Source organism: Campylobacter concisus (genome assembly GCF_003048405.1).
Lineage (GTDB): Bacteria > Campylobacterota > Campylobacteria > Campylobacterales > Campylobacteraceae > Campylobacter_A > Campylobacter_A concisus_Q.
The window spans coordinates 1-57,671 of record NZ_PIQS01000005.1 but is presented as its reverse complement, the minus strand read 5'-3'; the positions used below and the strand labels follow the sequence as shown (position 1 = coordinate 57,671).

51 protein-coding genes and 1 pseudogene (1 of these 52 running past the window's edge) are annotated in these 57,671 nt (G+C 38.0%); 30 read left to right on the top strand and 22 right to left on the bottom strand.

What is annotated here, in order from left to right; translation table 11 throughout:
* Nucleotides 1-252: the final stretch of a DUF6882 domain-containing protein gene (locus CVT18_RS08850; RefSeq protein ID WP_107824460.1), read on the top strand. The gene continues 423 nt to the left of window position 1, outside the view; only the last 252 of its 675 coding nucleotides appear in the window; its start codon lies beyond the left edge, outside the window; it ends in the stop codon at nucleotides 250-252.
* Here the strand turns inward: CVT18_RS08850 and CVT18_RS08845 are convergent.
* The 3 genes from CVT18_RS08845 to CVT18_RS08835 are packed head-to-tail and all read right to left on the bottom strand — an operon-like array spanning nucleotide 249 to nucleotide 2,730.
* On the bottom strand, nucleotides 249-911 hold the full coding sequence (locus CVT18_RS08845; RefSeq protein WP_103629461.1) for a cysteine hydrolase family protein: 663 nt from the start codon (nucleotides 909-911) through the stop codon (nucleotides 249-251). The genes CVT18_RS08850 and CVT18_RS08845 overlap by 4 nt on opposite strands.
* On the bottom strand, nucleotides 908-1,897 hold the full coding sequence (locus tag CVT18_RS08840) for a sensor histidine kinase (RefSeq protein WP_107824459.1): 990 nt from the start codon (nucleotides 1,895-1,897) through the stop codon (nucleotides 908-910). The genes CVT18_RS08845 and CVT18_RS08840 overlap by 4 nt, the downstream gene beginning before the upstream one ends.
* A complete protein-coding gene (locus CVT18_RS08835; protein ID WP_107824458.1) occupies nucleotides 1,894-2,730 on the bottom strand; it encodes a DUF234 domain-containing protein in 837 nt (278 codons plus the stop codon). The genes CVT18_RS08840 and CVT18_RS08835 overlap by 4 nt, the downstream gene beginning before the upstream one ends.
* Before the next feature lie 110 nt (nucleotides 2,731-2,840).
* Between CVT18_RS08835 and CVT18_RS08830 the strand changes: the two genes are divergently transcribed.
* From CVT18_RS08830 to CVT18_RS08815, 4 genes are all read left to right on the top strand, one after another.
* Nucleotides 2,841-4,172, top strand: coding sequence for an aminotransferase class V-fold PLP-dependent enzyme (locus CVT18_RS08830; RefSeq protein WP_103629464.1), 1,332 nt, complete (start codon nucleotides 2,841-2,843; stop codon nucleotides 4,170-4,172).
* Nucleotides 4,169-4,915, top strand: coding sequence for a hydroxymethylpyrimidine/phosphomethylpyrimidine kinase (locus CVT18_RS08825; protein ID WP_103629465.1), 747 nt, complete (start codon nucleotides 4,169-4,171; stop codon nucleotides 4,913-4,915). The genes CVT18_RS08830 and CVT18_RS08825 overlap by 4 nt, the downstream gene beginning before the upstream one ends.
* Nucleotides 4,908-5,513: a thiamine phosphate synthase gene (gene thiE / locus CVT18_RS08820; RefSeq protein WP_103629466.1), complete on the top strand. Its 606-nt coding sequence runs from the start codon at nucleotides 4,908-4,910 to the stop codon at nucleotides 5,511-5,513. Before CVT18_RS08825 ends, thiE begins: the two co-directional genes overlap by 8 nt.
* Before the next feature lie 69 nt (nucleotides 5,514-5,582).
* Nucleotides 5,583-6,860, top strand: a complete 1,278-nt coding sequence (locus CVT18_RS08815) for an aminotransferase class V-fold PLP-dependent enzyme (protein WP_103629496.1) — start codon at nucleotides 5,583-5,585, stop codon at nucleotides 6,858-6,860.
* 38 nt (nucleotides 6,861-6,898) lie between these two features.
* Here CVT18_RS08815 and CVT18_RS08810 read toward each other — a convergent pair whose 3' ends face one another.
* Nucleotides 6,899-8,005, bottom strand: a complete 1,107-nt coding sequence (locus CVT18_RS08810) for an FtsW/RodA/SpoVE family cell cycle protein (RefSeq protein WP_107824457.1) — start codon at nucleotides 8,003-8,005, stop codon at nucleotides 6,899-6,901.
* A gap of 52 nt (nucleotides 8,006-8,057) precedes the next feature.
* On the opposite strand from CVT18_RS08810, the gene CVT18_RS08805 reads away from it, so the two are divergent.
* The 14 genes from CVT18_RS08805 to mnmC all read left to right on the top strand — a co-directional run bounded on the left by CVT18_RS08805 (nucleotide 8,058) and on the right by mnmC (nucleotide 22,841).
* Nucleotides 8,058-9,029 (top strand): RluA family pseudouridine synthase, encoded by a 972-nt coding sequence (locus CVT18_RS08805; RefSeq protein ID WP_103629468.1) that lies wholly within the window; start codon nucleotides 8,058-8,060, stop codon nucleotides 9,027-9,029.
* Nucleotides 8,962-9,636 carry a fibronectin type III domain-containing protein gene (locus tag CVT18_RS08800; protein WP_178140330.1) on the top strand — a complete coding sequence of 225 codons (675 nt, stop codon included), beginning with the start codon at nucleotides 8,962-8,964 and terminating at the stop codon, nucleotides 9,634-9,636. Before CVT18_RS08805 ends, CVT18_RS08800 begins: the two co-directional genes overlap by 68 nt.
* Complete coding sequence (locus CVT18_RS08795; RefSeq protein ID WP_234410322.1) at nucleotides 9,611-10,168, top strand: fibronectin type III domain-containing protein; 558 nt, start codon at nucleotides 9,611-9,613, stop codon at nucleotides 10,166-10,168. The genes CVT18_RS08800 and CVT18_RS08795 overlap by 26 nt, the downstream gene beginning before the upstream one ends.
* A complete protein-coding gene (trmB, locus tag CVT18_RS08790; RefSeq protein ID WP_103629469.1) occupies nucleotides 10,168-11,355 on the top strand; it encodes a tRNA (guanosine(46)-N7)-methyltransferase TrmB in 1,188 nt (395 codons plus the stop codon). Before CVT18_RS08795 ends, trmB begins: the two co-directional genes overlap by 1 nt.
* Nucleotides 11,339-12,010, top strand: coding sequence for a cell division ATP-binding protein FtsE (locus CVT18_RS08785; protein ID WP_021091805.1), 672 nt, complete (start codon nucleotides 11,339-11,341; stop codon nucleotides 12,008-12,010). Before trmB ends, CVT18_RS08785 begins: the two co-directional genes overlap by 17 nt.
* Nucleotides 11,997-12,812 (top strand): FtsX-like permease family protein, encoded by an 816-nt coding sequence (locus CVT18_RS08780; RefSeq protein ID WP_103629470.1) that lies wholly within the window; start codon nucleotides 11,997-11,999, stop codon nucleotides 12,810-12,812. The genes CVT18_RS08785 and CVT18_RS08780 overlap by 14 nt, the downstream gene beginning before the upstream one ends.
* Nucleotides 12,809-14,029: a murein hydrolase activator EnvC family protein gene (locus tag CVT18_RS08775; protein ID WP_103629471.1), complete on the top strand. Its 1,221-nt coding sequence runs from the start codon at nucleotides 12,809-12,811 to the stop codon at nucleotides 14,027-14,029. Before CVT18_RS08780 ends, CVT18_RS08775 begins: the two co-directional genes overlap by 4 nt.
* A gap of 73 nt (nucleotides 14,030-14,102) precedes the next feature.
* Nucleotides 14,103-14,819, top strand: coding sequence for a UMP kinase (gene pyrH / locus CVT18_RS08770; RefSeq protein WP_054196984.1), 717 nt, complete (start codon nucleotides 14,103-14,105; stop codon nucleotides 14,817-14,819).
* An 18-nt stretch (nucleotides 14,820-14,837) separates the two neighbouring features.
* Nucleotides 14,838-15,053, top strand: coding sequence for a DNA-directed RNA polymerase subunit omega (locus tag CVT18_RS08765; protein ID WP_021091717.1), 216 nt, complete (start codon nucleotides 14,838-14,840; stop codon nucleotides 15,051-15,053).
* Nucleotides 15,040-17,229: a RelA/SpoT family protein gene (locus CVT18_RS08760; protein WP_084041542.1), complete on the top strand. Its 2,190-nt coding sequence runs from the start codon at nucleotides 15,040-15,042 to the stop codon at nucleotides 17,227-17,229. Before CVT18_RS08765 ends, CVT18_RS08760 begins: the two co-directional genes overlap by 14 nt.
* A 10-nt stretch (nucleotides 17,230-17,239) precedes the next feature.
* Nucleotides 17,240-18,445 carry a tyrosine--tRNA ligase gene (gene tyrS, locus CVT18_RS08755; RefSeq protein WP_103629472.1) on the top strand — a complete coding sequence of 402 codons (1,206 nt, stop codon included), beginning with the start codon at nucleotides 17,240-17,242 and terminating at the stop codon, nucleotides 18,443-18,445.
* Nucleotides 18,446-19,537, top strand: coding sequence for a nitronate monooxygenase (locus CVT18_RS08750; RefSeq protein WP_103629473.1), 1,092 nt, complete (start codon nucleotides 18,446-18,448; stop codon nucleotides 19,535-19,537).
* Complete coding sequence (locus tag CVT18_RS08745; RefSeq protein WP_107824456.1) at nucleotides 19,534-20,976, top strand: N-acetylmuramoyl-L-alanine amidase family protein; 1,443 nt, start codon at nucleotides 19,534-19,536, stop codon at nucleotides 20,974-20,976. Before CVT18_RS08750 ends, CVT18_RS08745 begins: the two co-directional genes overlap by 4 nt.
* Nucleotides 20,973-22,841: a bifunctional tRNA (5-methylaminomethyl-2-thiouridine)(34)-methyltransferase MnmD/FAD-dependent 5-carboxymethylaminomethyl-2-thiouridine(34) oxidoreductase MnmC gene (mnmC, locus tag CVT18_RS08740; protein WP_107824455.1), complete on the top strand. Its 1,869-nt coding sequence runs from the start codon at nucleotides 20,973-20,975 to the stop codon at nucleotides 22,839-22,841. The genes CVT18_RS08745 and mnmC overlap by 4 nt, the downstream gene beginning before the upstream one ends.
* A 58-nt stretch (nucleotides 22,842-22,899) precedes the next feature.
* On the opposite strand, the gene putP is transcribed toward mnmC, so the two are convergent.
* Nucleotides 22,900-24,387, bottom strand: a complete 1,488-nt coding sequence (putP, locus tag CVT18_RS08735; RefSeq protein ID WP_107824454.1) for a sodium/proline symporter PutP — start codon at nucleotides 24,385-24,387, stop codon at nucleotides 22,900-22,902.
* A 150-nt stretch (nucleotides 24,388-24,537) separates the two neighbouring features.
* Here putP and CVT18_RS08730 point away from each other — a divergent pair, with 150 nt between their 5' ends.
* From CVT18_RS08730 to CVT18_RS08700, 6 genes are all read left to right on the top strand, one after another.
* Nucleotides 24,538-25,248 (top strand): amino acid ABC transporter permease, encoded by a 711-nt coding sequence (locus CVT18_RS08730; RefSeq protein ID WP_180999696.1) that lies wholly within the window; start codon nucleotides 24,538-24,540, stop codon nucleotides 25,246-25,248.
* Nucleotides 25,241-25,969, top strand: a complete 729-nt coding sequence (locus CVT18_RS08725; protein WP_107824453.1) for an amino acid ABC transporter ATP-binding protein — start codon at nucleotides 25,241-25,243, stop codon at nucleotides 25,967-25,969. The genes CVT18_RS08730 and CVT18_RS08725 overlap by 8 nt, the downstream gene beginning before the upstream one ends.
* A gap of 11 nt (nucleotides 25,970-25,980) precedes the next feature.
* Entirely contained in the window at nucleotides 25,981-26,754 is a 774-nt protein-coding gene (locus CVT18_RS08720) for a basic amino acid ABC transporter substrate-binding protein (protein WP_087583956.1), read from the top strand.
* Nucleotides 26,755-27,134: 380 nt separating this feature from the next.
* On the top strand, nucleotides 27,135-29,087 hold the full coding sequence (locus CVT18_RS08710; protein WP_107824452.1) for a methyl-accepting chemotaxis protein: 1,953 nt from the start codon (nucleotides 27,135-27,137) through the stop codon (nucleotides 29,085-29,087).
* A 195-nt stretch (nucleotides 29,088-29,282) separates the two neighbouring features.
* Nucleotides 29,283-29,999 carry a transporter substrate-binding domain-containing protein gene (locus tag CVT18_RS08705; RefSeq protein WP_087579056.1) on the top strand — a complete coding sequence of 239 codons (717 nt, stop codon included), beginning with the start codon at nucleotides 29,283-29,285 and terminating at the stop codon, nucleotides 29,997-29,999.
* A gap of 73 nt (nucleotides 30,000-30,072) precedes the next feature.
* Entirely contained in the window at nucleotides 30,073-32,811 is a 2,739-nt protein-coding gene (locus tag CVT18_RS08700; RefSeq protein WP_103629479.1) for a M16 family metallopeptidase, read from the top strand.
* 160 nt (nucleotides 32,812-32,971) lie between these two features.
* On the opposite strand, the gene CVT18_RS08695 is transcribed toward CVT18_RS08700, so the two are convergent.
* Genes CVT18_RS08695 through CVT18_RS08685 form a run of 3 tightly spaced genes read right to left on the bottom strand, consistent with a single transcriptional unit; the run spans nucleotide 32,972 to nucleotide 34,459 of the window.
* Nucleotides 32,972-33,859 carry a hypothetical protein gene (locus CVT18_RS08695; RefSeq protein WP_103629480.1) on the bottom strand — a complete coding sequence of 296 codons (888 nt, stop codon included), beginning with the start codon at nucleotides 33,857-33,859 and terminating at the stop codon, nucleotides 32,972-32,974.
* 51 nt (nucleotides 33,860-33,910) lie between these two features.
* Complete coding sequence (locus CVT18_RS08690) at nucleotides 33,911-34,132, bottom strand: nicotinate phosphoribosyltransferase (RefSeq protein ID WP_103629481.1); 222 nt, start codon at nucleotides 34,130-34,132, stop codon at nucleotides 33,911-33,913.
* A gap of 33 nt (nucleotides 34,133-34,165) precedes the next feature.
* Nucleotides 34,166-34,459, bottom strand: a complete 294-nt coding sequence (locus tag CVT18_RS08685) for a putative quinol monooxygenase (RefSeq protein WP_103629482.1) — start codon at nucleotides 34,457-34,459, stop codon at nucleotides 34,166-34,168.
* A 161-nt stretch (nucleotides 34,460-34,620) separates the two neighbouring features.
* Between CVT18_RS08685 and CVT18_RS10740 the strand changes: the two are divergent.
* Nucleotides 34,621-37,076: pseudogene (locus tag CVT18_RS10740) on the top strand (molybdopterin-dependent oxidoreductase).
* Nucleotides 37,077-37,125: 49 nt separating this feature from the next.
* On the opposite strand, the gene CVT18_RS08675 reads toward CVT18_RS10740, so the two are convergent.
* The 14 genes from CVT18_RS08675 to CVT18_RS08610 all read right to left on the bottom strand — a co-directional run bounded on the left by CVT18_RS08675 (nucleotide 37,126) and on the right by CVT18_RS08610 (nucleotide 53,016).
* A complete protein-coding gene (locus tag CVT18_RS08675; RefSeq protein ID WP_107824451.1) occupies nucleotides 37,126-38,958 on the bottom strand; it encodes a dynamin family protein in 1,833 nt (610 codons plus the stop codon).
* A complete protein-coding gene (locus CVT18_RS08670; RefSeq protein ID WP_107824450.1) occupies nucleotides 38,951-41,038 on the bottom strand; it encodes a dynamin family protein in 2,088 nt (695 codons plus the stop codon). The genes CVT18_RS08675 and CVT18_RS08670 overlap by 8 nt, the downstream gene beginning before the upstream one ends.
* 96 nt (nucleotides 41,039-41,134) lie before the next feature.
* Entirely contained in the window at nucleotides 41,135-42,142 is a 1,008-nt protein-coding gene (tsaD, locus tag CVT18_RS08665) for a tRNA (adenosine(37)-N6)-threonylcarbamoyltransferase complex transferase subunit TsaD (RefSeq protein ID WP_103629485.1), read from the bottom strand.
* Nucleotides 42,139-43,431, bottom strand: coding sequence for a M99 family carboxypeptidase catalytic domain-containing protein (locus CVT18_RS08660; protein WP_103629486.1), 1,293 nt, complete (start codon nucleotides 43,429-43,431; stop codon nucleotides 42,139-42,141). Before CVT18_RS08660 ends, tsaD begins: the two co-directional genes overlap by 4 nt.
* The gene (locus tag CVT18_RS08655) at nucleotides 43,431-44,666 is read right to left on the bottom strand and encodes a uracil-xanthine permease family protein (RefSeq protein WP_103629487.1); all 1,236 of its coding nucleotides are present in this window, start codon (nucleotides 44,664-44,666) and stop codon (nucleotides 43,431-43,433) included. The genes CVT18_RS08660 and CVT18_RS08655 overlap by 1 nt, the downstream gene beginning before the upstream one ends.
* Nucleotides 44,653-45,762: a 1-deoxy-D-xylulose-5-phosphate reductoisomerase gene (gene dxr, locus CVT18_RS08650; RefSeq protein ID WP_103629488.1), complete on the bottom strand. Its 1,110-nt coding sequence runs from the start codon at nucleotides 45,760-45,762 to the stop codon at nucleotides 44,653-44,655. The genes CVT18_RS08655 and dxr overlap by 14 nt, the downstream gene beginning before the upstream one ends.
* The gene (locus CVT18_RS08645) at nucleotides 45,744-46,475 is read right to left on the bottom strand and encodes a phosphatidate cytidylyltransferase (RefSeq protein WP_084041191.1); all 732 of its coding nucleotides are present in this window, start codon (nucleotides 46,473-46,475) and stop codon (nucleotides 45,744-45,746) included. Before CVT18_RS08645 ends, dxr begins: the two co-directional genes overlap by 19 nt.
* 232 nt (nucleotides 46,476-46,707) lie before the next feature.
* Nucleotides 46,708-47,094, bottom strand: a complete 387-nt coding sequence (locus CVT18_RS10335; protein WP_234410321.1) for a restriction endonuclease — start codon at nucleotides 47,092-47,094, stop codon at nucleotides 46,708-46,710.
* A 224-nt stretch (nucleotides 47,095-47,318) separates the two neighbouring features.
* Nucleotides 47,319-47,594: a winged helix-turn-helix domain-containing protein gene (locus CVT18_RS10330; RefSeq protein ID WP_180999697.1), complete on the bottom strand. Its 276-nt coding sequence runs from the start codon at nucleotides 47,592-47,594 to the stop codon at nucleotides 47,319-47,321.
* Between the two features lie 361 nt (nucleotides 47,595-47,955).
* Nucleotides 47,956-48,675, bottom strand: a complete 720-nt coding sequence (locus tag CVT18_RS08630; protein WP_103604881.1) for a fumarate reductase iron-sulfur subunit — start codon at nucleotides 48,673-48,675, stop codon at nucleotides 47,956-47,958.
* Nucleotides 48,668-50,686 carry a fumarate reductase flavoprotein subunit gene (locus CVT18_RS08625; RefSeq protein WP_072595155.1) on the bottom strand — a complete coding sequence of 673 codons (2,019 nt, stop codon included), beginning with the start codon at nucleotides 50,684-50,686 and terminating at the stop codon, nucleotides 48,668-48,670. The genes CVT18_RS08630 and CVT18_RS08625 overlap by 8 nt, the downstream gene beginning before the upstream one ends.
* Nucleotides 50,687-50,700: 14 nt before the next feature.
* Nucleotides 50,701-51,399: a fumarate reductase cytochrome b subunit gene (locus CVT18_RS08620; protein WP_021091688.1), complete on the bottom strand. Its 699-nt coding sequence runs from the start codon at nucleotides 51,397-51,399 to the stop codon at nucleotides 50,701-50,703.
* Between the two features lie 119 nt (nucleotides 51,400-51,518).
* Nucleotides 51,519-52,334 (bottom strand): prolipoprotein diacylglyceryl transferase, encoded by an 816-nt coding sequence (lgt, locus tag CVT18_RS08615; RefSeq protein WP_107824449.1) that lies wholly within the window; start codon nucleotides 52,332-52,334, stop codon nucleotides 51,519-51,521.
* A gap of 40 nt (nucleotides 52,335-52,374) precedes the next feature.
* The gene (locus CVT18_RS08610) at nucleotides 52,375-53,016 is read right to left on the bottom strand and encodes an IMPACT family protein (RefSeq protein ID WP_103629491.1); all 642 of its coding nucleotides are present in this window, start codon (nucleotides 53,014-53,016) and stop codon (nucleotides 52,375-52,377) included.
* 125 nt (nucleotides 53,017-53,141) lie between these two features.
* On the opposite strand from CVT18_RS08610, the gene galU reads away from it, so the two are divergent.
* Genes galU through abc-f form a run of 4 tightly spaced genes read left to right on the top strand, consistent with a single transcriptional unit; the run spans nucleotide 53,142 to nucleotide 57,379 of the window.
* Nucleotides 53,142-53,963 (top strand): UTP--glucose-1-phosphate uridylyltransferase GalU, encoded by an 822-nt coding sequence (galU, locus tag CVT18_RS08605; protein ID WP_103629492.1) that lies wholly within the window; start codon nucleotides 53,142-53,144, stop codon nucleotides 53,961-53,963.
* The gene (locus tag CVT18_RS08600) at nucleotides 53,960-55,180 is read left to right on the top strand and encodes a glucose-6-phosphate isomerase (protein ID WP_103629493.1); all 1,221 of its coding nucleotides are present in this window, start codon (nucleotides 53,960-53,962) and stop codon (nucleotides 55,178-55,180) included. Before galU ends, CVT18_RS08600 begins: the two co-directional genes overlap by 4 nt.
* 3 nt (nucleotides 55,181-55,183) lie before the next feature.
* The gene (locus tag CVT18_RS08595; RefSeq protein ID WP_103629494.1) at nucleotides 55,184-55,729 is read left to right on the top strand and encodes a DUF1287 domain-containing protein; all 546 of its coding nucleotides are present in this window, start codon (nucleotides 55,184-55,186) and stop codon (nucleotides 55,727-55,729) included.
* Between the two features lie 60 nt (nucleotides 55,730-55,789).
* On the top strand, nucleotides 55,790-57,379 hold the full coding sequence (gene abc-f, locus CVT18_RS08590) for a ribosomal protection-like ABC-F family protein (protein ID WP_103629495.1): 1,590 nt from the start codon (nucleotides 55,790-55,792) through the stop codon (nucleotides 57,377-57,379).
* Nucleotides 57,380-57,671 lie beyond the last annotated feature (292 nt).

Sequence of the window (57,671 nt, the reverse complement as noted above, 5' to 3'; positions counted from 1 at the left end):
GGAGCGGCGTATGTAGCATTTAGAGCGGATATGGTCTTTGAAGAGCCAGTGCTAGCAAATGAGCTTTTGAGCGTAGTAAATGAGTGTTTAAGCACTTACGAGCTAGATCACAAAATCCTTGTCAAAGGACTTTTGCTAAGCTGTGATATGAAATTTAGCGAAAGTCCTAATGAGATCTTAGCGAATAAAAACGAGCTTAGCTTTAAATTTGACGAGCTAAATAGGCTCGTAAATATTTCAAGTACGCTTTAAAATTTAATACTCTTTACCACATCAGCACCAAGTGCTAGCTTCATATGAAGAGAAAACATCTCGTGGTAAAAGTCACCATTGTGTCCTGGTATATCGTACGTTTGCGTAAGATCAAACGGCACGATAACTCTTGATTTTTTATTGTATTCATTGGCTCGTAGCTTAAGATAACTAACGCACTGATAAACACACATGTCAGTGCAATCTCCAGTAACAATAAAAGTGTCAATTTGTGGGTTTTGCTCTAAAAATTTCTCAAATTCTTTATTAAACGCAATGCTTAAAGAGTTTTTATAAAATGTCTTGAACTCTTTAAAAAAGCTTAGATCCTCTATCTCTTTTACAGTTTTTATCTCATTTGTATTGAGCATAGCGTGAGGTAAAAAGGTCTCAAATTCTTTTGAATCACTGGTGTGCCTATCTTCTATAAGGATAAAATTTCTAAAACCAAAATCTTTCCACGCTCTATCAAAAAGTGTCGCGATCCCTTTTGATAAGGCGGCCACTCTTTGACTAGCGAGCGCACCACTTCCAGCAAATGCTTCTATCATATCGATACAGATAAATGCAACGTTTTTTGCTCCATCGTTTGAAATTTCTCTTAAATCAAGCGTTTGAAGAGATTTTTTAAAAGCCTCAAGTTCGTTTTGTATGTTCATTCTTTCTCCTTTATTGGTAAATTTATGCAAAATGTTTTTGGATTTAGTGTGATCTCGATACTGCCTTTGTGAGCCTGCACTATCTGTAAGCAAAGGTGCAGCCCAAGGCCGTTTCCTTTTAGCTTGCTACTTTTAAATGGCTCAAAAACTATGGCTTTGTCTTTGATAGGCTCGCCACTATCGTAAACGATAAATTTATGCTCACTCGGTGTTTTTTCATAGCTTAAAATGATCTCTCCTTCATCATCATCGCTCTCTTCGATGGCATCAATAGCGTTAAATAAAATATTTTGAAAGACAATGGCTAGTAGATTAAGATCGCCCGTATATTTGCCATCTGGAAATTCTAGGCTAAATTTAATATCCTTTGAATAGTCGTAAAAATTTATAGCCTCTTCGCACTCTTTTTTAAGCTGCGAAAAGTCAAAAATTTGTGCATTTATGTTAAGGCCTTTTGTAAAAAGTAGAGTGGCTTTGATTATGCGTTCGACTCGCCATGTAGCTTTTTGTATTTGATTTACGATAGGCTTTGTGCGTTCATCAGCTCTTTTAAGTAGAGTTGAAGCTAAAAGCGAGATGGAGCCTACTGGATTTCTGATCTCGTGGGCTAGGTGAGCTGCTACTTGGCCCATAGAGGCAAGGCGCTCGGTGCGTTTTTCTACTGTTATGTTTGTTGCAGAGATTATTAGTTTATTGTCTTTAGAGCTTGTTTTAAAAAGATAAATTTGCCCATCTACATTTATCTCGCCCTCTTTTTTTGGTATCTCTTTAAAAATTTTACCAAGTCTTACTGCTTCTGAGTTTTGTAAAAAAATCTCATCATTTTCATCTAACACCCAGATAGCATTTGGCAGAATTTCTACAATATCTTTAATGAAATTTTGCAAGTTTGCGTAAGATGATGTTAAATTTTTATATTCGTTTTCTATCAGATAAGTCTGCTCTATCAGGCTTTTTAAGCCAGCTTGGATATCGTGTTCATTCATTTTAAAAGTTCCTCAAAATCGCTAATTTCATAAAGCCTTAGCCTTTCATCTTTTAAATTTCTTAGCTCACTACTAAATCCACTCTTTGAAAAAAGAGCAATAATATCTGGCTTGATATTTAGTTTTTCGCATTTTTTTAATAGTAAATTTAGCACGTTTTTACAAACCTTTCTCTCTTTGTATTTTGCCTCGCCGACTATGATCTTGCCGCCTATATTTAATAGCATATCAAGCTCTATATTCCTGCTCCAAAAGCTACTTAAAAATATGCCATTAATCAGAAATTTTTTTGCCATGAGTTCACCGCATAAAATTTCAAATCCAAGGCTTGCATATTCGTCAAATTCCTTTTTTATAATGGCTAAAATTTCATCATTTTTACCAGCTTTTAGCAAGCTTAAATTTGGCTCTATAAATCTAAACCAAAACCTTGAAAAATGGCTATTAAAATGTATTTTATCCTCAACTTTATAGCCCCTTTCTTCTTTTTTTAGCATTTGGTTTTTTGATCTTTTTGGCAGTACTTCTCTACTTTTTTCTAGCAGTAAAAAATTCTTTTCAAAAAGCTTTGCGTAGACTTTGCTAGCTAGGCTTTGAGGTAAAATTTTATTTACGCTAAATTTTTTTCTATCGCTTCGTGCGAGTTTTATGAGGGCAGATTTTATAGCATCGTTTGTATCGGATTCGAAGTAAAATTTTGGCATCAAGGCTAAGAAATTGTTTAAAATTTCAGCCTCGATCGCTTCAAAAACATCATAATATGAGTGCTTTAAATCAAACTCATCAAAGACGAGATGAAATTTAATAAGTTCATTTATATCAAGGTGTTTCATTCGCTCAAATGTTGATTTTAAAGCTTTTATATCGGCTCCTTTATTTGGGCATTGTAGTATATTTTAGCTAAAGTAATCTATAATGCTACGCAAAAAACAAGGGTTGTGATTTGGTAAATTTAGAGCATATTAGAGAAAATATAATTTTAAAAAATGGCATTTATTATTTTGATTTTACAGCTTCAGGGCTAGCTTATAAACCTATCGAAGATGAGATAGCAAAAATACTTCAAACATACGCAAATACACACTCTATCAGCTCATCAAATGCCTATAAAACCGCTCAAATTTATGAAGATTCAAGACGTGAGTTAAAAAGCTTACTAGGACTTGATGAGAGCTTTTATCTTTTTACTTGTGGCAATGGAGCTACCGGTGCGATAAAGAAATTTCAAGAAATTTTAGGAATTTATGCACCGCCAGCGTTAAAAAAAAGATATTCATTAAAAGCAGATGAAAATTCTCCGCTTGTGGTGCTTGGACCTTATGAACATCATTCAAATGAGATAAGCTTTAGGCAAGCACTTTGTGAGGTTGAGCGTATAAGGCTTGATAAAAACGGAGGGATCGACTTTAATCATTTGGAGCAAATTTTAAGGATAAATGTTGGTCGTGAGATCATCGCAACTTTTAGTGTGGCTTCAAATGTGACTGGGGTTTTGAGCGATTATAGAAAAATTTATACTCTTATAAAATCTTATGGCGGCATTGTGGCATTTGATGCTGCAAGTTTTAGTGCTTATGGAAATATTGATTGTGACTATTTTGATGCTCTTTTTTTATCGCCACATAAACTGCTTGGCGGAGTAGGAAGTTGTGGGCTTCTTGCTATAAAAAAGATACTCGCAAACTCAGATGAACCGACATTTGCTGGTGGTGGAACGGTAAGTTATGTTAGCAAAAACTATGCTATATTTGTAAAAGATAGTGAACAGCTAGAAGAGGCCGGCACTCCGCCTATTTTAGGACTCATAAGAGCAAATTTGGCTTATAGACTCAGAAATGAGATAGGATTTGAGGCAATATATGAAAACGAGAGCGAGCTTGGAGAGTATTTAGAGAAAAGACTAGCAGAAATTCCTGAGCTTACTTGCTATCATCCAAATAACATAAAGCGTTTGCCGATATTTTCTTTTAATGTGACTGGTGTTTCGCCTTATGAACTAGCTAAAGTTTTAAGCAAAGAATATGGCATTCAAACGCGTGCAGGATGTTCTTGTGCTGGGCCATATGGACATGATTTGCTTCATTTAAAGGAAGACGCACTCTTTACTCACAAGCCAGGCTGGGTCAGAGTCGGACTCCACTATACGCATACGCTAGAAGATGTGAATTATCTAGTGGACGCATTAAAAAATAGCATTAAAAAGTATTCAAGTAGTTGGAAGGTCGATGATCCTTTTAGTGTTAATGAAATTTCAGGTTGTATGGGAGATAGATGAAAAATATATTAATCATTGCAGGAAGTGACAGCGTTGGCGGTGCTGGTGTGCAGGCTGATATTAAGACATGCGATGCGTTTTCTTGCTACGCAGCGACGGCTATCACGGCTCTTACAGCACAAAATACAAATGGCGTTAGCAATATCTTTGCTACAAATGTTACAAATCTAAATGAACAAATCAAAATGGTAGATGAGGAGCTAAATATAGACGCTATCAAGGTTGGTATGCTTTTTAATAAAGAGCTTATATCTTGCGTTGGTTCTTGGCTTGAAAAATTTTATAAGCAAGGCATCAAAATAGTAATAGACCCAGTTTGCGTAGCAAAATCAGGCTCAAAACTTCTCGAAGATGACGCGATAGCAAGCTTAAAAGAACTTTTTAAATTTGCAGACATTATTACGCCAAATATCGATGAAGCCAAAGTTTTGGAGCTTGATATTAAAAATTTGCCTTGCGATATGATCTTAAAGCGAAGCATGGTTGCAGAAATTTGCGAAGATACTCTTTTTAAAAAGAATGGTGACGTGCTTAAATTTAAAGAGCCACTAATAAAACCAGAGATCGTGCATGGGGCTGGATGTAGCTTTGCGAGTGCACTGGCTTGCTTGCTAGCAAATGGATACACCAAAGAAGAGACCATAAAGCTAGCCAAAAAATACATTTTAAATGCTATTAAAAATGCAATTACGACAAAATTTGGCAAACGTCTACTAAATCATAAAGTTGGCATAAGTGATTGAAATTTACGCGATTAGCGACGATGTGTTGATGCCTGAAAATTTAGCCTTGCAATACACTAAAGAAATTTTAGAGTGTGGGGTGAAATTTTTTCAATTTCGCTCTAAAAAAATACCCAAAGATGAGAGGCTAGCTAGTGAAATTTTCAACCTATGCGAAAAATTTGGAGCCAGATTTATCGTAAATGATGATATTTTATTTGCTGCTCATATAGGGGCAAGGTCTGTGCATTTGGGAAAAGATGATGTGAGCATAAAAGAAGCATTTGAAATTTTAGGGGATGATGCTTACGTAGGAGTTAGCTGCTATGATAGCTTGGAGCTTGCCATTAGGGCAAAACAAAATGGTGCTAGCTACGTGGCTTTTGGAGCGATGTTTAAAAGCCCAACAAAACCAAATGCACCGCTTTGCAAGGCTCAAACTATATCGCAGGCAAAAGAAATGGGAATGAATGTGTGTGTCATAGGAGGCATAAACTCTAGCAACATTGCAAGTGTTGCTAAGGCAAAGCCAGACATGATCGCCTTAATATCCGCTATCTATAAAGATGGCACGATAAAGAAAAATATAGAAAATTTACAAAGAAAATTATTGCTTTAAAAGGCACTCGTTTTGCAAGCTTTTTATGAAAATTTAATTATAATCCCTGCTTTAAATAAAGGGAAAACATTGCTAAATATCGATGAAGTAAGAAAAAATATCATTTTAAAAGAGGGTCTTTACTATTTTGACTACACGGCTTCAGGTCTTGCTTATAAGCCCATTGAAGATGAAATTTTAAAATTTTTAAAAACCTACGCAAACACTCACTCAGATAGTAGTTCAAGCGCGGTATTAACGCAAAAATGCTATGAAAATGCAAGAGCTGAGCTAAAAAGCTTATTAGGCCTTGATGATAGTTTTTATCTTATTGCGACTGGTCAAGGAGCAACGGCTGCGATAAAGAAATTTCAGGAGATAATGGGAATTTATATCTCACCAGCTACAAGAGCTTTGATCGGCGAAGCAAATTTAAGAAAATTAAACTTGCCACTAGCGATCATTGGCCCTTATGAGCATCACTCTGTTGAAGTTAGCTTAAGAGAAGGGCTTTGTGATATAAAACGCATAGAGCTTGATGAAAATAATGAGATAGATTATGTGATGCTTGAGAATACATTAAAACAAAATGCAAAAAGAAAGATAATAGCTAGTTTTAGTGCTGCTTCAAACGTCACTGGCGTTAAAACCGATTATAAAAAAATTTATTCACTAATCAAAAAATACAATGGCATTTTAGCACTTGATGTGGCCACTCTTAGTGCTTATGAAAATGTTGATTGCAGATATTTTGACGCACTGTTTCTCTCGCCTCACAAACTACTTGGAGGAGTTGGGAGTTGTGGGCTTTTGGCTATCAAAAAAGAGCTTTGTAAAAATTTGCCTACATTTGCAGCTGGAGGCACAGTCAAGTACGTAAGCAGGACATCACATATTTTTACTAGTGAAGTTGAAAATTTAGAAGAGGGTGGCACGCCGCCGATAATGCAACTAATGCGTGCAAATTTAGCCTACAAACTAAGAAACGAAATCGGACTTAATAATATAAAAGTAGCTGAATGTGAGCTAGGTGAGATGTTTTGTAAAGAGCTAGAAAATATAGATGAGGTGATAAATTATTGCCCTGAAAATTTAGATAGATTGCCTATTTTTGCATTTAATGTAAAAGGTATTTCACCTTATGATTTTGCTGCTAGTTTAAGTAGCGAATTTGGCATCCAAACACGCGCAGGCTGTGATTGTGCTGGGCCGTATGGACATGATTTGCTTAATTTAAAAGATAATACCATTTTTGAAGCAAAACCTGGCTGGGTACGCGTTAGCATTCACTATACGCATACAAAAGAGGATATAAAATATCTTATAAATGCTATAAAGTCTTGCATCAAAAAACACAAAAAAAGATAGAGTAAAAACTGTATGTTTAATACTTGTGTAGAAAATTTTTAGAAGCGAATTTTTATAAAACTATAAGTTCTATCAAATCTAAAAGTTAGCAAATTTTGCAAAATTCCAAAAAGCACCATAAATGTAACAAAGCTACTTCCGCCGTAACTAAAAAATGGTAGCGGCACACCTACAACTGGTGCAAAACCTATCGTCATCGAGACATTTACACCCACATAAATGAAGATTAGTGCAGCAATCCCCGTGGTGGTAACTTGCGTAAAATAGTCATTTTTTAGGCCGTAATTTAAACTTAAAAGATGTGTTATAAGCGCTCCATAAAGTCCAAGCAAAAATAATCCACCATAAAAGCCAAAACGCTCGATATTGTAGGCAAAGATGAAGTCACTAGTGGCGATTGGCAAAAATTTAAAGTGTGTCTGCGTCGCTTCGTCCTTTGGCTTGCCCTTTAATCCGCCGCTACCTATGGCGATGATGCTTTGTTTGACGTGATAGCTTGGCTCTTCAGCGATAAAATCGTGAATCCTCTTTTTTTGATAGTCATGTAAATTTTCATACAAAACCGGCGCCAAAAAGCCTATCGCAAGGATGATAGTGATCCAAATTTTCTTATTTACGCCGATTACAAAAAGGATTGTGTAGCCAACTATCAAAAGTATGAGTGCAGTGCCAAGATCAGGCTCTTTCATGATGAGCACAAATGGCAAAAGTATATAAAAACTAAGTCTTAAAAAATCTTTTACTCCGTATCCATTAGCCTCTGGAGGACGCTGTTTAATGAGATAAGCTAACATCAGCAAAAAGGCTGGCTTCATCAGTTCTGATGGCTGAAGTGTGAAGTGAACGAAGGGAATTTCTAGCCAGCGCCTAGCTCCTAGTTTGCTAACGCCAAAGAGATCAACGCTTAAAAGTAGCACGATGCAGACCCAGTAAAACATCGGAATGATCCAGTCGATACGCCTAATGGGCAGTAAAAATGCTACACAAAATGATGCAAAACCTATGCCAAAATATATAAGTTGTTTGTTTGCTAAAATGTCGTTTGCCTCGGAAACCAGGATATATGAAATTATGATGATTGGGATTATTAAAAACGGCTGAATAAAATCAAAATGTGTTAAAATACGCCGATCTAGTTTTATCAAGAAGCAAACCTTAATTTTTGGGCTAGATTATATCACAAACAAGGCTTTGATTTTGGTTAAATTTAATGTTTTAAACAGCTCAAGACTCGATGTAGCAGTAGCGCAGGAGCTTCAAATTTCACGCAATCAAGCTTTAAATTTGATAAAAGATTCTCTCGTAAGCGTAAATTTAAAACCAGTCTCAAAACCAAGCTTTTTGTTAAGTGAAAACGATGAAATTTGCGTAAATTTTGCCCCAAAAAAAGAGATACAAAACGAGTATGAAGTAAATTTTGATATCCCTATTATCTACGAAGATGACGATCTCATAGTGCTTAATAAACCGCCTCAAATCGTTGTTCATCAAGCTCCAAGTGTAAAAGAGGCGACACTTGTTGAATGGCTAAATAAAAAGGGCTTTATGCTCTCAAATTTAAACGGCGACGTAAGAGCTGGCATCGTCCACCGCTTAGATAAGGGCACGAGTGGTGCTATCGTCGTTGCTAAAAACAACTTTGCCCACGCAAAACTTAGCGAGCAACTAAGCGATAAAAGCATGGGGCGAATTTATCTAGCGCTCACCGATCTGCCGCTAAAAGAGGATGTCATCATCGATAAGCCAATTGGCAGAAATCCAAACAATCGCCTAAAAAAAGCAATTGTCGCGGACGCTAAATTTGCAAAAAGTGCCTTTGTAAATTTACTAAGCGAAAATGGCATAAATTTAATAGCAGCAAAACTTTTTACAGGTAGGACTCATCAGATAAGAGTGCACCTATCTAGCATAAACCGCCATATTTTAGGCGATGATTTATACGGATTTAAGAGCCAAGGCGATAAAATAAGCAGGGTTATGCTTCACGCTTATATGCTTTATTTTATCCATCCAAGAACTGGCAAAAGGGTAGAATTTACCGCAAAAACGTATGATGACTTTAACCAGATAATTTACAAAAAAATTCCCAAGGAGATTTTTGATGAAAAAATTTGCCCTACGCATATTGACACCATTTTTAGCAGCTTTCTTAGCGGGATGCGGCTCTAGCGTACCGACTCAGCAAAGTATGTCACTACCTACGATTACAAGTTTAAAAACTATTTCAGACATGACTGAAGTTGGTTTTGAATGGAATCCAGTAACCGATGAAAGTGTTGTTGGATACTATCTCTACCGCTCAAATCCAAATGATGCAAACTCAAAAATGCAGCTAGTTGCAGACATCAAAGACCGCTTTGCAACGCACTACGTAGACCGCAACCTAGCACCTGAGACAACTTACTCATACCAAATGAGAACCTACTCAAGTAACGCCATCTCTCAACCGGGCACGATCGCAACAGCAACTACAAAGCCACTGCTTGACTCAGTACCATTTTCGCAAGCTATTACAGGGCTTCCAGGACGTGTGAAAGTAATCTGGAGACCGCATCCTGATAGCACCGTGGCAAGCTACATCATCCAAAGAAGTGATGCAGGAGCTAATAAATTTAGTCAGATCGCAGAGGTAAATGGCAGGCTAAATGCAGAGTATATCGATACTGACGTAAAAGCCGGAAGTTCTTATGAGTATAGAATTTTAGTAAAAACATCTTCAGGCGTTGTCTCAAAACCAAGCCAAAACATAAGTGCAACGACAAAGGAGTTACCCTAAATCAGTAACAAACCTTCAGGCAACAAAAAATGCACCAAAAAAGATAATTTTAACTTGGGATTATGCACCAGCTGAGGATTTTGCTTATTTTAAGGTTTATAGAACAGTGAGTAAAATTTTGCCTTACACATATCTGGCAAAAACGACTAGCAACACCTATGAGGATCTCATAAACACAAATGCGGCAACAAGGTATTACAGGGTCACAGCAGTCGATAAAGACGGCCTTGAGAGCTTAAAACAAGAAGAGCCGATTGTGGGCATAACGCTTGGTGCACCAAAGACTCCAAATATTAGCGCTAGCTACGATGGTAGCGGCGTAAATGTAAACTGGAGTGCAGTTGATAGAGCTAGTTCGTACACTGTTTATAGAAGTGGCGCAAGTGAGAAAATTTTTAGTGGCATAGATGGTACTGGACTTAGAGATGATAGCGTGCAAAAAGGAGCTAGCTATTCTTACAGCGTCGTAGCTATCGATGAGTACGGTATCGCCTCTGATAAGTCATCAAAAGCAGAAGTTAGCATAAAATAATGCCAAATTTCATCGCTTCGTCTTTAAAAGAGCTCTCGTTTCCATTTGGTAATGACAAAGTCAAATTTCTTTGGCAGGCAAATGGGCGAAACGAGAGGCTCATCTACACAAAAAATGAAGAAGAGAGCTTTTTTCTAGTCGTAAAACCCGGTAAAAGCGGCATCGTCGTAAAAGGTGAAAAGCTTACAAAGCCAGCCAAAGTTGGCCTTTTACAAGAGGCACTGGAGCTTTTTAAAGAGCAAAATTGCAATGATGTAATCAGTCAAGCATTTGCTGTAAAAAAGACAAATTTGACTAAAAAAGTGAGTGAAATTTTAAGCCTTGAAGAGTTTGTGCCAGCGTTTTGCGAGCTAAAAGATAAATTTAAAGAGATTTTCATCGAGATTGGCTTTGGCTCTGGCAGACACTTGCTTTATCAAGCTAAAAACAATCCAAATGCCCTAGTTATTGGAATAGAAGTCTATAAGCCAAGCATCGAGCAAGTAGCAAAGCTGGCCAAGGCAAATGACCTAGAAAATGTGCGTCTAATAAACACTGACGCCAGACTTTTACTCTCGCTTATTGGCTCAAATTTAGTCGATAGGGTATTTTTACATTTTCCAGTGCCATGGGATAAAGCAGAGCATAGACGCGTGGTCTCATCGGCATTTGCACTTGAATGCGAGAGGATACTAAAAGTAGGCGGTAAATTTGAGCTAAGGACTGATAGCAAGGAGTATTGCGACTTTAGCTTGAGTAAATTTTTAGAGCCTACAAACTCAAAGATAGAAGCTTTCAAAAATAGAAATTTAGAAGTAACTAGTAAGTACGAAGACCGCTGGAGACGTCAAGATAAGGATATTTACGATGTAGTTTATACTTGTGAGGTTGAAAGTGGCGAGAGTGTTTTAGCTGGAGATTTTAGCTTTAAAGAAAAGACAAGCGTAAAAAATATCATTAAAAATTTTAAAAATTTTATCATCAAAAAAGAAGATTATTTTTTACATTTCGAAGAAATTTATATCATAAATGAAGATGAAATTTTGCTAAAAGTTGCTTTTGGAGCATTTAATAAACCTGAGCAATGTTTTATCAAAATAAGCGATGAAAAAAGCGAATATTTTATAAAAAAACCGATCTTAATTCGTGAGAATTTAGCTGCACACGAGCTTTTGAAGGAGTATTTGGCTGATGCAAGAGATAATTAGTGCAAGAAATTTGAGCCTAGCTTATGAACGCGATGAAATCGTAATTAATAGCGTCAATTTAGATATTTATGCAAATGATTTTGTCTTTATCACAGGCAAGAGTGGAAGTGGAAAAAGCACGCTTTTAAAATCATTTTATGGAGAAATTTCACCTCTTGCTGGAGAGCTAAATGTCTGCATGACGCAAATGGACGACATCGATGATAAAAGACTTTGTGAGCTTAGGCAGCGAGTTGGCATTATATTTCAAAATTATCGCTTGATAAATGAATGGAATGTGGAAAGAAACGTCATGTTGCCCCTCATCATCAAAGGCATCAATCAAAATGTGAGCAAAAAGCAAGTGGCTAAACTTTTAAAACATGTAAATATGCTTCACAAGGCTGATAAATACCCTCGTGAGCTAAGTGGTGGTGAGCAGCAAAGAGTAGCGATGGCAAGGGCTCTAGCGCACAATCCAAATTTGCTCTTATGCGACGAGCCAACTGGAAATTTAGACGAATACTCAAGCGACGTCATCTGGTCACTTTTAAAATCAGCTAGGGAATTTTTAGGCACTAGCGTAGTTGTGGTGACGCATCATATCCCATCAACGCTTCGTATCCCATACCGCCACTTCGTAATAGAAAATGGAGGCGTGCATGAGATCGCTTAAAAATCATCTTGGATTCATCCTGCCGCTAATCGCACTTTTGTTTTCCGTGCAGTTTAGTCTAACTGCCGATAAGATTGTGAGAGATTATGAAAGACTCATGGGAAATGACTATAACATCGTCATAGTTTCAAGTAAAGAGCTTAGCGATACCATTTTAAAGCCAGTGGTTAGCACTCTATCTAGCCTCGAGCCACTAAGCCCACAAAAGATCATCGACCGCCTATCAAATGACATCTCTGCTAAAAATTTATCCATACTGCAAAATGCACTACCAAAATTTTACTCACTAAAACTTAGCGAATTTCCGACACCGCAGTACATGGATGAGCTAAAGCAAAAACTTTTAAAATTTGATGGCATCACAAAGGTTGAGACATTTTCAAAGACTCACGATAAGGTCTTTAAAATGCTAAATTTGGCAAAAAGCATATCGTATGCTTTTATGGTGATACTTTGTGTGGTTGGACTCATGCTCATGCTTAAGCAGGCTAAAATTTGGCTATTTGAGCATAGAGAGCGCATCGAGATTATGACGCTTTTTGGAGCACCTTTTTGGCTAAAATCAGCCATGCTTTATAAATCAGCTATGGTTGATAGTCTAGTTGCGACCACTGCAGTCGGTGCATTTTTCTTTTTCTTGCCTAGCATTGAAATTTTTAGAGAAAATGCCGCAAGTATCGATGTAGTATTGCCTAGCCTTGATCCTTCAAGGGATATTTTTATTTTATTTGGCGTGGCTATGTTTTTAAGCATTTTTGCTGTTAGTTTGGTGATGAGTAAGGCTAGAAAAAGCACGATATGAGAAAAGGAATTTTTACATTTTTGCTAGCTTTTAGCTTAGCTTTTGCATCAAACACCAAAGAGAAGATCAAAGACTCCAAAAACTCGCTAAGATCGAGTCAAGCGATGAGTGAGCAGCTTAGTAAAAAGCTAGATGATTTGGCTGGTGATATCGTAAATGGCGAGAAAAAACTTCGCGGTATAAGTGGCGATATCACAAATTTAAAGGGTCAAATTTCAGTCCTTGAGACAAATGCTTCAAAAGCACTTATCGAGCTTGATGATCTAACTAAGCAAAACAAAGAGCTAGAACGCACACAAAAAGAGCTTGAGCAAAATATGATAAGGATTATTGCAGAGGATTTGTCATTTGATCTTTTGATGTCTGCAACTGAGGGCAAGCAAAGCGAGGAGAGCATCATCTCATCTCAAATTTTAACCAAGCTAAATGCCATAGCAAAAGAGGATTTTAAAAGACTTAGCCAGAACTATGAAGATACGATCGAAAAGATAAAAAATAAATCAAACAAAATAACCGAGATAAACTCAAGCATCAAAAACTATAGACGCAAGCAAAGTGACTTACAAAATTTAGAAAGTACGCAAAAAAATACTATAAACGGACTAAAACGAGATAAAGAAATTTACAGCAAAAAGCTAGCCAAGCTTCAAGCCCAGCAAGATGAGCTAAGAAAGACGCTAGAACAGCTTGCTATCATGCAAAAACAAGAAGATGAAGCCGCACGTGCAGCTAGAGAAAAACAAGAAAAAGCAGCTGCAAGCAAAGGTGGCAAAAAAGGCGAAAAAAGCCAGCCAATGGGTGGAGGCTATCAAACAAGCTCAGTCAAAAAATATTCAGGTGCAAAGACAATCGCTCCTCTTGATAGCTACACTGTAAAGCAAAAATTTGGAAACTACGTAGATCCAATATATAACATAAAAATTTTTAACGAGTCAGTCACGCTTCGCTCAACCACGCCAGATGCCAAGGTCAAAAGCGTGCTAAATGGCAAAGTGGTATTTGCAAAAGCAACTCCAATGCTTGAAAATGTAGTCATTATAGAAAACGAAAATGGCATCCACACGATCTACGCTCACCTAAGTCAGATCGCACCGACGGTTAAAGTAGGCTCAGTCGTACAAAAAGGCTACGTTATAGGCCGAGTTAGAAACGATCTAACCTTTGAAGTGACGCAAAGAAACTACCATATCGATCCACTTGAGATTATCTCAAAATAGCCGCTTTGCAAGTACTATTAACTAAATTTAAAGCCTTTTTGGCTAAAATGCGTGAATTTTAAGGAGCAAGACAATGAGTAAAAGAAAACGCGTATTGGTTAAATTTTCAGGCGAAGCTTTAGCGGGAGAAAATGGTTTTGGCATAGATACGGCGGTGCTTAAATTTATAGCAAATGAGATAAAAGAGCTTGTCGAAAATGGTATCGAGGTTGGCATCGTTATCGGTGGTGGCAACATTATACGCGGTGTGAGTGCCGCAAAAGATGGCATCATCAAGCGAACAAGTGGCGATCACATGGGAATGCTAGCAACTGTTATAAATTCGATCGCGATGCGTGAAGCTTTAGAGAGAAGCGGGCTTGAAGTAAGAGTGCAAAGCGCGATCAAGATGGAGGCGATCTGTGAGACCTTCATCGTAGGACGTGCGCAGCGCCATTTGGAAAAAGGCAGAGTTGTTATATTTGCTGCAGGTACTGGCAATCCATTCTTTACAACTGATACAGCAGCAACTTTAAGAGCTATTGAGATTGGCTCAGATATGATCATAAAAGCGACAAAAGTTGATGGTGTTTATGATAAAGACCCTAAAAAATTCAAAGATGCAAAACTTTTAAAATCACTAAACTATGAAAAGGCAATGAGCGACGATATCAAGGTTATGGACGATACTGCCATAGCTTTAGCAAAAGATAACTCACTGCCGATTTTGGTTTGTAATATGTTTAAGGCTGGAAATTTATTAAAAATAATAAATGAAGAAGAAGCAGCCCTATACTCAGTAGTAAAATAAATTTTAAAAAGGATAAATATGAGAACAGAACAAATAACAGCAAGAGCGTTAAAACAAGTTGGTGATGATAGATATAAACTTTCACTTATCGTAGCAAAGCGTGCAGAAGCACTAGCAAATGGAGCAGTAGTGCTTGTAGAAGCCGATACTTCAAAGATGAAATTTGCTGACATTGCGCTACTTGAAGTAGCTGAGGGCAAAATAGGCTTAGAGGCAATAGTTGAAGGAAAATAGTCTTTTTTTAGAGCAGCTAATAGAACAAATTTTACCTTGTAAAAATGTTTCAGAAGCTATAACGCTGCTCTTTTCTCTTTGCGAACGAAGCGAGAAATTAGATAAAGCTATAGATAGCTGTGTCACATCTCATGCTGGTCAATATCGCAAAAGTGGCGAGCCATACGCAATCCATCCTATCTTAGTAGCATCAATAGTAGCAAATATGGGTGGAGATGAGAGTATGGTCATAGCTGCACTACTTCACGATGTAGTTGAAGATACTGAAGTTACACTTAGCGAAGTTCAGGCTGAATTTGGTGATGAAGTGGCAAAACTGGTTGAGGGGCTTACAAAGATAGTTGCTATAAGAGAAAACAAGCTTGCAAGCTCAAGTAGTAACGAAAAACTAGCAAGTTCGGCGCTAACTTTTAGAAAAATGCTTTTAATCTCCATTGAGGATGTTAGAGTTCTTGTGGTTAAGCTTTGTGACAGACTTCATAATATGCTAACCCTTGATGCATTAAAGGTAGAAAAACAAAAACGAATTGCTGAAGAGACGCTTATGGTCTATGCTCCGATTGCTCATAGGCTTGGAATTTCATCGATTAAAAATATACTTGAAGATCTAAGTTTTAAATATGCTATGCCAGAAGAATACGCCAAGATCGATAGCTTTTTAAATAAAAATAAGCAGCAGCTCAGCCTTAAGCTAAATGCTTTTTACGAAAAAGTAAATCAAATTTTGCTTGAAAACGGCTTTATTGAGGGTACTTTTGAGATTCAAAAACGTATAAAACATTACTATTCGATTTATTTAAAAATGCAAAGAAAAGGCATTTCGATTGAAGAGGTGCTTGATTTGCTCGCTATTAGAATTCTTGTGCAAAAACCGCTTGATTGCTACCTTGCGCTTGGAAATTTGCATATAAATTTTAATCCTCTTATTTCGAGATTTAAGGATTATATTGCACTTCCAAAGCAAAATGGCTATCAAACGATACATACAACTATTTTTGATAATAAGAGTATTTTTGAGGCACAAGTTCGTACTTACGATATGCACAAAACCGCCGAATATGGTGTCGCAGCTCACTGGAAATATAAAAACGGCGAGGGTAGTTTACTAAATCCAAAACTTGACTGGCTAAACGACATTGGTATGCAAAATAATGAAGCTGAAAGTAACGTCGAAGAGCTTTATGAATATGCAAAAGATAGTCTTTATATAGAAGATATTGCGGTCTATTCGCCAAAAGGTGAAGTTTTTACGCTTCCACGTGGGGCTACTGCACTTGATTATGCTTATGAGATTCACACAGAGATCGGACTTTACGCAAAAGAAGCTTATATAAATCGCGTCAGAATGCCACTTTTAACAGAGCTAAAAAACGGTGATATTGTAAGGATCGTAACTGGCGAGGAAGCAAAATTTCGCTGTTCGTGGATAAATAGCGTTCGAACTGGTAAAGCAAGGGCTACGATAAGAACATATTGCAAACAAAAGATAAAAGATATAAATTATAAAATCGCAGTTGATATTTTAAAGTCAGTTTTTGGCGTTTCAAAAGATAGAATTTTAGACTGGATAGAGCATGAAAATTTAGGCAAAAAAGTTTTTCGTGCTGCAACTGAAAGCGATTTTTTGCAAGAGGTCGTAAATATGCTTAAAAAGTATATAAAAAAAGAGCGTCCTTTTATGATCTCTTTGGGCGACAAATATCAGGTTAAAAAGCAAAAATTTGAAAATATCGTAATCTACTCAAATCACAAAATTTCAAATGTCGAGTTTGACTATTGTTGTAACCCAAAAAGAGGCGATAGCATAGTTGGCTTTAAAAATGGGCACAATGTGACAGTGCATCACAAGCTTTGTGAGCGTGCTGGAAAGCTTATGGATAAGGGCAATGAGATTATCTTTGTCAAATGGACTAGAAATGCCCCACATAGATATAAAATTTTATTAAATCTTGAGAACCGAAAAGGCGCGTTGGCTGAATTTTTAACATATCTTGCTAGACTGGATGTAAATTTGGCTACAATCTCGCTAAACGAAGCAAATGACCTTAGCGGTGATACATTTGAGATAAGTGTTGAGATAGCTGAAAACATCGATGCAAACGAGCTAAGAGAGAAGATCAAAGATAGATATAAGATTATAGATTTCGTTTCGCAAAGCGATCCATACCATAACTAGGAGAAAGATAATGCAAGATATAGCTGAAATTTTACAAGAGATAAAACGCGGTGTTGCCGAGATTATTGACTTTGAAAGAGTTGAGAATTTAATAAAAAACTATTATGAAAAAGGTGAAAATTTCTATGTAAAGGCTGGCTTTGATCCAACTGCTCCAGACCTTCACTTGGGACACACAGTCGTTTTAAACAAGATGGCACTTCTTCAAAAACATGGCGCGATCGTGCAGTTTTTAATAGGCGATTTTACCGCTCAAATAGGCGATCCAACCGGCAAATCAGCCACCAGAAAGAAGCTAGATCAAGAGACGGTTTTAAAAAACGCTAAAACCTATGAAGAGCAAGTTTTTAAAATTTTAGACCCAAAAAAGACTGTGATCATGTTTAACTCAAAATGGTCAAATGAGCTTGGAGCTGCTGGAATGATAGAGCTAACTAGCACATTTTCAGTCGCTAGAATGCTAGAGCGCGATGATTTTGAAAAAAGGATAAAATCTGGTAGTCCAATTTCAATTTGTGAATTTATGTATCCACTTCTTCAAGGTTATGATAGCGTTGCGATGAAGTGCGATATCGAGATGGGCGGTACGGATCAGAAATTTAACCTTCTAATGGGCAGAACTTTGCAGAGAATTTATAACGTCGGCAAAGAGCAAGCTGTCATCATGATGCCACTTCTTGAGGGGCTTGATGGTGTAAATAAGATGAGCAAAAGTCTTGGAAACTACATCGGCGTAACTGAAAACGCAAATGATATGTTTGCAAAAACGCTTAGTATAAGCGATGAGCTAATGTGGCGTTGGTACGAGCTTTTAAGCACAAAAAGCCTTGGCGAGATAGAAAATTTAATGAACGATGTAAAAAACGGCAAGTATCATCCAAAAAAAGCAAAAGAGGACCTTGCGTACGAGATAACAGCAAGGTATCACGGTGAGGAGGCTGCAAAAGCTGCGATGGCTGAGTTTAATAGCGTACACTCTCAAAATCAGCTCCCAACTGATATCAAAGAATTTAGCTTAAAAGCACCAGTTTGGATCGTGGAAGCTTTATCGCAGTGTGAATTAAGTGAGTCAAATTCTCAAGCAAGACGCGACATAAAGGCAAATGCGGTTAGCATTAATCAAGAAAAGATCAGTGATGAGCAGTTAAAATTAGAGGCAGGTGAATATATCTTGCAAGTAGGAAAGCGTAAATTTGCAAAAGTAAAGGTTGAATAGATGGAGTTAAAGCCATTAAAAATAGGAAAATATGAGATAAAGTATCCGATATTTCAAGGCGGTATGGGACTTGGTATCAGCTGGGACAAACTAGCTGGCAATGTCAGCCTTGAAGGCGGTCTTGGAATAATTAGCTCAGTTGGCACAGGATATTATGAAAATCGTAAATTTATAAATAAAGAGCTAAATGCAAAGCCATTTGGAAGTGAAAATTTCTACTCTACAAGAGGTCTTAGAGCAATTATTGAGAATGCACGAAAAATTTGTGGAGATTTGCCGCTTGGCGTAAATATAATGTATGCTGCAAATGATTACGCAAGAGTGGTAAAAGACGCTTGTGAAGCCGGTATAAATATCATCGTATCAGGTGCTGGACTACCTACTAATTTGCCAGAATTTACACAAAATTTTAAAGAGGTTGCACTAGTTCCTATTATCTCAAGTGCAAAAGCACTAAAGATCATCTGCAAACGTTGGCTACAAAGATATGATCGCTTGCCAGATGCAGTTGTGCTTGAAGGACCACTAAGCGGTGGACACCAAGGTTTTACTTACGAGCAGTGCCTTGATCCTGAGTTTTCGCTATTTAATCTAATCCCACAAGTAAAGGCTGAGATAAAAGAGTGGGGCGACTTTCCGCTCATCGCAGCCGGTGGAATTTGGGATAAAAACGACATAGAAAAGGCGATATCGATAGGCGCAGACGGCGTTCAGATGGGTACACGCTTCATCGGCACTCATGAGTGTGACGCAGATATTGGCTTTAAAGAAGTGATACTAGCAGCCGAGGAAAAGGACATAGAGCTTATAAAAAGTCCAGTTGGCTATCCGGCTCGTGGGATTAGAACAAATTTGATAAATTTGGTAGAAAAAAGGATGGGACCAAAGATCCAGTGTATAAGCAACTGCGTGAGCCCTTGTCAAAGGGGTAAAGGGGCTAAAGAGGTTGGATATTGCATCGCTGATAGGCTGTTTGACTCATTTAGCGGCAAAAAAGAGACCGGGTTATTTTTCACGGGAGCAAACGGATATAAACTAAAAGAGCTAATAAGCGTAAAAGAGCTAATGCACAAGCTGGTACATGGTGAATGAAACGAGCGATAATCCTCTTTTTTATTGTTTGTAATTTCCTTTTTGCCTCGACAAATTCTGAGATATTTGTAAAATTTGATAAAAATTTTGCCAGTTCAAGCAGAAGTGCAAAGATTAAATTTCACAACGATATAAAAGATATCTATGTCGACGCGATCATCAAAAATGACAAAAATATAAAAAAACAAGCGCTCACAAGACTCATAACCAGCTCAAAATCGCTTGGTTTTGACTCAAGTGGGTATATAAAAGATCTAAATGCACTAAATGGCGTAAAGAGCGCCAGTACGCCTAGTACTACTACTTTGACGCTGCTTAGTGCAACCAAGGTAAATGACACTTTAGTACTTAAGTTTAATACAAAAATTGATACTGCAAAATTAAAAACATCCTTTTTAAAGCAACAAAATACATATAAAAACATTATGGATATTGACGGTAGACTAAATGGTAATCCGCTAACTTATAAAAATTTCATATCTGATTATATTCATATCTCGCAGTATGATAAAAACACTGTTAGAGTTATTTTTTCTGATAAGGCCCAAAAGACTATAAAAGCAAATGCAACAGGTGATCTGCTTATAATCAGCGCTCAAAATTTTATCTCAAATGAAAATGTAAAAGCACCACTTCATAAAACTAAAAACAAAAATGAAGAAGTGCCACACAAAGAGCCTGAGCCAAATTTAAAGCCGCAGCCTGCACAAAGTGAGCCAGTGGCAGCACCTTTGCCACCAGTTGCGACTGGTAAATTTTCACGCAACAAAACGATCGTCATCGATCCAGGTCATGGTGGCACTGATCCAGGCGCAGTAAATGGCAAGCTTCAGGAAAAAACTGCGGTTTTAGGTGTAGCCAAAAAGCTTGGCGACATACTAAAAGCGCGTGGCTACAAGGTTTATTTTACTAGATCAACCGATGTCTTTATAAATTTAAGAACAAGAACAAAATTTGCAAACGATAAGATGGCTGATCTATTTGTTTCCATTCACGCAAATGCCGCTCCAAATGCCACAAAGGCAAAGAGTATGCACGGCATTGAGACATTTTTCTTATCGCCTGCAAGAAGCGAACGTAGTAAAAACGCGGCTGCGCTTGAGAATAAATCAGATATCGAAGAGATGAATTACTTTTCACAGCAGACATTTCTAAATGTGCTAAATCGCGAGAAGATCATCGCGTCAAATAAGCTTGGTATCGATATCCAAAAAGAAATTTTAGCAAGTGCTAGAAAGGTCTATGCTGCAAGTGACGGTAGTGTAAGGGAAGCGCCGTTTTGGGTACTCGTAGGCGCTCTTATGCCAGCAGTTCTTGTTGAGATCGGCTATATCACGCATCCAGTTGAGGGCGAAAAGCTCTTTAATGATGCCTATCAAAATGCCCTTGCAAACGGCATAGCAAACGGTATAGATGGATATTTCGCAAAAAATAGATGAAAAATGCAAATTTAAGCTTTAAAGGGCAAATTCCATTTAACGAGGAGTTTGGCGATATCTATTTCAATACCGATAAACCTTTGCTTGAGAGTGAATTTGTCTTTGCAAGCGCACTTGATGAAATTTGGCAGAGTAAAGACAGCTTCATCATCGCTGAGACTGGCTTTGGTGCTGGGCTAAATTTCTTCACACTTTGTAAGAAATTTAAAAATAGCTCTAAAAAACTTCACTTTGTTAGCATCGAAAAAAGTCCTATTAAAAAAGATGATCTTTTAAAAATTTATGAAAATTTAGGCATTTTTAAAGCTTATGCCAAAAAGCTGGTTTCACTCTATCCGCCACTTATTGAGGGCATACACCGTATAAATTTTACTCCAAATATCACACTTGATCTTTGCTACGGCGAGGCTAAAGAAATTTTACCCGAGCTTGATTTTAACGCTGACATCTGGTTTCTAGACGGCTTTGCTCCAAGTAAAAATGGCTCGATTTGGAGCGAAGAAATTTTTAGAGAGATCGCAAGACTAAGCAGGGTTGGTACTATTGCTAGAACCTACTCGTGTGCAAAAATAGTAAAAGACGGGCTAAAGGGCGCTGGCTTTTTGCTAAGCTTAAAAGAGGGATACGCTAGAAAACGTCAGATGAGTAGCGCCGTGCTAGAGAAAAAGGATGAAAATTTAAAGGATGCTTGGTTTGCGAGATGCGAACCACTGTCTAAGCCAAAAGGCAAAACAGCACTTATCATAGGAGCTGGCGTGGCTGGACTTGCAACAGCTGGCGAACTAGCCAAAAATGGCCTTAAGGTGGTGATCGCCGAGGCAAAGGGCGAAGTGGCTACAAATGGCTCAGGCAATCACTGTGGTGCTTTGATGCCACTAGTTACAAAGCCCGGGGTAAATTTAGGCCGCATGCATTTAAACGCATTTTTGCAAGCAGTGAGATTTTACAAGGCGACTTTGCCAGAAAGCCTTATCAAATTTAATGGCTGCATCGACTACGCATTTGACGATGAACTTATTAAAAGATATGGCTCGTGGCAGGATCAAAGCGTAGAGAATATTTTTAAATTTGATGAGAGCTTAAAGCCATATCCTGGGATGTTTATAAAAGACGGCGCTTACGCTAGACCAAGAGAAATTTGTAAATTTTTATCAAGCAGTTTTGAAATTTTATTTAATCACGAGTATGAGAGTAGGGCGCATCTACATAACGGCAAGATAAGCGTTAAATTTAAAAATAAAAAAAGCTTGGAGGCTGACATCTTGGTCTTTTGCACTGGCAGTAAGAGCAGTGAAATTTTTAAGGGCTACGACATGCAAATAAGCAGTGTCCGAGGCCAAGTCACGCACCTAAAACCAGTGCTAAAAAATGCCATGCCGCTAAGCGCAAAAGGCTACATTTGTCCAGCCGTCAAAGGTGTGCAAGTTATCGGCGCTACTTATGCCAGAAATGAAATTTGCGATACGCCAAAAGACGAAGATAACGCTAAAAATTTAAGCGATGTAGGCGAGTTTTTCGACATCAAAAAAGCCACCATTATCGGCTCACGTGTAGGCTATAGAAGCTATAGCGGAGATAGGTTTCCGATAATTGGCGCCTTACATGACGAAGAATTTTACAAGCAAAACTACAAAGGGTTATTTTGGAGTAAAAATAAAGATAACAATCCAAAAGCAAGCTACGAAAAAAATGTTTTTGTAAATTTTGCTCACGGCTCGCGAGGTCTTGGCACAGCGATACTTGGAGCAAATTTGATAATGGATCTTGTGCTTGCTCGCCCACTTTGTATAGAAAGATCGCTATTTCACGAGCTTCATCCAGCTAGATTTTTGATAAGAAAACTAAAAAGGGGATTAAAACTTTAAGAGGCAATTAGCAGAAATTCCTAGCACAAGATACTAGGAATTTCTTGTAAGTTTAGGCTTAAAGCCTTGTTTTCATCTTTTCAAATTCATCTTTTATGACTTGCTCGTGAGGTTCGCTCGTCATTTTATTTATCGCATCTCCCCAGATACTTACGCTAATGATCGCTATGCAAGAAGCTATGATGCCAGGCAAAATTTCATAAACATAAGCGTTTAGTCCTGAAGTGATCCAAAATATTACGGTCGCACCTCCAGCTATCATACCGGCTAATGCTCCAAGTGCACTCATGCGCTTCCAGTAAAGGCTAAAAAGTAGCACTGGTCCAAAGCTCGCACCAAATCCGGCCCAAGCGTTGCCAACGACGTTTAGAACATTATCTGTCGAGATAAAGGCAAGTATGGTAGCAACTATGGCCACTACTACGACAGCATAGCGACTGATCGCCGTTTGTGTATTTTGACTAATCTCTTTTTTATAGAATGCAAAGATAAAGTCCTTTGTTACCGAGCTAGATGTAACTAAAAGCTGACTTGAGATAGTACTCATTATCGCTGAAAGCACAGCTGAGATGATAATACCTATAAAAAATGGTGGGAAAAGTAGCTCACCAAGCTTTAGAAACACCGTCTCAGGATCACTAAGCCCGCCTCTTTGACTAAAGTAGACAAAGCCAATAAGTCCGCTCATAATCGCACCAAGCAACCCAATGCTCATCCATCCAATGCCGATTCTTCTTGCTTTAGCAAGCTCTTTTGAATCGCGTATCGCCATAAATCTAACAATGATGTGTGGCTGTCCAAAATAGCCAAATCCCCAAGCCATAAGTCCTAAAATTCCCCAAAAAGTTTGATCTCTAAATGGATTTAGGTGATTTGTATCAAGCTTGCTTATCTCCTTTATCAAATTTGTATCGCTTGGCAAGTCTAAATTTAGATATGCCACGACTGGGATCGAGACTAGGACACAAAACATCAAAAGCCCCTGAAATGCATCAGTTATACTAACTGCTTTAAATCCACCAAAAAATGTGTAAAAGACCACGATAACAAGTGTGAAGACCGCTCCGTAGGCAAATTTTAAACCAAAAAAGCTCTCAAATGTCTTTCCGCCAGCGATGATGCCGCTACTTACATAAAGCGTGAAAAAGATTAAAATGATAAGACCAGAGATGATTCTTAAAATTTTAGTCCTATCTTTAAAGCGATTTTCTAAAAAGTCTGGTATCGTGATACTATCACTCGCAACTTCAGTATAAATTCTAAGCCTCTTTGCTAAAAATAGATAGTTGCAGTAAGCTCCAATGATAAGACCAATTATCATCCACACATTTGCTATACCAGTTGCGTATAAGGCTCCGGGCACGCCAAGTAGCATCCAACCACTCATATCAGAAGCACCAGCACTAAGTGCAGTAACTACTGGACCCATTCGACGGTTATCTAGCAGATACTCGTTCATACTTGCGTTTTTATCGTAGAAATATCGTCCGATAAAGAGCAAAAAGCCAAAATAGATGGCGATGGCTAAATAAGACCCAAAGCTCATAAATTTCCTTTCAAATTAAGATAAATGGCTTATGTTAATATAAATTTTTTTAAATTACAACATTCAGCGCCGATCCTTAAACGCTTTTAAGCAAAATGATATAAATTTTTTCGTATTATTTAAAGCCATATTTTAAAGAGAAGGACGAAGTTGAAGGCTCAAAATTTAGCTAAATTTCTATTTTTTATGATAATCGTCTCACTTGGAGCATATTTTTTCTATCCAAGAGATCTTAGTGAGGCTCAAGAGATCGCTTATATCAAAAGTTATGGAGTGACTTTAGGGCTTACTATAGGCGGTATTGTCATAGGCATAACACTTGGATTTACCTTGGCGTTTATTAAATTTTTAAATATTAAAGTCTTAAATTTTATAATTGATGAATATATCGATATCTTACGTGGAACACCTGTAATACTTCAACTTTTAATATTTTCAGTTGTCATTTTTGCCACATGGAGTGATAATTTTTATGTAGCTCTCATCGCACTTGGACTAAATAGCTCTGCTTATGTGGCCGAGATCGTGCGAAGTGGCATAAACAGCGTGGATAAAGGACAAATGGAAGCGGCTCGTGCGATGGGCCTAAACTACTATGTTTCGATGCGCGAGATAGTTTTTCCACAAGCTACGAAAAATATCTTACCAGCTCTTGCAAATGAGTTTATATCGCTATTTAAAGAGACATCAGTCGTTGGCTACATAAGCGTCGTTGATATCACGATGCAAAGTAAGAGCTTGCAAGCGGTCTTTTACAGCCCAGAGCCAGTCATTTTTACGGGCATTGTCTATTATGTGAGTGTTAAATTTTTTACACTTTTGACAAAACTACTTGAGAGGAGATTAAACCGCCATGATTGAGATTAAAAATTTAAACAAAAGTTATGGCGATTTGCGAGTTTTAAATGATATTAGCGTAGATATAAAAAAAGGTGAAGTTATTGCGATAATTGGTCCAAGCGGTGGTGGCAAAAGTACATTTTTACGCTGCATAAACCGCCTTGAGGATCCAGATAGTGGACACATAAAGATAAATGGCGAAGATATTTTAGATAAAAAATCAGATATAAATAAAATTCGCCAAAAAGTGAGCATGGTTTTTCAGCACTTTAATCTTTTTGCAAATAAAAACGTCTTGCAAAATTTAACTCTAGCTCCGATAAAAGCGGGAATTTTAGATAAAGCAAGTGCAGAAAAAAGAGCCGATGAGTTGCTAAGAAGTGTTGGGCTAAGTGATAAGAAATTTGCCTATCCGCACAAGCTTTCAGGCGGACAGAAGCAACGTATCGCGATCGCTAGAAGCCTAGCAATGGATCCAGAGGTGATACTATTTGACGAGCCGACAAGTGCGCTTGATCCTGAGATGATCGGAGAGGTGCTTGATATTATGAAAGATGTTGCTGCAAGGGGCATAACGATGCTTGTGGTGACCCATGAGATGGGCTTTGCAAGAAACGTGGCAAATAGAATTTTCTTTATGGATAAAGGCAAGATAGCAGTTGATGACACACCAAAAAATGTCTTTACAAATCCACAGCACGAGCGTCTGCAAGAGTTTTTAGGCAAAATTTTAAATCATTAAAGGAGTAGAAAATGAGTAAAATTTTAAAATTTTTGATGGCAAGTTTGGTTTTGTTTTTACTAGGTTGTGGCGATGATGCTAATAAAAAAAATGCAGTAAATAATGCCGAAGAAGCTAGTAAAAATGTAGTTTATAAAGTTGGCTCTAGCGCTGATTATCCACCTTTTGAATATCTTGATGAAAATAATAAAATTGTTGGCTTTGAGATAGATTTATTAAATGAGATTACCAAAAAAACTGGAATAAAATTTGATGTTGCAAATATGAGCTTTGATGGACTGATATCAGCATTAAAAACCGGTAAAATTGATATTGCTATAAGCGGAATGAGTGCAACTGATGAGAGAAGGAAATCGGTTGATTTTACCAAGCCATATTATTTTTCAGAAAATTTATTTATCCGCAAAAAAGGCTCAGATGTAAATAAAGACAATCTTAAGGATAAGAAAATTTCAGCTCAAGTTGGCACACTTCAAGAAGAAGCAGCCAAAAGCATAACTACTAAGTCGATACCTGCTGAAAATGTAGCAGCTGCCATCATGTCACTAAACGCTGGTAAAATCGACGTTGTACTAACTGATAGTCCGATAGGGGTTGAATATTTAAAACAAAATCCAGATTTAGAAGAATTTTTAAGAGTTCCTGATGGCACGGAAGGATTTGCAATGGCGTTTGATAAAGGCAAACATACTGAGCTTATCAAGAAGATAGACGCAGCGATCGATGAGCTACAAAAATCTGGCGAATTTGACAAAATGCTAGATAAATATGGATTAAAGAAATAAATCTAAATACAAAATTTGCAGAGAAGCAGGAATTCTCTGCAAAAACTCACTTTTTTCTAATTTTTAAAATTTAACATCTTTTAAAAGTAAAATTAATAAAATGGCTTAATTATTTTCAAGGAGAAAAAATGAAGCTTCTCAGGATGAGAACGGCATTTATTTTAAATGTGCTATTTTCTATTTGCATGTATCACAATTTTGTTAAAAAATTCCTACTATTTAATAAAGCTAAATTTAAATTAAAATTTTACATAAATAGGCTAATCAATATTTTTTATAAAAGCAACCAAAAGTATTTTTTGGTTGATAAATTTTAAGTATTAAAGTCGTATGGCTTTATTTTTTGAAGCAGATATTAAGAAAAACTAAAAGGAGAGAAAATGAATAATCTAGGTATTAAATCTAAGATTATGGCGATAGTTATCGTCAGTCTTATTGGCCTTGGTATCATGAGTGCATACATGCTAAATGGTATCTTAAAAACTCGCTCAAAAGCAGAGTTTAGCGAGAAGATCGTGGATACAATAATCAATCAAAATAATTTTATCCATGAGATGCAAAAAGAACGCGGATTTAGCTCAGGTGTGCTAGCAGGAGGGGATAATAAAAATTTATTAGAGCAGCGTAAGAAAGTAGATGCTGCGCTTGATAAGCTTGAAGAGAAAAATGAAATAGTTTCAGAGATAAATAGTATCCGCTCAAATGTAGATCAAAAAAGTGGCAATGATCTAATTAGTCGTATAACAAAAATTTTAAGAAAAGAGGTTATTGCTATAAATGGATATAGTGATAAGCTCGAGCCTAGCTTGGTAGATGATCTAAAGCGTATTATTATTGTTGGTGAGATAAAAGAGTCTTTTGGTATTTTGCGTGCTACTTTAAATGGAATTTTTACTAAAAAGAGCATAGGTAAAGAGGACTATAACAAAGTAGTTGCACTAAATAGCGTTATAAATAAATTTATGCAGGATTTTGACGATTACAACCCAAAAGAATTTAGCGATGAATTTGACGCTATCGCTAGAAAAAAGGCTGATTTTATAGATGCGATGAATATTATAAAAAATGTAGTTGCCACTGAAGATGCATCTTATGACGCAGCGAGTTGGTTTTCAAAGATAAGCATTTCAATAGATGCGATGAGAGAGCTTGAGCTTAAACTACTTGATAGTATGCAAAAAGATGCACAACACATAAAAAGTGAAGCAAATACCCAACTTATTTTTAGCTCAATAGTGATTGCGATTTGTATTTTGCTTATGTTGCTAGTATCTACATTGATAGGTAAAAATTTGATCTCTGGCATAGATCAGACTAAAAATGGCTTAGTTAAGTTTTTTGACTTTTTAAATAATAAAACTAATAAAGCTGAATTTTTAGATCGTAGCGGTAGCGACGAGATCGGACAGATGAGCGCACTGATTAATGAGAATATCAAGCAAATCGAGGCAAATTTATCTGAGCAAAATAATTTCATTAAAGAAGCAAATACTTTTGTAAATCAAATCGGCAAAGGTAACTACGTAGCTCAGCTTAATGCAGATACTTCAAATCCTGCACTTAGCCAGCTAAAACAAACTTTCAAAGACTTACAGATCGCTCTTAAACATGCTATTGCGGAAAATGGCGATGACGTGTTAAATCTACTAGAAAGCTTTAAAAAACAAGATTTTACTAAAAGGCTTGAAGATGATGGCAAAATGGCGGTTGGTATAAATGCTCTTGGTGAAGAGATAGCCAAGATGTTAAGAGCAAATTTAGATCAAGCCCATGTGCTAGAAGAAAAGGCTGAGTCTTTAAGTCAGTCAATGAAAGAACTAACTCAAGGCGCAAATGTACAAGCAAGCTCACTTCAAGAATCTGCTGCTGCAGTAGAGCAAATGTCAAGCTCAATGAATGCAATATCTCAAAAAACATCTGATGTTATTAGACAAAGTGATGAGATTAAAAACATCATAACTATTATTAGAGATATAGCTGATCAAACAAATTTACTAGCTCTTAATGCCGCGATCGAGGCAGCACGTGCAGGAGAGCATGGTAGAGGCTTTGCGGTTGTTGCAGATGAGGTTAGAAAACTAGCAGAGAGAACTCAAAAATCTCTAACAGAGATCGAAGCAAATACAAACGTACTAGCTCAATCAATCAATGAAATGAGCGAATCTATAAAAGAGCAAAGTGAGGGAATCAATATGATAAATCAATCAGTTGCTCAAATAGACACACTTACAAAAGAAAATGTAGTAATTGTCAATAAAGCAAATGAAGTAACATCTGATGTTGACGACATGGCTAAGGCGATAGTAAACGAAGTTAGAAAAAGTAAATTTTAATCTTTGACTTACTCTTAGAGCTCCTATTATTCTATCCCTTAAAATAATTAAGGGATAGAACCTATCCATAAAAATTTATATGCTACTTTGCTATACGATTATTTATAGCATTTTTCTTTTATTACGGATTTAAACAATTTTTAATAGAGAAATACTGATAATTAAGCCCACTAAATCACCTTAAAGGACACTATTATGAAAAAGATCTTTGCTCTTTTACTCACAGCTTTTGTTGCTCTTTGTGCAAATGAGCTAAAATTTGGCACAGCGGCGAACTATCCGCCATTTGAATATATCGATGAAAATAACAAAATAACAGGCTTTGATATCGAGTTAATTGATGAAATTTCAAAGCGTGCAGGCTTTTCATATAAGATCATAAATATGAGTTTTGACGGCCTTATCCCAGCACTTAAAGCCGGCAAAATAAATGGCATTATAAGTGCGATGAGTGCGACTTCAGATAGATTAAAATCGATTGATTTTACAAAGCCATACTATCTAACTGAAAATCTTTACCTAAAGAAAAAAGGCAATGACGCACTAAAGGCTAAAGAAGAGCTAGCTGGCAAAAGAGTTGGCGTGCAACAAGGCACCGTCCAGGAGCTAGCAGCAAATGCAATAAATGGCGTAAAAGTAGTGCCTTCAGAAGATACTGTGCCACTCATCATGGGATTAAAAGTTGGTAAATTTGACGCAGTCATCCTTGATAGCTCTATCGGATATGGCTTTATCAAGAAAAATCCAGAACTTGAAGCATTTTTCAAAGAAGTTGATGGCAGCGAGGGCTTTTCAATAGCATTTGATAAAGGAAAAGAGAGCGCGTTAATAGAGAAAATAAATCAAATTTTAGATGATATGAAAAAAGACGGAAGCTACGAAGCTTTACTTAAAAAATACGATCTAAAATAATCTTCTAGCCTGCAAATTTGCGGGCTTATGCTAAATTCTGCTTTGTCTATCGATTAAAATAAAAAGGAAAATAATGAGAAAAATTTTGTTGCTTTTTTGCCTAGTAATGGGTCTTTTTGCGCTTCAAAACGATAAAGATATGTTAAATGGAGAGCTAAAAAACGGGCTAAAATACTATATCAAAGAGAATAAATTTCCACAAAAAACAGCTATTTTTTATCTTGTTATAAATTCTGGTTCAACTGATGAAAAAGATGGCGAGCAAGGTCTTGCTCACTTTTTGGAGCACATGGCGTTTAATGGCAGCCGTGACTTTAGTAAAAATGAGCTCATTAAACAGCTTGAGAGCCTTGGTGTGAAATTTGGAGCCGATCTAAACGCGCAGACGAGCTATGATCAGACGAGTTATGTCTTAACGATTAATGTAAATGAGAAAAATTTACAAGATACGTTTAAAGTCTTTTCGAATTGGATAGATGGCGTTAAAATCGATCCTAAGGAGCTTGATAAAGAGCGTGGCGTCATAATGGAAGAGGAGCGTCAGAGAAATACGCCAGGATATAGGCTTTATTTGGCTCAAACAAAGGATATTTTTGAGGGCAGCATCTATCTAAAAAGAGTGCCAATAGGCGATATGAACGTCATCAAAAGCGTAGATGCTAAGCACATGCAAGAATTTTACGAGAGGCTTTATCAGCCAAGATTTATGAGCTTTGTTGCTGTTGGCGACTTTGATAAAAATGAGATAAAAAGCTTAATCGAAAAAAACTTTAGCCAAGCAAAAAATACAAATTCTTACATTCATCCAGAAAAAAATATCAGCTTTAAAAGTGGTTTAAATATTTTTAACTATGACTCGAATGAAACTGGAATGGAGCTAGTTAGACTTAGCTATTTTGATAAATTTAGCCCGGTTGTAAATGAAGCTGATGCAAAGAGGAATCTAGAAGACGCACTTATCGCAAGCCTGATAAATATGCTTTATGAGCAAAAAAATGCAAATAATTCATCAAATTTAAGCACTGATTTTATAGCTCAAACACTTCAAGCAAAGCAGAAAATTTATAGTTTTGAAACAAATGTACTTGGAGGCGATTTTAACGCAAGCCTTAAAGATATGCTTGGCGTTATAAAAGGCATTAAAGAATTTGGCTTTAATAAAGATGATTTTGAAGATGTAAGAAAGGCGTTTGTGGCAAATGTAGATGCAAAATTTAAACGCTCAAAGACTAAAAAGTCAAGCGCTTACGCAGGACAAATTTTAAATATGATAGAAAATGGTGGCTTTGTGTTAAGTGATGAAGATGAAAAAGAGCTTAGTTTAAAGCTATTAAACGAGATTACGCTAGCTGATGTGAATGCTAGATTTAGGCAAATTTTAGCCATTTCTGATGAACGTGTAAGAATTTTTAGCAAAGATGGTTTTAAGCTTAGCAAAGATGAGTTTTTAAAGCTTTTTGCCAAAGCGCCTGCTTATAACACAAACCTATCTGCTAGCAACAACGACAAGAGCCTAGGCAATGAAAATTTAGAGCCAAAAGAGATAAGCTCAAGAAACTTTGATGAAAAAAATGGAATTTATACCTATAAAATGCAAAATGGCTCGCAAGTTATCTTTAAGCCACTAGCTACCAAAAAAGATAGTATTTTGTTTGCGGCCGTCAGCAAAGGAGGCACATCAAATTTGGCTGATCCAAAGCTTGGTAGCTTTGCAGTTGCGCTCACAAATGAAAGCGGCGTTGGTAAATTTAATAACTATGAGCTCTCAAAGGCACTAAATGGAAAGATCGTAAGCTATGAAAAGGGCATAGAAGCGCTTACGCAAGGCATTTATGGCTCATCAAGCACAAGCGATCTTAGCTCGCTGCTAGCTGTTATAAATTTAGAATTTAACGCTCCAAGAGCCGATGCAAACGTGCTTGAGAGGATAAAGCAAAGAGCAAAGGATGAGCTAAGTAAAGAGCAAAATTTGCCTGAATATAAATTTAGCACCGAATTTAGTAAATTTTTTTACGAAAATAATAAACGTGTCGAGCCGCTTGAGACGGCTCAGATCGACGCGCTAAAGCTAAATGAGCTAAAAGAGATCATCAAAGATAAATTTACAAACGCGGCCTCATATACTTTTGTAATCATAGGCGACACCGACGAAGAGAGGCTTTTGCCACTTATTAAAAAGTATATCGCCACTTTGCCAAAGCTTGGCGAGGCTGAAGAGTTTAAAGACGATGGCGTGCGAAGTATCAAGGGTCAGCACACCTTTAAAAGGGAGTATCAAAGCACAAAAAGAAGCGATGTTGGCATAAATATCGTAAATTCTGATGCGAAATATAGCTTTGAGGGAGCGATTAGACTAAGGGCATTAAGTGAAATTTTAAAAACGGCGCTTCGAGAAAAGATCAGAGAAGATAAGGGTCAAACATACGGTTTTAGCCTAAATGCCAAGCTCTCGCGCTATCCTTTTGAGCATTCAGATATGCTAATTAGCTTTACTTGCGACCCTTCAAATACAGACAAGATTATCGCTGAGATAAAGGAGATAATAGCTAGCATCAAGAGTAGTGGCGCGATCTTGCCAAAGCATTTGGAGGATTTTAAGGCACAGAGTGAAATTTCTATAAAAAAAGATTATGAAAAGCCTGAGTTCTGGCAAAAGCTCATCATTTCAAATAAAATTTACAACATGCCACTTTATACGGCTGATGAGTACACAAGTGCGGTAAAAGCTATCACAAATGAGGACATCAAAGAGGCTGCAAAGTTATATCTTGATGATAAAAATATGGTGATAAGCATAAATAATCCGAAGTAGAAATTTATGGAGTTAAGCTGGCTGGCTCTTAAAATTTAAACGTGAGTAAAATTTATTAAGATAAGCTAGTTTTTTAAATTAGTTGGCTAAATTGGCTCTTTAAATTCAAATCTAGGTAGAAATTTTGGAGCAAAGCCAGCCCCAAAATTTAAACCTAAAGCTAAGCTAGTATATCCTTTGGCTTTAGCTTGTTTAGCTTTTGTACTAGATCATCAAAGCTTGCTCCATTTTCGACCTCACGCCTGATAAATTCCTCAAAAAACTCACGTTTTATATCTTTATCGGTGTATGTCACGCTCTTTTTGGTGACTTGCATAGGCTTAAATTTCTCTTCTTCCATCTCTTCATCGCCATTTTCTCTAACTGGCGTAAGAGCGATATTTTGCAGCACATCGGCGATGCCCTCGCCCTTTTCATAACTTGTTTTTAGAAATTTTAAAAACTCATCTTTGCTATTTTTATCAGCGTAGCTTACACGGTGCAACATAGGCTGACCCAAGAATTCTATACGTTTTTTATCCGAGCTTTGCTCATAATTTAAAGCCCCGTCTTTAAAAGAAATTTTTACATTTGCGTGCTCGCCAAGTATCCTTTCGGCGGTAAATTCCAGCCATTTATCTTTAAACTCATCGATACTTAGATCAGAGTCTAGCAAATTTGTAGCCTCACGGCTTAGATAAAGAGCGCCAAAAGCATTGTTAGTTATTTTGTTATTTACGTTCATTTTGTGATTTTTGATGAACTCATCTACGCTAAAGCCGTTTTTCTCGCTAGTGATGATGGAGTTTAGTCGCCAAAGCTTCGTGCTATCAATGAAATTTTTAAGGCTAGAGATTTCATCTTTGCTCACCCCGCTATCAAGGCCATTTATCTTGCCCCAAATAGAAATTTTATCATTTGATGAGTAGCCAGAGAGCGGTAGATGCTTGATGTCTGCAGTTTTGGTGGGAATTTCTACTTTATTTAAATTTGCGTTTGTGGCTTGGCGCTTACTAAAAGCGTCTTGGTAGTTAAAGCTTTGATTAAATCCATTTAGTGCGTTTATCATGTCAAATCCTTTAACACAATATCGGCAAATGGATTTAAATTTTAAGTGGAATTATTTTTTATTGCGGTATTTTTCAAAAATGGCGATCATTTGGTATGAGTTTTGGGCGATTTTAAATTTATTTGGATTTTTGCCAAGTAGTTCTTCTCTTAAAGAGTCGATAAATTCCCTATCTTTTTTGCAAGCCTCAAAGCTTATTCGTCCCCTAAGTACGGCCATAAATATAATATCAGCAGTCGCATTTATCATCTCAAGCATTTTTTCTTCGCTCATTTTTTGTGGATTTTGCCCTTTTTAAAGCAAATATTATTCCTTTACGCTTACAAAATTTACTATTTTTACCTCTTGGCTCTCTTTGCAAGCCTCCAGCGTAGCTGCGTTTTTCATCATATGAGCGCTTTTCATATGCTCTTTTTGGCTTGCAAGATCTTCCCAGATCTCCATAAAGCAGTATTCGCTTTTAGTGCCCTCAACTGCGCCGCACTCGTAGCTTATGCAACCTTTGTCTTTTCTTGAAGCTGGCACGATCTCTTTTAAAATTTCTTCAAATTTTGCCTCACACTCAGCTTTTAACTTTACATTTACATAAAATCCAATCATCTGCCCATCCTTTAAAAATTTTTGGCTAAAATAGCGCAATTTAGACGCAAGTTTGCGTATTACATTACAAGGCCTTTAAACGATGAAATGATACAAAACCCTAAATTTATAATTTCTAAAACCAATCAAAAACAATAAATTTAACCAAAATCGGAGAGAAAATGAAAAGACGAGACTTTTTAAGATTAAGCGCATTAGGCGCGGCTAGCCTTCAAGCAAAAGAGCTTGGAAGCGCAGAGCAAGCGTTATTTGACAAACAAAGCGGACTAAGCGCAAATAAATTTGGCCCATTTTATGTAAAAACGATCGCAGGTCGCGTGGTTGAGACCGTACCATTTGAGGGCGATGCTTATCCAAACGAGCTAAATAACGCAGTCATTGACTACATCCAAAATGAGAGCAGAGTAAAGTATCCATTTGTTAGAAAGAGCTTTTTAGCCAATCCAAACAACCCAAAACCAGAGCTTCGTGGTAAAGAAGAATTTGTGCGTGTGAGCTGGGAAGAGGCTATAAAACTAAGTGCAAAAGTTTTAAAAGAAAATTTTGATAAATACGGCGCTGAAGCGATCTACGGACAGGTTTATCAGTGGGGTAGCCTTGGCAAAGTTGGCCACAGCCAAAAGACCGCAAAAAGGCTACTTAACGTGCTTGGTGGCTACGTAAATGAGCTAGGTGGCTACTCATACGGCGCAGCGACTGTCATCATGCCTCACGTCACTGGCTTTGTCGATCCTGCGCTAGCGCCAACAAAGTGGGAGGCGATCTTAAAAAACGCCAAAACGATCGTATTTTGGGGCACAAACCCAGTCGTTTCAAACAAGATCGCCATTGGCGTGCCGCTTCACAACTCATATAAATACTACGATGAGATCAGAAAAAAAAGGTGCAAGTGGCGAGATGAAAATTTATAGTGTTGACGTTTATCACAACGATAGCGCAAAGTACTTTGACTCAAAATACCTTGAAGTCGTGCCTTGCACCGATACAGCGATGATGATAGGTATGTGTAACTACCTTTTTGAAAAGGGACTTTACAGCAAAGAATTTATAGAAAAATACACAGTTGGCTTTGATAAATTTAAAGAGTACATGCTTGGCAAAACTGACGGGATCAATAAAAACCTAGCTTGGGCAAGTAAAATTTGTGGCGTTAGCGAGCAAGATCTTGCGAAATTTAGCGAAGATCTAGCTAAAAACGACTCAGTCATAGTTAGGTGGCTATGCCATACAAAGGCAAGATCACGGTGAGATGGCATACTGGGCGCTTGTGACGCTAAATGCGATGCTTGGACACATCGGCAAAGAGGGTTGTGGCTTTGTCACAAATGACGGCATGCACAAAAATGCTGATGAGAGCTTCATAGCGCCTAAACTAGCGGCGTTTGAGACGAAGGTACCTCAAAAATTTATTGATAGTGGGCTGGTACCAAAGACAAAGGGCTACGAAATGCCAAACTCAAGGCTAATAGACGCACTTCTTAAGCCAGGCAAAGAGATAACAAGAAATGGCAAGAGCTACAAGCTACCAAAGATCAGAGTGATGTTTAACGCCAACGGCTCGACTTTCACAAGGCATCCTGACGCAAATAGAGCGATAAAAGCTATGCGAAATGTCAATGCTATCATCACTTGCGAGCCATTTTGGACAAGTACAGCTAAATTTAGCGACATCGTCCTGCCAGCTGCACTTGAATATGAGAGAACGGACATCGAGATGGCAAATTCAACTAGCGAGTATCTATTTGCGATGAAGCCACTTGTTAAGCCATTTGGTGAGAGTAAGAGTGACTTCGAGATCGCAAGGCTGATCGCCAAAGAGTGGGGCAGGGAAGAGGCATTTAGCGAGGGTAAAAGCGAGCTAGAGTGGGTCAAGACAATATATGAAGATACCGTTAAAAAGTCTGCCGAGCTTGGGTATGAGAGCATGCCAAGCTTTGAGGAATTTTGGGAGAAGGGATATTTTAGATTTGACAAGGTCGATGAGAAAAAACGCTACTTTACAAACTATAAGAAATTCCGCGACGACCCAGTGGCAAATCCGCTAAAAACGCCATCTGGCAAGATAGAAATTTACTCTGAGACGGTTGCTGGCTTTGGCTATGATGACTGCCCACCGCATGCAACTTGGCTTGAGCCATTTGAGTGGCTTGGCGCAAAAAATAAAAAATATCCTATCGCAATTAGCGGCGCGCACTCTAAATTTAGACTTCACTCGCAGCTAAATAACTCTGTACTTCGCAACTTTAATGAGATCGCAGAGCGCGAGCCAGTGCTTATAAATCCAAAAACAGCCGAGGCTAGAGGAATAAAGATGGGCGACGTGGTGCGTGTGTTTAATGATAGGGGCGAAATTTTGTGCGGTGCCTTTGTGACTGAGGATGTGCCACAAAATGTCGTAATAGTAAGCGAAGGTGCGTGGTATGACCCTGAAAAACCGGGTGAAAAGAGCCTTTGCTTGCACGGAAATTTAAATGTGCTCACAAAAGACGTGCCATCAAGCAAGATGAGCCAGAGCAACACCGCTCACACAAGCCTTGTGAATGTCGAGAAATTTAAAGGCGTGCCAAAGCGCGTGACAGCATTTAATGCACCAAAGATCGGCATAATGCACGCATAAAATAGAAGCTATCCTTAAATGGATAGCTTCTAAGCTTTAAAAATTTTATTTATCTTAATAGCAATGAATTTTCACAAAGCTCTTCAATCTTTGAAATTTGCTCTTTAACTCTTGCTTTTAAGCCGTCAAGCATTGCTATTTTTAAAGTATAAATTTCATTAAAATCGCTCTTTATATCAAGCAAAATTTTATTTAAAAACGAGCTGTTTGAGCACATTAAAGCTTCAAATTCATAAAGGCTAAACGCATCAAGCATACGCTCATAGACGTCTTTTGCGCTTGGGATATAAAGTGGCGTATTCATCTGCAGATGCGATTCTAGCGTCTTTTCTATCTTTTGTTTTATAAAATAAACCGCGAGTTTGAGCGCATTTTCATAGTTTGAGGCTAGCTTTATATCAAGCTTTTCAAAAAACAAAGAGACCTTTTGTGTGGCCTTAAATTTAGCCGTTTCATACTCTCTTAAAAAATTTTCATATGTCCGTCCGGCATAGGTATTTATGGATTTTGTTTCGTAAGCCAAGGCTTGATCATCAAAGCTAGCGTAATTTTCATAGCGAGATTTGTATATTAAAAATTTATCCTCTAAATTTTTATAAAGCTCATTAAATGCTGAGGTTATTGCATTTTCTAGCTCTTTTAGATCTTTTTTGTAGCGTTTAAAAAATTTATTAAAAACCACATCTTCGTAGATAAGTTTTGAAAAGACTTCGTCGCTATCAAGACTTATTACCTCAAAATTTTCACGCTTATAAATTTCTTTGTTTAAAAGCGTCTTTGAAGCGTTAAATTTTGTCTTTGAAAATGGCTTAAGTAGCTTAAATACTTCATCGGCGGCAAGTTTTATAACTTCACTCATTTGACTATAACTTAAAGCGATCTTTGGCTTAAACTCCTCTTTTATCGCCTCCAGCCTCTCATCTAATGAGCCACTAAATTCATCTAAAATCAACTGCGCATTATCATAAATTTCTAGATGTTTTTCTTGCTCGTTGGTTAGGAGTTTTACGATCTTTTTTGCCCTTACTTTTATGAAATTTTCTTTAAAGCTCTTGTCTAAAAAGCACTCTTTAATAGCCTTTAGAGCTTCATTAAAATTTGAAGCTTCAAGTAGGTCTTTGTCATTATTTGTAATGCTAAGAAGAGCTTGCTTTGATGAGATAGCGATGATATCCTCAAAAAGCTCGCCATAAGTTTGCCTAGCGTGCTTTAGCAAACTTTCAAGCTCCTCCTCACTTAGTTTGTCTTTTTGGTTGATTAGGCAGATCGCTTTTAGATCATTGGCTTTTAAAATTTCTTTGATACTTTCAAGCTCACTTGCCTTTGCGGCGTTGTTTGCAAGGCTTAGCCATATAGCGCCACTAACCTTTTTTAGCGTATTTTTTGTCTCTTTTGTGTCAGCATCTCTTAGCGAGTTTAGGCCAGGAGTGTCGATGAAATTTATCTCTTTTAAAATCTCACTTGGCGCATAAAGCGTCATACCAGAAACTTGCTCGCCTAGCTTATTTAGCTCGGCTAGATCGCTACTTGCTAGTAGGCTCTCGTTACCATTTATAAATTTCACGCTTAGAAGTGGCATCTTTGCAAATTTTAGTCTCACAGCCTTTGCGGTGACTGGAGTTAGTCCTGATGGCAAGATATCTTGACCAATAAGTGCGTTTAAAAATGTTGATTTTCCACTTGAAAATTGACCGATAACAGCTATTAGCGGTGGCTCATTTAGAGTGTCTATTAGTAAATTTAAGCTCTCTTTTATTTGCTCGCTTATATGCAAGCTAGGATCGTTTAGATCATTTACGAGCCTAGCTAGCTCGCCCTTAAAATCATTTGTAAAGACCTTAAAATATCTCGCTTTGTAGGCATTTATAAACTCATTAAACATTTTTTATATCCTCTAAAAGTGAGTAAATTTCATCTTGCAAGGAGGTCTTTTGTTTAAGCTTTGAAATCGAGCTTTGATTTTGTAAATTTAGCTCATTAAGTTTTTCATTGAGCACTAAAAGCCTTTGGTTTAGAGTCTTTTTTTGGCTCATCTCATAAGCCTTTACTCGCTCTTTTAGCAGCTTTTTTTCATGTTCTGCTAGCGTCTCACAAAACTGCGATATGCTTTTATTGTTAAGTAAATTCTGTCTTAAACTTAAAAGCGCCTCATCTGGCTCATTTTTGCTTAAAATTTTAGCCTCAAACTCATCTAAAAGCTCGCTAAAATCAAGCTCTACGCCCATTTGCTTTAAAAAGTCATTTATACTAAAAACTTTATTTTCACTCACCTTAAAGCCATCAAAACTTAAAGCAATATTTTGCTCGCATGACTTTATCTGCACCAAAGTTTCATTTCTAGCCTCTCTCATGAGTGCCGCAACTCCGTCACAAAGTGTAGTTTTTGCTATTTGTGTAAGACGTTTTAGATTTAAATTTTCTCTTTTATTTTTGCAGTAAGTGATCTCGCTCTTAATCTTTTCATTTAGATTTTGAAGTAATGCTTCAAGACCCATTTTATAGATATTTTTTGCATTTTTATCATCGAGTTTTTTTAGCTCGCTTTCTAAAAGCCTTTCAAGTTTTGTGAAATTTTCATTAAGAGAATTTTTGATATTTGCTTGCTCGTTTTGCAAAGCTTCTAGCTCTAAAGTAAAGGCCTTAAGCTCTAAAATTTCAGCCTTTGTGGCTTCGAGTTTTATTTTTAAAATATTTTGCAATTCTTTTTGATATGAGCTTAAAATGAGAGCTGATTTTTTAGAATCTTTGCCAAAAAGCACATCGTAAAGATACTCTTTAAACTCCGGCACGCCACTATTTAAAGCGCCATCAAGATAAGCTTTCGCGCTAAGGGCAAAATAATCTATCTTAACATCATTTATCTGTTCGCCGATCGCCTTTTTTACGTAGTTAAGCGTTTCATTAATATCCTTTGGATTTAACTCGTCAGCGTGAGTTAGCACGATAGCAACTCTTACGATGTGCGAGTTTTCAAGGCATTTTTTCAAAAATAGTGCGTCTTTTTGCGTTGCACTTTGTGAGGCATTCATGAGATGAGCCAAAAGGTCGCACTCTTTCATAAAATTTGTAGTAATTTGCTCTCTTAAAACGATCGCATCATCTATGCCCGGAGTGTCTATAATGCAGACATTATCTCTTAAAAGCTCCAAGTCGTCGTAAAGCTCAACGCTTTTTACGAGATTTGCTGTTTTTGAGCTTGAAGATGTATAGTTTTTGATCTCATCTAGGCTGATCTCTACGCTACTAGCTGGTAAATTTTCGCTTAAAAGTCCAAGCTTTTCTAGCTCGTCTGGGCTATAAAAATTTACCTTTGCATGGCTATTTGATGCGTGCTTTAAGATGGTTAAATTTATGGTCTCAGGCACATTTGAAGCGCCAAGGACGGATTTATTTAAAAGCGCATTTAAAAGGGTTGATTTGCCAGAGTTTATGACGCCGCTTACTGCGATGTTAAAAAGCGTTTCATTTGATCTTTTCTTGGCATTTTTCAAAGCTAGTAAAAATTCTTTATCTTCACCAAGTATACTTGCTTTTTCATTTATCTCATTTAGAAAATCCAAGCTCTTGTGAAAATGATCTTTTGGCTTCGCATTAGAAATTTCAGCCTTATTTTGATTTGAGTTTTTGCTTATAAATTTTATTAAAAAATCAAATTTTTCATGGCTGATTATCTTTTCATCACATAGCTTTTGTAAGTAGATTGCGAGTTCATCGCTTGAAATTTTTGCTTCATTTAGTGCTTTTAGTGTGGCTAGCTGAGCACTTTGTATGCTAAAGATATCAAGTCCTACGCCTAGCTTTTTTAAGATAGTTCTAAACTCAGCAAGAGCCATAAACTCATCTAAATTTTTCTCATCACAAGATAAAAGAAGCGCCAGTAGATCTGGGTAAAAAGGTACGCTCGCATCAGTGTTGGCGTAAATTTTATTTAAATGCCAAGCGTGATTTAAAAACTCGTCCATTAAAGATTCTTTTTTTAAATTTTTTTAGATTTTATTACGTTTTTACTTACGAAGCTATCAAGATTTAGGCGCAAAATTTTATATTTTTTAAAAAGTTTAATTTAACTCAAGCTTTTTAAAGCTAACTCTTGGGTTTATATTTAGCTCGCTATGGCTTACAAACTCGCCTTTTAGGTACTTCTCACGTCCCGCTCTTGCTATCATTAAGGCGTTATCAGAGCAAAACTCAAGTGGAGCTAGCAAAAGCTCGCACTCGTTTTTTTGACAAAGCATCTCAAGTCTTTTTCGTAAATTTAGATTTGCACTTGCGCCACCAACTACACCAAAACGCTTAAAATTTCTTAAACAAAAGACCTTTTCAAGCTTGTTTAAAATATGCTCACAGGCAGTATTTTCAAATGCGTAGCAGATGTCAGCAATATCTTTTTGAGTGATACTTTCTAACTTAGAAATTTCAACTCTGACTTGGTTTTTAAGCCCTGAAAAACTATATTCAAGACGTTTATCGTGAAGAAGTGGAATGGTAAAATGAAACCTCTCTTTGTCTTTGCAAAGTAGGGCATTTTGCTGCACCACGGCACCGCCTGGATAACCAAGATCAAGCATTTTAGCAACCTTGTCAAAGCTCTCACCAAAGCTATCATCGCTAGTGCTTGCAAGCTCAGTGATTTCACCATTTTCGTCAATCTCTAGGATCATCGTATGCCCACCACTTACTAACAGTACGCCAAGTGAAAAGGTGGCTTCGCGATCTAAAAATAGTGAGTAAATGTGGCCAACTAAATGATTTACGGCAATTAGCGGGATATTAAGAGCCACGCTTAGCGCTTTTGCCATGCTGACGCCACCTATTAGGCTCACACTAAGACCTGGCTCATTTGTCACAGCGATTGCTTTTATATCTTTAAAATTTGGCAAGATATTCTCTAAAAGTGCTGGCAGTGCCTTTGTATGAAGTCTAGCTGCAAGCTCAGGAACCACGCCACCAAAGATAGCGTGCTCCTCTTCTTGAGAAATTTTTTTATAATAAATCTTCTCTAAAGTGTGTTCGTCTATGAGCGCAACCGAGCTATCGTCACAGCTACTTTCGATGCCAAGTATCATTTAAACTCCGCTAAGATCATGCCAGCAAATTTCTCTTTGCCATCTTCGTTTTTATAAAACTCGACTCTATAAATTTTGCCGTCTTTGTCGATGCTATAGCTTTTATTTAGGCTATTTTTAGCCACTTCTTGCTCACTCTCATCTATACTTTTTGTGCCGTATCCTATGACGTTTACGCGCACGTTTTTGAGTGATTTTATTTTAAAGCTCTTTTTCACGCTAAATTTATCGCCACTTTTTAATGTAAGCTCGCTGCCGTCACTTATTAGTAAAATTTCCTCAAGTGGCTTTGCAAACTCAAAATATTGTGGTTTTAATCTGGTAACAAAGCGGTTGCCGTATTGCACTTTGAAGCTACCATTTTCTTTTATAACGGCTATTAGCGGATTTGGTGAGCTGTAATTTAACTCGCCTTTTTTAAGCGGGACAAAATTTATTAAAGGCTTTAGATTTTTAAGGCTTATCGTGTATGAATTTTCAAGTTCAAGTCTAATCTCTTTTTCGATTGCCTTTTTTACGCTTTTAACATCAAGATTAAACGGCCTAGTAAAGCTAATGCCAGCCTTTTTCATATATTCTTCAATAGCGATTAGATGGTAATAAGTCCTTTGCTCAGCGTTTAAATTTTTACTAGCTTCGTTTGCAAAGGCTGATTTATTTTGCGTGATAGCATAGTAAGTTAGGCTTTTTAGCATCTCTTTGTCACCCATCGCAGTGTGCGTGTTTTTGATGTGATACTGGTGTTTTTGATCTATTAGATGCTTGTTTAGCACGTCTTTTACGCTTGAAGCAATGTTTTCAAGCTCTGGGTATTTTGAACCAGGAAGTGTGCTTTGATCAATGATGCAAGTATTGCCCCATTTATCTGGATTTTCGTCTTTGTTTATAAATTTATCTCTGTAATAGCCGCTTCCATCGTGCAAATTTAAGATGAGTGTGACGTTTTTGTCGGTTATGACGTCTTTTATCTTCATCACTGAATTATAGTCAGGATCGTTTTTATCAACATGGGCAAATTTTCTATTCATATCGCCTTTTGTGCCACGACTTCGCTCGATTATGCTTGGGAAATTTAAATTTGGCACGACCCAAAGCGAACCTTTTGTGATGTTGTAGTCGGTGGCCACGATAGAGGCTGCCAAAAAGCCACCCGGCTCATCGCCTTGAATACCACCGATTAATAACATCGTGTTTTCGCTTGGCTCACCTTTTTTGATGAGCGCATAGTCTAGAGTATTGGCTAAACTAGCAGCGGCAAAGGTTAGTAAAAAAAGTAAAAATTTACGCATTAATATCCTTCATAATGCTTTGTCTTTGGCAAAAGCAAATTTAAAACTATACCAGTAACCGCGCCAAGTCCGATACCTGAAAATTTAACCGCTCCAAGATCAAGTACCATGCCACCTATGGCAAAGATAAAGATGAGGGCTACGATTATCATGTTTCTAGGGTCTGCAAGATCGACTTTATTTTTTATAAGTGTCTCCATGCCAACGCTTGCGATGATGCCAAAAAGTAGCAGCATGATACCACCGATGACTGGGGCTGGGATAGTTGAGAGCACCGCTCCTAGCTTGCCAACAAAGGCTAGCACAATGGCAGTGATCGCCGCAAAGGTCATAATCGCTGGATTATAAGCCTTTGTAAGGCTAACTGCGCCGGTGACCTCTGAGTATGTAGTGTTTGGCGGGCCACCAAAAAAAGCAGCAAGCGAAGTGGCAAGTCCATCTCCAAGGAGCGTATTTTTAAGGCCTGGGTTTTTTAGAAAATCCTCTTTTGTGACATTTGAGATAGCAAGCATATCGCCTATGTGCTCGATCGCTGGAGCTATGGCGATAGGTATCATATAAATGATCGCTTCAAACTCAAATTTTGGTGTAGTGAAATTTGGCATTCTAAACCAAGGTGCATTAAAGATAGGGGTAAAATCAACCATGCCAAAGCAGTAAGCTACGATGTATCCGGTGATAATACCAAGCAAAATAGGTATAAGTCTAAACATGCCACGCCCAAGCATCATCACTAAAATAGTAGCCACTAACGAAATGCCAGCGACGATCATCGCCTCATTTTGTGTATAAATTTCAGTGGCTGATGTTGCCATTTTGACGGCATTTGGAGCAAGGATTAGGCCTATTGTCATGATGACCGGCCCAACGACAACTGGAGGCAAAATTTTATGCAAAATTTTCTCTCCGCCAAATCGGACCACGAGGCTTAAAACAACGTAGAAAAATCCAGCAAATATAACGCCCCCCATCGTCACGGCTATGCCCCATTTTTCGATACCGTACTGAAGTGGCGCGATAAAAGCAAAGGAGCTTGCTAAAAAAATAGGCGGAACATTTTTTCTAGTGATTAGCTGAAAAAGTAGCGTGCCAATACCAGCCGTAAAGAGAGCTACATTTGCATCTAGTCCCGTAAGTATCGGCACTAATACCAGTGCACCAAAGGCGACAAATAAAAACTGAACGCCGATTAAGCTTTGTTTGGGATCAAATTTATAACCCTCATACCTTTGCATTTAACATCCTTTTTGCGTAATTTCTAACTTCTTTATCAGCTTCAAAAATTTCATCAATATTTGAAATTTTAATATCTCTAAAATTTTTAACAGAACTTAAAACGAGCCTTGAGATATCCAAAAATGAACATTTTTGCTCTAAAAAGCTAAATACTCCAACCTCATTTGCAGCATTTATCGCTACACCTAGATCAGGGTTTGCTAGTACTTCATCTTTTAGCGAAAAAATGGGATATTTTTTAAGGCTGATTTTATGAAATTTAATGTTTTTTAGATCAAGTAAATTTGCGTGTGAGACAATATTTTCACTGACATTTTCAAACATAGCATGAGCGATAGCTAGCTTCATGTCAGGTCGCGAGAGGTGCATCGTGCTTGAGCCGTCTATAAATTCAACTACGGCGTGTATCGCAGAAGTTGGTTCTATCACAGCCTCGATCTCCTTTACGCCATAAAGCCAATAAGCCTCCATTACTTCAAAAAGCTTATTTGCCATCGTCGCACTATCAATAGTGATCTTTGCGCCCATGTCCCAGTTTGGGTGTTTTAGTGCGTCACTTGGCGTGGCGTCTTTTAGAAATTTGATCGGTTTTTTATAAAATGCGCCGCCACTTGCTGTGATGATGAGTCTTTTTGGTGCAGTTTTATTTTCAAGTAGAAATTTAAGCCCAAAGTGCTCGCTGTCTATTGGTAAAATTTCTCTAGTTTTTAGAAATTTGCCGCCAACAACAAGACTCTCTTTGTTTGCAAGCGCAAGCCTTTTGCCAAGAGCTTGTGTCTTTAGACTAGGAGCAAGGCCGGCAAAGCCAACAAGAGCGTTTATTACCTTTTTTGAGCTTGAAATTTCTAGCATTTGTAGTAGTCCAGTTTCGCCAAAAAATATATTTTTAGCTTCTATGTTTTTTACATTTTTAGCTAGCTTTTCATCGCCTACGCAGACAAATTTTGGCTTAAATTTTAAAATTTGCTCATTTAGTAAATCTACATTTTTAGCGCAGCTTAACGCCTCAACCTCTACGCCAAATTTTTCGCAAAGATTAAGGGCGTTTTTGCCGATTGAGCCAGTTGAGCCAAGTATTACCACGAGAGCGACCAAAGTAGGGCGACTACGCCAAATAAATAACCATCTATCCTATCAAGCATGCCACCGTGTCCTGGGAAGAGCGAACCACTATCTTTGACGCCGCAAAGTCTTTTTAAGTAGCTCTCAAACAAATCTCCCCAAACTGCAAACACGCAGACTAAAAAGCTTGAGAATAAAATTTGGAAAAAACCTTCGGTTACAAAATTTCCAACAATGCAGCCAATCACAGTACCTATCGCTACACCGCCTGCTGCACCTTCGATTGTTTTGTTTGGTGAGCTTGGGCTAAATGGATGTTTGCCAAACATTTTGCCAACAAAAAATGCACCACTATCGCTTGCAACTACGCTTAAAATAAGCCATACGAGATAGCCTACGCCATACTCTGAGTAAAGCATCCACATCATAAAGATCGGCGTGGTTGGATAGACAAAAGGTGCGACTAGCTTTAAATTTTCACTTTTTATGTGAGCTAGGATCGAAGCAACTAGCATGATAGCAAGGATCGCTATGAATATTGGATTTGTAAAATATGTAAGCACGTAAAAAGCAAGTGCGGCAAAAACTAACTGTTTGTGATCGATATTATAAAGCTTGAGCGACTCATTAAATGCAAAATAAAGCACAGCGCCGAGCAAGATAAAATTTAAAATATAATTATCAATAAAAAAAACTACCAAAATAGCAACAAACATCAAAACGCCAGTGATTATGCGAGATTGCATATCCTCTCCTTAAAATCGTTATTTCGCTGTAATTATAACACTTAAATTTTAGATGGCGTTTATAAGAGTAAAATTTGATTTAAAAAGCATTTTAAGCTGGTAATTTTGGGCTATTTTGGCGTTAGTAAAGATTTAAATTTGTTTTTTAAGCAAATAAATAAAGCAAGACCAAAATGATCCCAAGCAGCAACTTGCAATAAATATACGCAGTAGTGCTTTATGGCTTAAAATTTTAAAAATTATTTTCCTCAAAAAAGTCGGTGTCGATTTTGCAAATTTCATATATTTGGCTTGTTTGAACGCCGACTTTGTATTTTATCATTAGCTCTGCAAGCTTGTCGCCGTCTATCAAAACCACGCTAAAATTTTGATTATCTTTGGCGAAAATTTCAGCTTCTTTAGTAAATTTTGCCGTAGTGATAAAGACACCTTTTTTAGTATTTTTATTTGAGATGGCGCCGATAAACTGCTGAATCTCTGGCCTACGGATATTACTGCCGTCTTTGTATCTTTTTGCTTGGATATAAATTTTAGAAAGCCCAAGTTCATCTTCATCTATGATGCCATCTATTCCGCCGTCTGGGCCTTTGTTCGCAAGATTTCCAGCTCCATAATTCATCTTTTCAAGTAGCTTTGTTACAAGGTATTCAAAAAATCTTGGCTCTTTTTCTAAAATGCTAGATAAAATTTCACTTTTTAGCTCCTCTTTTATTTTGCAAAGCGCTTCATCTATATTGTCATCTGGGGTGTTTTCCGTGGCTTCTTTTTTCTCTTGCCTTATCTCTTGTTTGTAAATTTCATCGTACCAAGTGAGAAATTTGCTCTTTTTGTCCTTGCTACTTACTAACTCTTTGCCAAAATTTGGCTTCTACCAACTTTTTGAAGCAGCACTCTTTCTGGCCTTGATTTTACTTGAGCTGTTGTAGCCAGATAGGATAAAGCCCAGTCGGTACGATTTATATAAGTTGGAGTTCCTCTTTTTATTTTTTGCGAAAGATCTTCGTCTTTTAGCTTAAAATGCTCAATTATAAATTTAGAAATTTCAGCTCTATTTGCCTCTTTCTTTTGTGCGACAAATTCTAAAATAGGTAGCATCATATCTTTATAGCTTGGTAACATTTTATATCCTTAAATGAAGCAAATTTTGAAATTATATAAATTTTTTGGCTTAAAAGCTATAATCAAAACATGAGAAGCCTTGGCCTAACAAATTTTCTTTTAAAAAATATTAGCTTATTTGTAAACACCTTTGCTACGATATTTGCGCTAATTTTTTGTTTTGTTTCTGGTGTCGGAATCGTATTTATATTTATCGCATTTCCACTTGGTTATATAATGGGCGCACTCTTATCAATACCATTTTTGATATTTTTATTTTTCTTATTTGTATCTATTGATATCTTTTTATGCCTTTTGGCATCTTTTTGCAGTCTTTTTTAACAAATTTAGAAGTAAATTTGGGGCTTTTACAGCCCCTTTGCTACTTTATAGCAGCCATTTTTCTACGCATATAAGCTATGCGACTTTGAAGTGGTAAGTGTTTAGGGCAGTTGTCTTCACAGCCTAGTAAAGTCATACAGCCAAATACGCCGTCATCGTCGCCTATAAGCTCATAAAAGTCCTCATCGGTTCGTTTATCAAGCGCGTCGATTTTAAACCTAGCTACGCGGTTAAGTCCGACCGCACCGATGAAATCAGGCCTCATGATAGCCGTACCGCACGCAGCTACGCAGATACCGCACTCGATGCAGCGATCAAGCTCAAATACCTCTTGCGCAACTTCGGGCTCAACCTTTTCCTCAAGCTTAGATATATCGGTCTCATGGTCGGTGTGTATCCAGCTCTCCACGCGCTTACTCATCGCGTTCATCCAGTTGCCGGTGTCTACGCTTAAGTCTTTTAGTAACTTAAATACTGGCAAAGGCATAAGCTCAATTACTCCGCTTTCAAAATCTTTAGTAAGAGTTCTACAAGCTAATCTTGGCTTACCATTTACAAGCATGCCACAACTTCCACAGATTCCAGCACGACAAACAAAGTCAAAGCTAAGATCTGGGTCAAATTTCTCGCGAATCATATTTAATGCGATAAATAACGTCATACCATCAGTCTCTTCTAACTCGTAGGTCGCGAAATGCGGCTTTGAAATTTTGCTTAACGGATTATATTTAAATGCTTTTATGGTTATTTTTCTACTCATATCCTATTCCTGCTCTTTCGTTTGGTGCTTTATATTTTGGTTGAAGATCATAGTGCATTAAAGCCTCTTGAATTTCTTGTCTGCTTTTACCTTCAGCTTGCATTTTCTCACGAATTTCATCAACCTCTTTTTGGCGGATGGCGCTATCTGGATGCTCAATAATATTACCTTTCGCACCATAGCCTCTAAATGCTGGTGGCATCTCCATTTTCATAATATCAAGCGGCTCATACACGATAGTCGGTAGCGTATCGCCCTCTTTCCAGCTAGTTAGAGTTCTGTTTAGCCAGTTTAGGTCGTCGCGTTTCGGATAGTCTTCGCGGCAGTGCGCTCCGCGGCTTTCTGTGCGATCAAGCGCGCCTTTTGCGATACAAAGGGCAAGCTTTAGCATCTTTGGTACGCGGTAAGCCTCCTCAAGCTCAGGGTTGCCAAATAGCGCCTTGTTTGTGACTTTGACATCTAAAGATTGCTTATAAAGCTCTTCAAGCTCTTTTACCGCTACGGCTAGACCTTCGCCGGTTCTAAAGATCGCCACATGCTCCCACATGATATCTTTCATCTTATTTTTGATCTCAAATACGTTAAATTTGCCCTCTTTTTCTACTAGGCTTTTTAGATAGTCTTCCTCTTTTTTAACGAATTTTTCGATATCTGCGGTATTTATATCTATCTCATGGCTGCCGCAGTAGTCGGCAAAATAGTCCCCAACGATCATGCCGGCTACGACTGTTTCTGAAACGGAGTTGCCGCCTAGGCGGTTAAATCCGTGCATATCCCAGCACGCAGCCTCGCCCGCGCTAAATAGACCCGCTAGCGTCGGACTCTCGCCTGTAGGCTTTGTCTTGATGCCGCCCATAGAGTAGTGCTGCATAGGAAGGATCGGCGCCCAGCCTTTACCGCGTTGGCGACCGTTTTCGTCGGTATATACTTCGGTGTCGGCAGGATCGATGCCGTTAAAGATTTCGCAAATTTCTTGAACGTCGCGTAAGTTTTTCTCGATATGCTCACGTCCTAGGATCGAGATATCAAGCCAAACGTGATATCCGTATGGGCTAGGTACGCCCTTGCCTGCGCGGATATGCTCCATGATGCGGCGGCTTACGACGTCGCGGCTAGCTAGCTCTTTTTTCTCAGGCTCGTAGTCGGGCATAAAGCGATATCCGTCCACGTCGCGTAAAATTCCGCCGTCGCCGCGGCAACCTTCTGTTAGCAAGATACCGCTTGGAACGATCGGAGTTGGGTGAAACTGCACCGCTTCCATATTTCCTAGTTGCGCAACTCCCGTCTCAAGAGCGATGGCCGCGCCGATACCCTCGCAAACTACGGCGTTTGTAGTGTGTTTATAAACCCTACCATAGCCACCGGTTGCGATTAGTGTGCCTTTTGCGACGTAAGCCGTGATCTCGCCGTTAACTAGATCGCGAACGATCGCACCATAACAGCGGTTGTTTGCGTGGATTAGCGCGATAGCTTCTTTTCTATCGTGAATTTCTACGTTGTGCTTTAGAGCTTCGTTTGCTACGGCAAAAAGCATAGTGTGACCGGTGGCGTCGGCCGTAAAGCATGTTCTCCATTTTTTAGTTCCGCCAAAGTCGCGAGAGTGGATGAGTCCGTGGACCTCTTCTTTTTCTACGATAGTCGTTTTTTGAGCGTTGATGATAGCGCTTCTCTCGCCTTTTGTTATACGAGTCCAAGGCACGCCCCAAGCAGCTAGCTCGCGGATCGCCTTAGGCGCGGTTTGACAAAACATACGCGCTACTTGCTGATCGCAGCCCCAGTCGCTACCTTTTACCGTGTCGGCAAAGTGTACGTCCTCGTTGTCGCCTTCGCTCATTTTTGAATTTCCCAAAGAGGCTTGCATACCGCCTTGCGCAGCCGCAGAGTGCGAGCGCTTTACAGGTATGAGACTTAAAACGACGGTGCTTAAGCCCTTTTCTCCAGCAGCCACAGCAGCTCTAAGACCAGCTAGACCGCCTCCGATAACTAATGCATCATAATATTTTACATTCATCTTCTAGCTCCTTTTTAATGGCTGATCCACACGAAATCGGCAATTAGCGCAATTATAGCAAGTATGCCATAAACGGCAAATACAATTGTTTTTGCCTTATTTCTTTTGGCAAACATTTCGTGCTTATTTGCACCATCAATGCTTATCCATTTGACATACAAGCGGTACATACCGATACTAGCGTGAACGACCATAAAAACAAGTAGTGCGAAGTAGAAAATTTCTAGTTGATGAAATGCAGCCGCTGATTTGTCGGCAGTGATGTGTCCGCCAAAGACTATATCCACTAGATGTGCGCTGGCTGCGAAAAATAGAGCAAAACCGGTTAAAAACTGAAACCACCAAAGCGTAGTATCAAGGTGCTTCATGCGGTCTTTGTGGCCTCTAAACATTAGATATTGTCTGTAGTTTGCTGGAAATTTTCTCATAGCTAAAAATGCATGAGCGATAAAAATGGCAAATATTACCGCAGCTATGACGTTAGTAATCCACCAAGTAGCCTCGCCGAATAAAAATTTAGCCTCCGCAAACCCTACGACAGCGTTAAATGCGTCTTTGCCAAGTAGTATAGTAGAAGTAAAAACCATATGACACAATATAAAACAGGCCAAAATAAACCCTGTAATACTTTGCCATCTATCCCAAGCGGCTGGAGTGCGACTTTTTTTGTCGTCCGACCGTTTTCCCAAAAAACCTTCTATAAGCCCGGTCATGAGCCCTCCTAAGAAATTTGAAATAAATTATCATTTCTTAATACTAATTTAAATATTAGTATTAATTGATAAAGCTAATGCTAGCAGATTTTTACTTTAATATTTTTTAAACACTTATATTAGAGCTTTGAAAATTTTTTATAAAGCATGGCATAAATAAAAATTCCAAAACCACACATGATAAGTGATAAAATTTGACCCATTGAAAGACTAAAAATAATAAATCCAAGCCCTGAGTCAGGCTCTCTAAAAAACTCGCAAATAAATCTTGCAAAAGTGTATAAAATAGCATAAAGCGCTATCAGCTCGCCATTAAATTTCTTAAATTTTCTATATAAAAATAAAATAATAAAAATAACTAAACCTTCTAAGAATGCCTCGTAAAGCTGGCTAGGATGCCTTAGCTGACCAAAAACATTTATCGCCCAAGACACATCTGTAACTCGTCCAAAAAGCTCTTGATTTAAGAAATTTCCTATCCTGCCAAATGTATAGCCAAAAGGTATGCAAACGGCACAAAGATCAAGTAGCTGCCATAAATTTTGTTTGTACCTTTTACAAAATAGATATGTTGCAAGCAAAAAGCCAACTACTGCTCCGTGGTAACTCATGCCACGAATTCCTATAAATTCGCCGTTATGAAATGGATTAAAAATTTGCCAAGGTTGTGTCAAGTAGTAGCTTACTTCGCCTGAATAGACTAAAACCCAGCCGAGCCTAGCGCCTAAAATAACGCCTATTTCAACCCAGAAAAAGTAGTTATCCAAAAGCTGATTTGAGATTGGGATTTTATCTTTTTTAACGAGATATTTTGCCATGGCAAGTGCCAAAACAAGGGCTAAAATATACATAAGCCCGTACCAGTGCACACTAAAGCCAAAAAGACTAAAGGCAACTGGGTTAAAGTGGTTATAAATGTCGTTCCAAATTTCCATTTTTACTTTCTTTTTAAAATTTTTGCGATTTTACAATGATTTAGCTTTGATGAGCGAATAAGCTCTTGCTACTAAGTGCAAGGGCTAAAAATTTAAACTCGGTCGCTTTAAATTCTTTGCAAAATTTAAATAGCTCTGCAAACTCAGCCTCGTTTAAATTTATGCTCCAGATCGCTCCAGAGTCATTAAATTCCCTTTCAAACTCGCTTAAATTTTTAGTAGAAAAATAGTGCTCAAAGCGGCTCATGAGCGAAAACGGCGTAAAAAATTTAGACTCATCTTTTATCTCAAATTTCATCACGCCACCATCTTTTATCGCCTCGTTTATCACTTCATTTACGGCTCCTGAGTAGGCTCTGACTAACCCTCCAGTGCCAAGCTTTATCCCGCCAAAGTAGCGAACTATCAAGACGCCAACGTTTATGAGCTGGGCGCCCCTTAGCGCATTTAGGCTCGGCTGGCCGCTAGTGCCCTTTGGCTCGCCATCATCGCTTTGATTTTCGACAATTTGGCCGTATTTGTTTAGCTCTCTTGTCGCCCAAACTACGTGAACAGCCTTAAAATGTTCCTCTTTTAGGTGTTCGTGCAAGCTTTTAAACGAGCTTATCGGGCACAAAAATGCTAAGAAATTTGACTTTTTTATATCAAGCTGAGCTTTAAAAATCCTATCAATCGTCTGCAAATTTGCTCTTTTCTTTAAATTTTAAAATATTATCATTTTGCTAATTAAAGCCTTGTAAATTCAGACAAATTTATATTATTAAGGAAAAAATAGTAGAATTTTGCAATTTTTCATGAAGGACTAAAATGATACAAACTTGCCTATTTCCAGCGGCTGGATACGGAACGAGGTTTTTGCCAGCTACAAAATCGCTCCCAAAAGAGATGTTGCCGATACTTACAAAACCGCTCATTCACTACGGCGTTGATGAGGCGCTTGAGGCCGGCATGGATAATATGGCATTTGTCACAGGACGCGGAAAAAGGGCGCTTGAGGACTATTTTGACATCAGCTATGAGCTAGAAAAAGAGATCGCTGGCAGCTCTAAAGAGTCACTGCTAAGCGAAGTTAGAAATTTAATGAGCTCATGCACATTTTCATTTACTAGGCAAAATGCCATGAAAGGGCTTGGACATGCCATTTATACGGGCAAAACGCTAGTTCGAGACGAGGCTTTTGGGGTCATTTTGGCAGATGATCTATGCATAAATGAAAACGGCGAGGGTGTGCTTTCACAGATGGTTAAAATTTATGAAAAGTATCGCTGCAGTGTAGTTGCTGTGATGGAAGTGCCAAAAGAGCAGACCAAGTCTTACGGCGTTGTAAGTGGTAGATTTATAGAAGATGATCTAATAATGGTTGATGATATGGTTGAAAAGCCTGATCCTGCCGAGGCTCCGACAAATTTAGCGATAATTGGTCGCTACATCCTAACGCCAGATATTTTTAACATTTTAGAGCGAACAAAACCAGGTAAAAACGGTGAAATTCAGATCACAGACGCGCTAAAAATGCAGGCAAAAGATGGCATGGTGCTAGCTTATAAATTTAAAGGCAAAAGGTTTGATTGCGGTAGCATTGATGGCTTTGTCGAGGCTACAAATTTCTTTTACGAGCGCAGTAAATGATAGAAACTTCATTTAAATTTAACTTTGCAAGTAGCGATGTCATCGACTCCTACGCCAAACGCATAAACGATGAGTACGAAAGCGGCGAGATAGGCTACTACCACCTGCCAGTGCTTGGGCAAAATTTACTTGGCGAGATCGAGGAGTATGAAAAAGGCCTTGCTCATATCAAAAACGTCGTGCTAGTTGGCATTGGCGGCAGTAGTCTTGGTGTAAAGGCGCTAAAATCGATGCTTGATGGCACAAAAGGGATAAAAAGAGAGCTTTTATTTTTAGATAACGTCGATCCTTGCAGCTACAAAAGCACGCTTGACGGGCTAAATTTTGACGAGACACTTTTTATAATAAGCTCAAAATCAGGCAACACGATCGAGACGATCACTATTTTTAAGTGCTTGCTTGATGACTTTAAACCTCAAAATTTAGGCAAAAATTTCCTCATCATCACAGATCCTGGCACAAATTTAGAAAATTTCGCTAAAGAAAATGGCATTAAATTTTTTAACATCCCAAAAAATGTTGGCGGAAGATTTAGCGTGCTAAGTGCGATCGGTCTTGTGCCTCTTGGTATCTGTGGCTACGATATAAAGGCACTTTTGGAGGGCGCGCTTGCTTGCAAAAAGCAATACATCGAGCAAAAAGATAGCTTAATAGTCGCTAAAGCCTACCACTACGCCACTAGCAGAAATGCCAGTATAAATGTCATTTTTAGCTATTGCGATAGATTTTTTGAATTTAACGACTGGTACGTGCAGCTTTGGGCGGAGAGTCTTGGTAAAAAAAGAGGCTATAAAAGGGTCGGCCTTACGCCAGTTGGACTTGTCGGCAGCCGCGATCAGCACAGCTTTTTGCAGCTTATCATGGACGGCGTAAAAGATAAGAGTGTGACATTTATAAAGATAAAAGATCACGCAAGCGACAAGACTATTCCAAACTTTAGTCTAAAAGGGCTTGAAGAGTGCGATTTTGTAGCAGGTCTAAGCCTAAATGAGCTTATAAATTTGCAGTGCGACGCGACTGCTATGGCGCTGGTGCAAGAGGGCATAAGTGTCGATACGATCACACTTGAGAGGCTTGATGAGTTTCACGCTGGCTGGCTCATTTTTTACTATGAGCTGCTAACCTCGGCAACTGGCATCATGCTAGGCATCAACACCTATGATCAGCCAGGCGTTGAGATAGGAAAACGTATCCTAAAAACCATGCTTTTAAAGTAAGAAATGAAGAAATTTCTGCTTTTGGCTCTTTTTGCCACACAAATTTTTGCCTTTTCGGCGAGCAAATTTGTAAATGACGCTAGGTCGCAGATCGGTGTGACGCTAAGTTACGATCCAAGCTACGAAAGACTTGCCTATCCTATGGGTGACGTGGATATCAAAAAGGGCGTTTGCACCGACGTTGTGGTAAGGGCGCTACGTCATCAAGAGATGGATCTGCAAAGACTTGTTTTTGAAGATATGAGTAGAAATTTCGCAAGCTATCCTAAAAAGTGGGGACTTAAAAAGGCTGATAAAAACATCGATCACAGGCGTGTTTTAAACATTGCTACCTATCTAAAAAGGAAAGGTTTTGAGGTGAGTGATGATAAATTTCTGCCAGGGGATATCGTCACATGGATGCTGCCAAGAAATCTGCCTCACATCGGTGTGATCTCAGATAAATTTGAAGGCCAAATACCGCTTGTCATCCACAATATCGGCTCTGGTGTGCAAGAAGAAAATATACTTTATAACTACAAGATCACGGGGCATTTTAGACTAAAGTAGCAAATGGCTTTTTAATCAAATTTTAGGCAAAATCGCAAAAAATAAATTCAAGGAAAAATAATGTTAGAAGTTAGGGGACTTACTCAAAGATTTGCAAGCAGTTTGCTATTTGAGGATGTAAATTTAAAGCTAAATCGTCACAACAGATACGGACTAATCGGTGCAAATGGCGCTGGTAAATCGACATTTTTAAAAATTTTAAGCGGAGCTATCGAGCCAACTAGCGGCGAGATCATCATAGAAAATGGACTAAAAGTTGGCGTGCTTGGGCAAGATCAGTTTGCGTTTGAAAATTTCACGCTAAAAGATGCGGTGCTTTATGGCAACAAACGCCTATATGACGCTGTTAAAGAGAAAGAAAAGCTCTATATGAGCGAGGAATTTACAGATGAGATAAACGATCGCTTAAGTGAGCTTGAGATGATAAGCGCCGAGGAAGATCCAAGCTACGAGTACGAGACTAGGATAGAAAAAATTTTAAGCTCGCTTGGACTAAATGAATTTGATAAGCTAATGAGCGAGGTCGAAAACTCAGATAAAGTTAAGGTTTTGCTAGCGCAGGTACTATTTCCAAAGCCAGATATCTTGTTCTTAGACGAGCCGACAAACAATCTTGATATAGACGCGATCGCATGGCTAGAAAACGAGCTAAACCGCCATGAGGGCACGCTTGTAGTCATCAGCCATGATAGGCACTTTTTAAATAGAGTTTGTACAAACATTTTGGATGTGGATTTTAAGAAAATTCGCGAGTTTTCAGGCAACTACGACGACTGGTATATGGCTGCAAATTTGATCGCAAAGCAACATGAGATGGAGCGTGATAAGAAGCTAAAAGAGAAAGAGGAGCTGGAGAAATTTATCGCGAGATTTTCAGCAAATGCAAGCAAGGCAAAGCAGGCAACCTCTCGTGCAAAGCAGCTTGAAAAGCTAGATATCGCTGAGATCGCAGTCTCAAGCAGGCGTGATCCTAGCATTCTATTTCGTGCAAACCGCGAGATAGGAAATGAGCTAATAGAGCTAAAGAACATTAGTAAGAAATTTGATGATAAGGTGATATTTGAAAACTTTAACTTTAAGCTTGAAAAGGGCGACAAGCTAGCCATCATCGGCCACAACGGCGTTGGCAAGAGTACGCTTTGTAAGATCATAATGGGCGAACTAAAGCCTGATGCGGGCGAGGTACATATAGGCGCTACCATCGAGCTAGGATATTTTGCGCAAGATACGGTAAATAAGATAGATGGCGAGCTAAAGCTTTATGAATATTTGCAAGATGCCAAAAACAAGGACATCGACGAGATCAGAAAGTGTCTTGGTAGGATGCTCTTTAGTGGCGCTGAGCAAGAAAAGGCAGTGGGCGCGCTAAGTGGTGGCGAAAAACACCGAGTAAGGCTAGCTCAGCTCATGCTTCATAGACCAAATTTACTTGTCATGGATGAGCCAAATAACCACCTCGATCTTGAGGCTATCATCGCACTTGGTGAGGCATTTTATAACTTTAATGGCTCAGTTATCTGCGTGAGCCACGACAGGGAGCTAATAGACGCCTTTGCAAATAGAATTTTACATCTAAAAGGCAATGGCGAAGTGGTTGATTTTAAAGGCACATACGAAGAGTATAGAGCAAATTTGGGGCTTGAGAGCTAAAATTTGTTATTCCTTGCTCCTGATTGTAGGGGCAAGATTAAAATTTATATTTACTACAAATTCTTGCAAATATTAATCTAATTATACAAATTAAAAATAGCTTATAAAAATTATTAAGGTCCAATAAAAAGACTTTATAAGTAAAAAAGAAAAATTATTAAGAATTTTCTAAAGTATTAGTAAGATTTGTAAAATAAAATTTATTAAATAATATTTTTATGATGCTTAGTTTAAGGGCTCTACTTAAAAATTTAATAAATTTACTTTACAATATGGTGATATTTACTTAGTT

What these genes read in the sequence shown, in the direction of transcription:
- CVT18_RS08630 (WP_103604881.1), bottom strand. Translation starts at nt 48,675, where the DNA reads ATGAGTAGAAAAATAACCATAAAAGCATTTAAATATAATCCGTTAAGC.
- CVT18_RS08600 (WP_103629493.1), top strand. Translation starts at nt 53,960, where the DNA reads ATGATAGAAACTTCATTTAAATTTAACTTTGCAAGTAGCGATGTCATC.
- CVT18_RS08835 (WP_107824458.1), bottom strand. Translation starts at nt 2,730, where the DNA reads ATGAAACACCTTGATATAAATGAACTTATTAAATTTCATCTCGTCTTT.
- lgt (WP_107824449.1), bottom strand. Translation starts at nt 52,334, where the DNA reads ATGGAAATTTGGAACGACATTTATAACCACTTTAACCCAGTTGCCTTT.
- CVT18_RS08825 (WP_103629465.1), top strand. Translation starts at nt 4,169, where the DNA reads ATGAAAAATATATTAATCATTGCAGGAAGTGACAGCGTTGGCGGTGCT.
- CVT18_RS08695 (WP_103629480.1), bottom strand. Translation starts at nt 33,859, where the DNA reads ATGATAAACGCACTAAATGGATTTAATCAAAGCTTTAACTACCAAGAC.
- CVT18_RS08690 (WP_103629481.1), bottom strand. Translation starts at nt 34,132, where the DNA reads ATGAGCGAAGAAAAAATGCTTGAGATGATAAATGCGACTGCTGATATT.
- putP (WP_107824454.1), bottom strand. Translation starts at nt 24,387, where the DNA reads ATGAGCTTTGGGTCTTATTTAGCCATCGCCATCTATTTTGGCTTTTTG.
- CVT18_RS08625 (WP_072595155.1), bottom strand. Translation starts at nt 50,686, where the DNA reads ATGAATGTAAAATATTATGATGCATTAGTTATCGGAGGCGGTCTAGCT.
- CVT18_RS08645 (WP_084041191.1), bottom strand. Translation starts at nt 46,475, where the DNA reads ATGCAATCTCGCATAATCACTGGCGTTTTGATGTTTGTTGCTATTTTG.
- galU (WP_103629492.1), top strand. Translation starts at nt 53,142, where the DNA reads ATGATACAAACTTGCCTATTTCCAGCGGCTGGATACGGAACGAGGTTT.
- CVT18_RS08785 (WP_021091805.1), top strand. Translation starts at nt 11,339, where the DNA reads ATGCAAGAGATAATTAGTGCAAGAAATTTGAGCCTAGCTTATGAACGC.
- CVT18_RS08705 (WP_087579056.1), top strand. Translation starts at nt 29,283, where the DNA reads ATGAAAAAGATCTTTGCTCTTTTACTCACAGCTTTTGTTGCTCTTTGT.
- CVT18_RS08710 (WP_107824452.1), top strand. Translation starts at nt 27,135, where the DNA reads ATGAATAATCTAGGTATTAAATCTAAGATTATGGCGATAGTTATCGTC.
- CVT18_RS08685 (WP_103629482.1), bottom strand. Translation starts at nt 34,459, where the DNA reads ATGATTGGATTTTATGTAAATGTAAAGTTAAAAGCTGAGTGTGAGGCA.
- trmB (WP_103629469.1), top strand. Translation starts at nt 10,168, where the DNA reads ATGCCAAATTTCATCGCTTCGTCTTTAAAAGAGCTCTCGTTTCCATTT.
- pyrH (WP_054196984.1), top strand. Translation starts at nt 14,103, where the DNA reads ATGAGTAAAAGAAAACGCGTATTGGTTAAATTTTCAGGCGAAGCTTTA.
- CVT18_RS08720 (WP_087583956.1), top strand. Translation starts at nt 25,981, where the DNA reads ATGAGTAAAATTTTAAAATTTTTGATGGCAAGTTTGGTTTTGTTTTTA.
- abc-f (WP_103629495.1), top strand. Translation starts at nt 55,790, where the DNA reads ATGTTAGAAGTTAGGGGACTTACTCAAAGATTTGCAAGCAGTTTGCTA.
- CVT18_RS08845 (WP_103629461.1), bottom strand. Translation starts at nt 911, where the DNA reads ATGAACATACAAAACGAACTTGAGGCTTTTAAAAAATCTCTTCAAACG.
- CVT18_RS08655 (WP_103629487.1), bottom strand. Translation starts at nt 44,666, where the DNA reads ATGCAAAGGTATGAGGGTTATAAATTTGATCCCAAACAAAGCTTAATC.
- CVT18_RS08745 (WP_107824456.1), top strand. Translation starts at nt 19,534, where the DNA reads ATGAAACGAGCGATAATCCTCTTTTTTATTGTTTGTAATTTCCTTTTT.
- CVT18_RS08595 (WP_103629494.1), top strand. Translation starts at nt 55,184, where the DNA reads ATGAAGAAATTTCTGCTTTTGGCTCTTTTTGCCACACAAATTTTTGCC.
- CVT18_RS08780 (WP_103629470.1), top strand. Translation starts at nt 11,997, where the DNA reads ATGAGATCGCTTAAAAATCATCTTGGATTCATCCTGCCGCTAATCGCA.
- CVT18_RS08800 (WP_178140330.1), top strand. Translation starts at nt 8,962, where the DNA reads ATGAAAAAATTTGCCCTACGCATATTGACACCATTTTTAGCAGCTTTC.
- CVT18_RS08670 (WP_107824450.1), bottom strand. Translation starts at nt 41,038, where the DNA reads ATGGACGAGTTTTTAAATCACGCTTGGCATTTAAATAAAATTTACGCC.
- CVT18_RS08840 (WP_107824459.1), bottom strand. Translation starts at nt 1,897, where the DNA reads ATGAATGAACACGATATCCAAGCTGGCTTAAAAAGCCTGATAGAGCAG.
- CVT18_RS08775 (WP_103629471.1), top strand. Translation starts at nt 12,809, where the DNA reads ATGAGAAAAGGAATTTTTACATTTTTGCTAGCTTTTAGCTTAGCTTTT.
- mnmC (WP_107824455.1), top strand. Translation starts at nt 20,973, where the DNA reads ATGAAAAATGCAAATTTAAGCTTTAAAGGGCAAATTCCATTTAACGAG.
- CVT18_RS10330 (WP_180999697.1), bottom strand. Translation starts at nt 47,594, where the DNA reads ATGTTACCAAGCTATAAAGATATGATGCTACCTATTTTAGAATTTGTC.
- CVT18_RS08660 (WP_103629486.1), bottom strand. Translation starts at nt 43,431, where the DNA reads ATGCGTAAATTTTTACTTTTTTTACTAACCTTTGCCGCTGCTAGTTTA.
- CVT18_RS08675 (WP_107824451.1), bottom strand. Translation starts at nt 38,958, where the DNA reads ATGTTTAATGAGTTTATAAATGCCTACAAAGCGAGATATTTTAAGGTC.
- CVT18_RS08700 (WP_103629479.1), top strand. Translation starts at nt 30,073, where the DNA reads ATGAGAAAAATTTTGTTGCTTTTTTGCCTAGTAATGGGTCTTTTTGCG.
- CVT18_RS08620 (WP_021091688.1), bottom strand. Translation starts at nt 51,399, where the DNA reads ATGACCGGGCTTATAGAAGGTTTTTTGGGAAAACGGTCGGACGACAAA.
- tyrS (WP_103629472.1), top strand. Translation starts at nt 17,240, where the DNA reads ATGCAAGATATAGCTGAAATTTTACAAGAGATAAAACGCGGTGTTGCC.
- CVT18_RS08750 (WP_103629473.1), top strand. Translation starts at nt 18,446, where the DNA reads ATGGAGTTAAAGCCATTAAAAATAGGAAAATATGAGATAAAGTATCCG.
- CVT18_RS08725 (WP_107824453.1), top strand. Translation starts at nt 25,241, where the DNA reads ATGATTGAGATTAAAAATTTAAACAAAAGTTATGGCGATTTGCGAGTT.
- CVT18_RS08765 (WP_021091717.1), top strand. Translation starts at nt 14,838, where the DNA reads ATGAGAACAGAACAAATAACAGCAAGAGCGTTAAAACAAGTTGGTGAT.
- tsaD (WP_103629485.1), bottom strand. Translation starts at nt 42,142, where the DNA reads ATGATACTTGGCATCGAAAGTAGCTGTGACGATAGCTCGGTTGCGCTC.
- CVT18_RS10335 (WP_234410321.1), bottom strand. Translation starts at nt 47,094, where the DNA reads ATGAATTATGGAGCTGGAAATCTTGCGAACAAAGGCCCAGACGGCGGA.